The organism is Halorubrum sp., from assembly GCF_046498025.1.
Taxonomy (GTDB): domain Archaea; phylum Halobacteriota; class Halobacteria; order Halobacteriales; family Haloferacaceae; genus Halorubrum.
Genome location: NZ_JAWOBM010000041.1, coordinates 1 through 54212 on the forward strand (window position 1 = coordinate 1; position 54212 = coordinate 54212).

The 54212-nt window shown below is 70.6% G+C and carries 57 protein-coding genes and 2 pseudogenes (1 of these 59 running past the window's edge); 30 read left to right on the top strand and 29 right to left on the bottom strand.

Features of this window, described 5'->3' with window-relative positions; genetic code table 11:
* From R6U01_RS08205 to R6U01_RS08230, 6 genes are all read left to right on the top strand, one after another.
* Nucleotides 1-515: helix-hairpin-helix domain-containing protein (locus R6U01_RS08205; RefSeq protein ID WP_410285974.1), on the top strand; the 515-nt coding region annotated here is incomplete at its 5' end.
* A gap of 71 nt (nucleotides 516-586) precedes the next feature.
* Nucleotides 587-2350, top strand: coding sequence for an anthranilate synthase component I family protein (locus R6U01_RS08210; RefSeq protein WP_410285975.1), 1764 nt, complete (start codon nucleotides 587-589; stop codon nucleotides 2348-2350).
* Nucleotides 2347-2994, top strand: a complete 648-nt coding sequence (locus R6U01_RS08215; protein ID WP_410285976.1) for an anthranilate synthase component II — start codon at nucleotides 2347-2349, stop codon at nucleotides 2992-2994. The genes R6U01_RS08210 and R6U01_RS08215 overlap by 4 nt, the downstream gene beginning before the upstream one ends.
* On the top strand, nucleotides 2987-4018 hold the full coding sequence (locus R6U01_RS08220) for an aminotransferase class IV (protein WP_410285977.1): 1032 nt from the start codon (nucleotides 2987-2989) through the stop codon (nucleotides 4016-4018). Before R6U01_RS08215 ends, R6U01_RS08220 begins: the two co-directional genes overlap by 8 nt.
* 84 nt (nucleotides 4019-4102) lie before the next feature.
* Entirely contained in the window at nucleotides 4103-4702 is a 600-nt protein-coding gene (locus tag R6U01_RS08225) for a hypothetical protein (protein WP_410285978.1), read from the top strand.
* A gap of 77 nt (nucleotides 4703-4779) precedes the next feature.
* Nucleotides 4780-5250, top strand: a complete 471-nt coding sequence (locus R6U01_RS08230; protein WP_410285979.1) for a Rieske (2Fe-2S) protein — start codon at nucleotides 4780-4782, stop codon at nucleotides 5248-5250.
* Nucleotides 5251-5276: 26 nt separating this feature from the next.
* Here R6U01_RS08230 and R6U01_RS08235 read toward each other — a convergent pair whose 3' ends face one another.
* Nucleotides 5277-5723, bottom strand: coding sequence for a DUF5788 family protein (locus R6U01_RS08235; RefSeq protein WP_410285980.1), 447 nt, complete (start codon nucleotides 5721-5723; stop codon nucleotides 5277-5279).
* A gap of 107 nt (nucleotides 5724-5830) precedes the next feature.
* Here R6U01_RS08235 and R6U01_RS08240 point away from each other — a divergent pair, with 107 nt between their 5' ends.
* A complete protein-coding gene (locus R6U01_RS08240) occupies nucleotides 5831-6607 on the top strand; it encodes a YkgJ family cysteine cluster protein (RefSeq protein ID WP_410285981.1) in 777 nt (258 codons plus the stop codon).
* Nucleotides 6608-6629: 22 nt separating this feature from the next.
* Here R6U01_RS08240 and R6U01_RS08245 read toward each other — a convergent pair whose 3' ends face one another.
* On the bottom strand, nucleotides 6630-7535 hold the full coding sequence (locus R6U01_RS08245) for a dihydrodipicolinate synthase family protein (protein ID WP_410285982.1): 906 nt from the start codon (nucleotides 7533-7535) through the stop codon (nucleotides 6630-6632).
* Nucleotides 7536-7625: 90 nt separating this feature from the next.
* Between R6U01_RS08245 and R6U01_RS08250 the strand changes: the two genes are divergently transcribed.
* Together R6U01_RS08250 and R6U01_RS08255 are read left to right on the top strand one after the other, a co-directional pair.
* The gene (locus tag R6U01_RS08250; protein WP_410285983.1) at nucleotides 7626-8036 is read left to right on the top strand and encodes a TRAM domain-containing protein; all 411 of its coding nucleotides are present in this window, start codon (nucleotides 7626-7628) and stop codon (nucleotides 8034-8036) included.
* A gap of 217 nt (nucleotides 8037-8253) precedes the next feature.
* Nucleotides 8254-10326 carry an AAA family ATPase gene (locus R6U01_RS08255; RefSeq protein ID WP_410285984.1) on the top strand — a complete coding sequence of 691 codons (2073 nt, stop codon included), beginning with the start codon at nucleotides 8254-8256 and terminating at the stop codon, nucleotides 10324-10326.
* A gap of 112 nt (nucleotides 10327-10438) precedes the next feature.
* Here the strand turns inward: R6U01_RS08255 and R6U01_RS08260 are convergent, their stop codons facing one another.
* Together R6U01_RS08260 and R6U01_RS08265 are read right to left on the bottom strand one after the other, a co-directional pair.
* Nucleotides 10439-10663, bottom strand: a complete 225-nt coding sequence (locus tag R6U01_RS08260) for a hypothetical protein (protein ID WP_410285985.1) — start codon at nucleotides 10661-10663, stop codon at nucleotides 10439-10441.
* A 64-nt stretch (nucleotides 10664-10727) separates the two neighbouring features.
* Nucleotides 10728-11504, bottom strand: coding sequence for a bacteriorhodopsin (locus tag R6U01_RS08265; protein ID WP_410285986.1), 777 nt, complete (start codon nucleotides 11502-11504; stop codon nucleotides 10728-10730).
* A gap of 250 nt (nucleotides 11505-11754) precedes the next feature.
* Between R6U01_RS08265 and R6U01_RS08270 the strand changes: the two genes are divergently transcribed.
* Entirely contained in the window at nucleotides 11755-12132 is a 378-nt protein-coding gene (locus R6U01_RS08270; RefSeq protein WP_410285987.1) for a hypothetical protein, read from the top strand.
* A 105-nt stretch (nucleotides 12133-12237) separates the two neighbouring features.
* Here R6U01_RS08270 and R6U01_RS08275 read toward each other — a convergent pair whose 3' ends face one another.
* Together R6U01_RS08275 and R6U01_RS08280 are read right to left on the bottom strand one after the other, a co-directional pair.
* Entirely contained in the window at nucleotides 12238-12954 is a 717-nt protein-coding gene (locus R6U01_RS08275; RefSeq protein WP_410285988.1) for a class I SAM-dependent methyltransferase, read from the bottom strand.
* A gap of 85 nt (nucleotides 12955-13039) precedes the next feature.
* Entirely contained in the window at nucleotides 13040-13432 is a 393-nt protein-coding gene (locus tag R6U01_RS08280) for a PPOX class F420-dependent oxidoreductase (RefSeq protein WP_410285989.1), read from the bottom strand.
* Between the two features lie 151 nt (nucleotides 13433-13583).
* Between R6U01_RS08280 and R6U01_RS08285 the strand changes: the two genes are divergently transcribed.
* The 5 genes and pseudogenes from R6U01_RS08285 to R6U01_RS08305 form a co-directional block, all read left to right on the top strand.
* Complete coding sequence (locus tag R6U01_RS08285; protein ID WP_410285990.1) at nucleotides 13584-13856, top strand: helix-turn-helix domain-containing protein; 273 nt, start codon at nucleotides 13584-13586, stop codon at nucleotides 13854-13856.
* A 74-nt stretch (nucleotides 13857-13930) separates the two neighbouring features.
* A complete protein-coding gene (locus R6U01_RS08290; RefSeq protein ID WP_410285991.1) occupies nucleotides 13931-15031 on the top strand; it encodes a glycosyltransferase in 1101 nt (366 codons plus the stop codon).
* 129 nt (nucleotides 15032-15160) lie between these two features.
* Nucleotides 15161-15979, top strand: coding sequence for an imidazole glycerol phosphate synthase subunit HisF (gene hisF, locus R6U01_RS08295; protein ID WP_410285992.1), 819 nt, complete (start codon nucleotides 15161-15163; stop codon nucleotides 15977-15979).
* A 370-nt stretch (nucleotides 15980-16349) separates the two neighbouring features.
* On the top strand, nucleotides 16350-16652 hold the full coding sequence (locus R6U01_RS08300) for a hypothetical protein (protein WP_410285993.1): 303 nt from the start codon (nucleotides 16350-16352) through the stop codon (nucleotides 16650-16652).
* Nucleotides 16653-16813: 161 nt separating this feature from the next.
* Nucleotides 16814-17060: pseudogene (locus R6U01_RS08305) on the top strand (IS200/IS605 family transposon protein TnpB); the annotation flags it as partial.
* A gap of 63 nt (nucleotides 17061-17123) precedes the next feature.
* Here the strand turns inward: R6U01_RS08305 and R6U01_RS08310 are convergent.
* Nucleotides 17124-19472 carry an amino acid permease gene (locus R6U01_RS08310; protein ID WP_410285994.1) on the bottom strand — a complete coding sequence of 783 codons (2349 nt, stop codon included), beginning with the start codon at nucleotides 19470-19472 and terminating at the stop codon, nucleotides 17124-17126.
* 597 nt (nucleotides 19473-20069) lie between these two features.
* Here R6U01_RS08310 and R6U01_RS08315 point away from each other — a divergent pair.
* Entirely contained in the window at nucleotides 20070-20252 is a 183-nt protein-coding gene (locus R6U01_RS08315) for a hypothetical protein (RefSeq protein ID WP_410285995.1), read from the top strand.
* A gap of 406 nt (nucleotides 20253-20658) precedes the next feature.
* Here R6U01_RS08315 and R6U01_RS08320 read toward each other — a convergent pair whose 3' ends face one another.
* A complete protein-coding gene (locus R6U01_RS08320; RefSeq protein WP_410285996.1) occupies nucleotides 20659-22866 on the bottom strand; it encodes a glycoside hydrolase family 15 protein in 2208 nt (735 codons plus the stop codon).
* 103 nt (nucleotides 22867-22969) lie between these two features.
* Here R6U01_RS08320 and R6U01_RS08325 point away from each other — a divergent pair, with 103 nt between their 5' ends.
* Both R6U01_RS08325 and R6U01_RS08330 read left to right on the top strand, forming a co-directional pair.
* On the top strand, nucleotides 22970-25291 hold the full coding sequence (locus R6U01_RS08325) for an alpha-amylase family glycosyl hydrolase (protein ID WP_410285997.1): 2322 nt from the start codon (nucleotides 22970-22972) through the stop codon (nucleotides 25289-25291).
* Nucleotides 25292-25391: 100 nt separating this feature from the next.
* Complete coding sequence (locus R6U01_RS08330; RefSeq protein ID WP_410285998.1) at nucleotides 25392-26477, top strand: TrmB family transcriptional regulator; 1086 nt, start codon at nucleotides 25392-25394, stop codon at nucleotides 26475-26477.
* A 12-nt stretch (nucleotides 26478-26489) separates the two neighbouring features.
* On the opposite strand, the gene R6U01_RS08335 is transcribed toward R6U01_RS08330, so the two are convergent.
* The 3 genes from R6U01_RS08335 to R6U01_RS08345 all read right to left on the bottom strand — a co-directional run bounded on the left by R6U01_RS08335 (nucleotide 26490) and on the right by R6U01_RS08345 (nucleotide 29430).
* A complete protein-coding gene (locus R6U01_RS08335; protein WP_410285999.1) occupies nucleotides 26490-27536 on the bottom strand; it encodes a hypothetical protein in 1047 nt (348 codons plus the stop codon).
* Nucleotides 27537-27560: 24 nt separating this feature from the next.
* On the bottom strand, nucleotides 27561-28343 hold the full coding sequence (locus R6U01_RS08340; RefSeq protein WP_410286000.1) for an FAD-binding protein: 783 nt from the start codon (nucleotides 28341-28343) through the stop codon (nucleotides 27561-27563).
* A 172-nt stretch (nucleotides 28344-28515) separates the two neighbouring features.
* Nucleotides 28516-29430: a serine/threonine-protein kinase RIO2 gene (locus R6U01_RS08345; protein ID WP_410286001.1), complete on the bottom strand. Its 915-nt coding sequence runs from the start codon at nucleotides 29428-29430 to the stop codon at nucleotides 28516-28518.
* A 168-nt stretch (nucleotides 29431-29598) separates the two neighbouring features.
* Here R6U01_RS08345 and R6U01_RS08350 point away from each other — a divergent pair, with 168 nt between their 5' ends.
* From R6U01_RS08350 to R6U01_RS08370, 5 genes are all read left to right on the top strand, one after another.
* Nucleotides 29599-30528, top strand: a complete 930-nt coding sequence (locus R6U01_RS08350; protein ID WP_410286002.1) for a biotin/lipoate A/B protein ligase family protein — start codon at nucleotides 29599-29601, stop codon at nucleotides 30526-30528.
* A 53-nt stretch (nucleotides 30529-30581) separates the two neighbouring features.
* On the top strand, nucleotides 30582-31457 hold the full coding sequence (locus R6U01_RS08355) for a deoxyribonuclease IV (protein WP_410286003.1): 876 nt from the start codon (nucleotides 30582-30584) through the stop codon (nucleotides 31455-31457).
* Nucleotides 31458-31547: 90 nt separating this feature from the next.
* Nucleotides 31548-32024 (top strand): hypothetical protein, encoded by a 477-nt coding sequence (locus R6U01_RS08360; RefSeq protein ID WP_410286004.1) that lies wholly within the window; start codon nucleotides 31548-31550, stop codon nucleotides 32022-32024.
* Nucleotides 32025-32091: 67 nt separating this feature from the next.
* The gene (locus R6U01_RS08365; protein WP_410286005.1) at nucleotides 32092-32907 is read left to right on the top strand and encodes a class I SAM-dependent methyltransferase; all 816 of its coding nucleotides are present in this window, start codon (nucleotides 32092-32094) and stop codon (nucleotides 32905-32907) included.
* A 60-nt stretch (nucleotides 32908-32967) separates the two neighbouring features.
* Nucleotides 32968-33696 carry an SDR family NAD(P)-dependent oxidoreductase gene (locus R6U01_RS08370; RefSeq protein WP_410286006.1) on the top strand — a complete coding sequence of 243 codons (729 nt, stop codon included), beginning with the start codon at nucleotides 32968-32970 and terminating at the stop codon, nucleotides 33694-33696.
* An 80-nt stretch (nucleotides 33697-33776) separates the two neighbouring features.
* Here R6U01_RS08370 and R6U01_RS08375 read toward each other — a convergent pair whose 3' ends face one another.
* The 6 genes from R6U01_RS08375 to R6U01_RS08400 all read right to left on the bottom strand — a co-directional run bounded on the left by R6U01_RS08375 (nucleotide 33777) and on the right by R6U01_RS08400 (nucleotide 41597).
* Nucleotides 33777-35666: a hypothetical protein gene (locus R6U01_RS08375; protein WP_410286007.1), complete on the bottom strand. Its 1890-nt coding sequence runs from the start codon at nucleotides 35664-35666 to the stop codon at nucleotides 33777-33779.
* A 177-nt stretch (nucleotides 35667-35843) separates the two neighbouring features.
* Nucleotides 35844-36998, bottom strand: coding sequence for a pyridoxal phosphate-dependent aminotransferase (locus R6U01_RS08380; RefSeq protein ID WP_410286008.1), 1155 nt, complete (start codon nucleotides 36996-36998; stop codon nucleotides 35844-35846).
* 83 nt (nucleotides 36999-37081) lie between these two features.
* The gene (locus R6U01_RS08385; protein WP_410286009.1) at nucleotides 37082-37726 is read right to left on the bottom strand and encodes a hypothetical protein; all 645 of its coding nucleotides are present in this window, start codon (nucleotides 37724-37726) and stop codon (nucleotides 37082-37084) included.
* Between the two features lie 71 nt (nucleotides 37727-37797).
* Complete coding sequence (locus R6U01_RS08390; RefSeq protein ID WP_410286010.1) at nucleotides 37798-38376, bottom strand: Mut7-C RNAse domain-containing protein; 579 nt, start codon at nucleotides 38374-38376, stop codon at nucleotides 37798-37800.
* Nucleotides 38376-40223, bottom strand: a complete 1848-nt coding sequence (locus R6U01_RS08395) for a helix-hairpin-helix domain-containing protein (RefSeq protein WP_410286011.1) — start codon at nucleotides 40221-40223, stop codon at nucleotides 38376-38378. Before R6U01_RS08395 ends, R6U01_RS08390 begins: the two co-directional genes overlap by 1 nt.
* 69 nt (nucleotides 40224-40292) lie before the next feature.
* A complete protein-coding gene (locus R6U01_RS08400; RefSeq protein WP_410286012.1) occupies nucleotides 40293-41597 on the bottom strand; it encodes an MFS transporter in 1305 nt (434 codons plus the stop codon).
* 143 nt (nucleotides 41598-41740) lie between these two features.
* Here R6U01_RS08400 and R6U01_RS08405 point away from each other — a divergent pair, with 143 nt between their 5' ends.
* Nucleotides 41741-42169: a DUF2237 family protein gene (locus R6U01_RS08405; RefSeq protein WP_410286013.1), complete on the top strand. Its 429-nt coding sequence runs from the start codon at nucleotides 41741-41743 to the stop codon at nucleotides 42167-42169.
* Nucleotides 42170-42199: 30 nt separating this feature from the next.
* Here the strand turns inward: R6U01_RS08405 and R6U01_RS08410 are convergent, their stop codons facing one another.
* From R6U01_RS08410 to R6U01_RS08420, 3 genes are read right to left on the bottom strand one after another with little or no spacing between them, the layout of a single operon-like run.
* Nucleotides 42200-43426, bottom strand: a complete 1227-nt coding sequence (locus R6U01_RS08410) for an MFS transporter (RefSeq protein ID WP_410286014.1) — start codon at nucleotides 43424-43426, stop codon at nucleotides 42200-42202.
* A 55-nt stretch (nucleotides 43427-43481) separates the two neighbouring features.
* Entirely contained in the window at nucleotides 43482-44315 is an 834-nt protein-coding gene (locus R6U01_RS08415; RefSeq protein ID WP_410286015.1) for a hypothetical protein, read from the bottom strand.
* A 52-nt stretch (nucleotides 44316-44367) separates the two neighbouring features.
* On the bottom strand, nucleotides 44368-45759 hold the full coding sequence (locus tag R6U01_RS08420) for a signal recognition particle protein Srp54 (RefSeq protein ID WP_410286016.1): 1392 nt from the start codon (nucleotides 45757-45759) through the stop codon (nucleotides 44368-44370).
* Nucleotides 45760-45884: 125 nt separating this feature from the next.
* Here R6U01_RS08420 and R6U01_RS08425 point away from each other — a divergent pair, with 125 nt between their 5' ends.
* Nucleotides 45885-46655 carry a hypothetical protein gene (locus tag R6U01_RS08425; protein ID WP_410286017.1) on the top strand — a complete coding sequence of 257 codons (771 nt, stop codon included), beginning with the start codon at nucleotides 45885-45887 and terminating at the stop codon, nucleotides 46653-46655.
* 4 nt (nucleotides 46656-46659) lie between these two features.
* On the opposite strand, the gene R6U01_RS08430 is transcribed toward R6U01_RS08425, so the two are convergent.
* Genes R6U01_RS08430 through R6U01_RS08440 form a run of 3 tightly spaced genes read right to left on the bottom strand, consistent with a single transcriptional unit; the run spans nucleotide 46660 to nucleotide 48413 of the window.
* On the bottom strand, nucleotides 46660-47136 hold the full coding sequence (locus R6U01_RS08430; RefSeq protein WP_410286018.1) for a PIN domain-containing protein: 477 nt from the start codon (nucleotides 47134-47136) through the stop codon (nucleotides 46660-46662).
* The gene (locus tag R6U01_RS08435; RefSeq protein ID WP_410286019.1) at nucleotides 47133-47435 is read right to left on the bottom strand and encodes an AbrB/MazE/SpoVT family DNA-binding domain-containing protein; all 303 of its coding nucleotides are present in this window, start codon (nucleotides 47433-47435) and stop codon (nucleotides 47133-47135) included. The genes R6U01_RS08430 and R6U01_RS08435 overlap by 4 nt, the downstream gene beginning before the upstream one ends.
* Nucleotides 47436-47471: 36 nt before the next feature.
* Complete coding sequence (locus R6U01_RS08440; protein WP_410286020.1) at nucleotides 47472-48413, bottom strand: pantoate kinase; 942 nt, start codon at nucleotides 48411-48413, stop codon at nucleotides 47472-47474.
* Nucleotides 48414-48514: 101 nt separating this feature from the next.
* Between R6U01_RS08440 and R6U01_RS08445 the strand changes: the two genes are divergently transcribed.
* On the top strand, nucleotides 48515-49027 hold the full coding sequence (locus R6U01_RS08445; protein WP_410286021.1) for a zinc ribbon domain-containing protein: 513 nt from the start codon (nucleotides 48515-48517) through the stop codon (nucleotides 49025-49027).
* Nucleotides 49028-49120: 93 nt separating this feature from the next.
* Entirely contained in the window at nucleotides 49121-49552 is a 432-nt protein-coding gene (locus R6U01_RS08450) for a pyridoxamine 5'-phosphate oxidase family protein (protein WP_410286022.1), read from the top strand.
* A gap of 54 nt (nucleotides 49553-49606) precedes the next feature.
* Here R6U01_RS08450 and R6U01_RS08455 read toward each other — a convergent pair whose 3' ends face one another.
* Nucleotides 49607-50056, bottom strand: a complete 450-nt coding sequence (locus tag R6U01_RS08455; RefSeq protein ID WP_410286023.1) for a pyridoxamine 5'-phosphate oxidase family protein — start codon at nucleotides 50054-50056, stop codon at nucleotides 49607-49609.
* A gap of 303 nt (nucleotides 50057-50359) precedes the next feature.
* Between R6U01_RS08455 and R6U01_RS08460 the strand changes: the two genes are divergently transcribed.
* Nucleotides 50360-51076, top strand: a complete 717-nt coding sequence (locus R6U01_RS08460) for an SDR family NAD(P)-dependent oxidoreductase (RefSeq protein ID WP_410286024.1) — start codon at nucleotides 50360-50362, stop codon at nucleotides 51074-51076.
* Nucleotides 51077-51228: 152 nt separating this feature from the next.
* The gene (locus R6U01_RS08465) at nucleotides 51229-52155 is read left to right on the top strand and encodes an SDR family NAD(P)-dependent oxidoreductase (protein ID WP_410286025.1); all 927 of its coding nucleotides are present in this window, start codon (nucleotides 51229-51231) and stop codon (nucleotides 52153-52155) included.
* Between the two features lie 81 nt (nucleotides 52156-52236).
* Here the strand turns inward: R6U01_RS08465 and R6U01_RS08470 are convergent.
* Nucleotides 52237-52563 (bottom strand): annotated as a pseudogene (locus R6U01_RS08470) (amino acid transporter); the annotation flags it as partial.
* On the opposite strand from R6U01_RS08470, the gene R6U01_RS08475 reads away from it, so the two are divergent.
* Nucleotides 52486-52782 (top strand): universal stress protein, encoded by a 297-nt coding sequence (locus R6U01_RS08475; RefSeq protein WP_410286026.1) that lies wholly within the window; start codon nucleotides 52486-52488, stop codon nucleotides 52780-52782. The pseudogene R6U01_RS08470 and the gene R6U01_RS08475 overlap by 78 nt on opposite strands.
* An 86-nt stretch (nucleotides 52783-52868) precedes the next feature.
* Here the strand turns inward: R6U01_RS08475 and R6U01_RS08480 are convergent, their stop codons facing one another.
* The 4 genes from R6U01_RS08480 to R6U01_RS08495 form a co-directional block, all read right to left on the bottom strand.
* On the bottom strand, nucleotides 52869-53087 hold the full coding sequence (locus tag R6U01_RS08480) for a DUF2892 domain-containing protein (RefSeq protein WP_410286027.1): 219 nt from the start codon (nucleotides 53085-53087) through the stop codon (nucleotides 52869-52871).
* 149 nt (nucleotides 53088-53236) lie between these two features.
* Nucleotides 53237-53491: a hypothetical protein gene (locus tag R6U01_RS08485; RefSeq protein ID WP_410286028.1), complete on the bottom strand. Its 255-nt coding sequence runs from the start codon at nucleotides 53489-53491 to the stop codon at nucleotides 53237-53239.
* On the bottom strand, nucleotides 53488-53748 hold the full coding sequence (locus R6U01_RS08490) for a hypothetical protein (protein WP_410286029.1): 261 nt from the start codon (nucleotides 53746-53748) through the stop codon (nucleotides 53488-53490). Before R6U01_RS08490 ends, R6U01_RS08485 begins: the two co-directional genes overlap by 4 nt.
* A gap of 254 nt (nucleotides 53749-54002) precedes the next feature.
* Nucleotides 54003-54212: the 3' end of a hypothetical protein gene (locus R6U01_RS08495; RefSeq protein WP_410286030.1), read on the bottom strand. It continues 348 nt past the right edge of the window; 210 of the gene's 558 nt are visible here — the last part of the coding sequence; the start codon falls outside the window, past its right edge — the gene reads right to left on this strand; the stop codon is at nucleotides 54003-54005.

A 54212-nucleotide genomic window follows, 5' to 3' on the forward strand; every position in this document is an offset into this window, starting at 1 on the left:
ACGAGGAAGCCGTCGCAGACGAGGAAGCCGTCGCAGACGAGGAAGCCGTCGCAGACGAGGAAGCCGTCGCAGACGAGGAAGCCGTCGCAGACGAGGAAGCCGTCGCAGACGAGGAAGCCGTCGCAGACGAGGAAGCCGTCGCAGACGAGGAAGCCGTCGCTACCGAGACGGAGGCGGCCGCCTCGACCGAGTCGATGGTCGACGAGGAGGGCGCCAGCGAGGACCCGGCCGAGGCCGCCGAGCCGGCGGAGGCCGCGGGGGTCGCCGACGAGGAGATCGATGTCGACGACGAGGCGGGCACGGTCGGCGACGAGACAGACACGGTCGACGACGAAGCGGGCGTCGATGTCGACGAGCTGAAGGGCATCGGACCGGCCTACGCGGAGCGGCTCGCCGAGATCGGGATCGAGACCGTCGGGGACCTCGCCGCCGCCGACGCCGAGGCGGTCGCCGAGGGCGCGAGCGTCGGCGAGAAGCGGGCCGCGACGTGGATCGACCGCGCCAAGGAGTTCTGACTCCGCCGACCGCGACCGGTACCGAGGCCGCCGACCGCAACTGTTTCGTCGCGCCCGCCGAACCGAGTGACATGCAGCGATCGGTACACACCGACCGGGACCGGTTCCGCGAGGTCGCCGCCGCGGCGCCCGCGGGAGCCCGCGTCCCGGTCGAGCGCCGGGTCGCCGTCGACGACCCCTTCGCGGCCTACCGCCGGGCCCGCGACGGCCCCGGCGGCTTCTGCTACGAGACCACCGGCGGGCAGTCCGGCTGGGGCTACTTCGGCGTCGACCCCGTCGAGCGGCTGACCGTCTCGGACGAGGCGGTCGTCGCGGGCGGAGCCGAGGGCCTCTTGTCGAACGCCGGCGGCGAGAGCCCGACCGGCGACTACCGACGCCCGAGCCCGACGCTCGCGGCGCTCCAGGGGCTCCTCGACGGGGAGACCCTCGCTCGGGTCGACTGCGAGGTACCGTACCCCTGCGGCGCGTTCGGCTGGCTCTCCTACGACGTCGCCCGGGAGCTGGAGTCGTTCCCCGCGCCCGCGCCGGCCGGTCCCGGCTCGGTCGACGAGCGCGGGCTCCCGCGCCTCCAGATCGGCGTCTTCGACCGGGTCGCGGCGTGGGAGTGCCCGGTGGCTTCCGAGGGGGTCGACGGGCCTCCGTCCGTCACCCTCCGCGTGACCGCCTGTCCCCGGGTCCCCGCGGGGGTCGACGACCCGACCGCCGACGGCGACGCCCTCGACGCGCTGTTCGACGAGGGGGCGGCGCGGGCCGGTAACCTGATCGATCGGATCGAGACCGGCGACCCGGGCGTCGGCCCCGCGCCCGTCCGCGACGCGTCGACGGCGACCTTCGAGAGCGACGTCGGTCGCGAGGGGTACGTCGAGGCAGTTCGCCGGGTGAAGGCGGCCGTCCGCGACGGCGACACGTTCCAGGCGAACGTCTCGCAGCGCCTGCGGGCCCCGGCCGCGGTCCACCCGGTCGCGGCGTACGACGCCCTGCGGGCGGTGAACCCGGCGCCGTACTCCGGGCTGATCGAGTTCTCGCGGAGAGCGAGGAGCGAGGGCGGCGACGGCGGAGGTGACGGAAGCGAGGCCGACGGGAGCCGGGACGCCGCCGGAGGCCCCCGGTCAGGCGTCGACCTCGTGAGCGCGAGCCCGGAGCTCCTGTTGGAGCGCGTGCCGACCGACGACCCCGACCGCGGCGCCCGCCTCGTGACGGAACCCATCGCCGGGACGCGGCCGCGGGGGCAGACGACCGCGGCCGACGAGGAACTGGAGACGGAGCTGACCGCCGATGCGAAGGAGCGCGCGGAACACGCGATGCTCGTCGACCTGGAGCGCAACGACCTCGGGAAGGTCTCCCGGTTCGGCACGGTCGACGTCGCGGAGTACCGCCGCGTCGACCGGTACAGCGAGGTGATGCACCTCGTGAGCCTCGTCGAGGGCGAGGCGCGCCCGGACGTGGGCGTCGCCGACGCGATCGCGGCGTGTTTCCCCGGCGGGACCATCACGGGGGCGCCCAAGCCCCGGACGATGGAGATCATCGACGAGCTCGAGGAGACGCGACGGGGGCCCTACACGGGCTCGATGCTCGTCGCCGGCTTCGACGGTCGAGCGACCCTGAACATCGTCATCCGGACGCTGGTGAGACACGGCTCGGAGTACCACCTGCGCGTCGGGGCCGGGATCGTCCACGACTCCGAGCCGGACGCGGAGTACGAAGAGACGCTCGCGAAGGCGCGCGCGCTGGTGACCGCGACGGACGAGGCGCTCGCGGCCGGCGGGATGGCGGTGGACGGACCCGGCGACGCGAGCGATCCGGACGAGGCCGCCGAGGCCGGAGGCGACCGATGACCGACGCGCCCGCCGCGGGCTCGGACGCCGAGGCCGGCTGGCGACCGGGCGTCGGCGACGCCGACGCGAGAGTGCTCGTCGTCGACAACTACGACTCGTTCGCGTACAACCTCGTCCAGTACGTGGGCGAGGTCGCCGGGGCGGTCACGGTCCGGCGGAACGACGCGATCGACCTCGACGGGATCCGCGCGCTCGACCCCGACGGCGTCGTCGTCTCGCCGGGGCCGGGTACCCCGGCCGAGGCAGGCGTCTCCACGGCCGCCTTCGACCTCGACAGACCGGTCTTCGGCGTCTGTCTCGGGCACCAAGCGCTGTGCGCGAACCGCGGGAGCCGAGTGGGGCACGCCCCGGAGGTCGTCCACGGGAAGCCCTCGACGATCACCCACGACGGGTCGGGCGTGTTCGCCGGCCTCCCCGACCGCCTCAGAGTCGGACGGTATCACTCGCTGTGCGTCGAACGCACGGACCTCCCGGACGACCTCGTCGAGACGGCCCGCACCGAGGACGAGCGGGAGGTCGTCATGGGCGTTCGGCACCGGGAGAAGCCCCACGTCGGCGTGCAGTTCCACCCCGAGAGCATCCTCACGCCGCGGGGGAAGGCGATGGTCGCGAACTTCGTGGAGGCGTGCGAGAGTCATGAGTGAGGACCCGACCGGAGGCGGCGCGGAGGGAGGCGGCGCGGACGGAGAGTCGACCGGAGGCGGCGCGGAGGGAGGCGGCGCGGACGGAGGCGGCGCGGGCGGAGAACCGACCCGGGACGGCGCGGACGAAGCGCTCCGGTACCACGTCGACGGCGAGGTGGTGCCCGCGAGCGAGGCGACCGTCTCGGTGGAGGACCGCGGGTTCGCCTACGGCGACGCCGCCTTCGAGACGATGCGGGCCTACGGGGGGGACGTCTTTCGGTGGAGCGACCACGCGGCGCGGCTGGCCGGCACCTGCGAGACGCTCGGGCTCGACCACGGCCTCGCGGAGTCGGACCTGAAGGCGCGGATCGACGAGACCCTCGCCGCGAACGACCTCGCCGACGCCTACGTGAAGCTCTCGGTCACGCGCGGGGTCCAGCCGGGGACGCTCGACCCGGACCCCGAGGTGGACCCGACCGTCGTCGTGATCGCGAAGCCGCTCCCTCGCGGCGGCGTCGACTCGGAGCCGGTCCACGACGGCCCGGCCGCGCTCCAGACGACGAAGACCCGGAAACCGTCGTCACGCGCGCTCCCCGCGGACGCGAAGACCCACAACTACCTCAACGGGATCCTCGCTCGGCTGGAGCTCCGAGTCACGGGCGCCGACGAGGCGCTCATGCTCGATCCCGACGGCAACGTCGCCGAGGGGGCGACCGCGAACCTCTTTTTCGCGGACGGGACGTCCCTGAAGACGCCCTCCCTCGACGGCCCGATCCTGCCCGGCGTCACTCGTCGGACCGTGATCGAGATCGCCGAGGCGGAGGGGATCCCGGTGGAGGAGGGCACGTATCCCCCCGACGCGGTTCGCGGGGCCGACGAGGTCTTCCTCACCAACTCGACGTGGGAGATCCGACCGGTCGAGACGGTCGACGGCCTCGCGGTCGACGGGGACGGCGACAGCGTCGAGGGCCCCCTGACCACCCTGCTCTCGCGGCTGTTCGACCGGCGCGTGGAGGAGCGGTACTACGACGGCGAGCGGTTGTGAGGAGCGAGTCGCGGATCGAGCCGCCGTGAGGCGAGGTCGTCCGCAACCACAGGCCTATCCGACCGGAGCGCGTAGTCCGACGACATGGCAGACGACAAGAGCGGCCGCGACAAACAGGCCCGCGACGAGGACCGACGGCAACGCGAGCGCGAGATCGCCGCGGCGGTAGAGCGCGGCGACGAGCCCGAACCGGAGGTCGACACCTCGGAGCTCGCCTACTTCGAGACCGAGCTCGAACCGCTGACGTTCCCGGCGACCGCGGCGGAGATCGTCGCGGCGGTCGGCGACCGCGAGATCGAGTCGACCGTCGGCACGTACAGGGTCGCGGACCTCCTTCCCGCCGTCGACTGGGAACGGTTCGACTCCCCCGATGAGGTCAGGGTCAGGATACAGCGCCCCACGATCGCGGCGGCGATGAAGCGGATCGTCGAGGCGAGCGATCCGCTCCCGAACGAGGAGTTGGGCAGGTCACAGCGGGACGCCTACGAGCGGACGTTCGAGGCGCTCAAAGCGATCGACGCCGACGACGAGGACGAGGGGATCAGGGTCGTCGCCGACTGGATCGTCGAGCGGATCCGCGAGAAGGAGGCGATCCCCGGATCGAGGGACGTGCGCCGACGGGCGGCAGAGTTCTGCCGGTCGAACGGGTACGAGATCCGGAACGACGAGTGGCTCGGCGTGTAGGCGGGGGCGGCTCCACGGTCACCGCGGGGCCGACCCGGACGCACAACGTTCAAACCCGCCGCGGGCCTCCGACTGGTATGGACGAGAGCCGCCGGATCGCCGGCGTCGACGAGGTGCCGGAAGAGAGTACGCTGCTCGTGACGCTGCGACCCGTCGACCCCGAGAGCGTCGACGAGGGCGAGGGCGACGTGGGCGAGGCCGAGGACGGCACCCCCGAGGCGGAGGCGATGCTCACGCGGGCGGCCGGCGACGTGCGCGCGTTCCGCAACTACTGTCAGCACTGGACCGACGTGCGCCTCGACAAGGACGACGGAGCGTTCGTCCGTAACGGGGAGGTGTTCTGTCAGAAGCACGGCGCGACGTTCGAGGCCGACGGCGGCTACTGCAACTTCGGCCCCTGCGAGGGCGCCGTCTTGGAGTCGGTCGACGTGGCCGTTAACGGCGACGACGTGTACCTCACCGACGACGCCTACGAGTTCGTCAGGCTCGGTCACTCGCACCGCGACGGGGACGGCGGCGACTCGCGGATCGACTTCACCGGGAACTGAAGCGGGAGGCGAGCCCCCGTTCGTTTTTAAAAGCGCGTGCGGCCGCTCGCCCCGCCGGCGTCGTCGCGCCCGAGCGCCTTCCTCAGGAAGCTCATCCAGCGCTTGCGGTCGGCGGCCTTCTGGCGCTGTTCCTCCGTCTCCGGGTCCGGGGCGTCGAGCCCCTCCAGCGCCTCTAGCGCGCGGTCGATGCCGATGATCGACGCCGCGAGTTCCTCGCCGCGCTCGTAGCTCACCTCGTTCTCCTCGATGGGCGCCAGTCGGTCCAGCCGCTCCCGCCGCAGGTTCCGCTTCGCCCGCTCGACGCGGTCGCGCTCGCCGGGCGGAATCGAGTCGCGCCGCTTGATCTCGAAGACGAACGACCGGAGGTCGATCGCCTCCCCCTGGACCTCGATCTCCTCGGGGATGTCCGCGCCCACCGTCGCGGCCTCGCGGTTCACCCGCTCTAAGAGCCCCTTCCGCTCGTACTCCTTCACGCCCGCTGGGTAGGGGGCGGTCGCACTTCGCTCCTTCGGCGGGGAGCGGTGGCGTGGCGACAGTAAAAAGGGACGAGGTTAACCCGCCCGCGCCGCAAGCGGTTGCCATGGAACCGCTCGAAGCCGAGCTCTCGCGGGCGCGCGAGCTCGCCGTCGACGACCTGGCCGACGCCATCGAGGCGATGGGCTTCGAGTGCACGCGCTGTGGCGGCTGCTGTACGGGCTACGCCCCCGACGAGCCGGGCGGGGCGCCGGCGGGGGAGGGCGCGGACGACGTCGACACCGACTGTCACGGCGGCGACGGCGACGACGCCGGAGCCCGCGAGCCCCACACGGCGACCGTCTTCCCGGACGAGGTCCGCGAGGTCGCCGCCGCGGCCGAGGAGCGGTCCGGCGAGTCGTACGACTGGCGCGACGTTGCCCGCCCGATGCCGTTCGGCCTCTCCGAGACCGACGAGGGCGAGCCGACCGGCGAGACGTTCGAGTGGGCGCTCGCGACCGACGACTGCGGCGACTGCGCCTTCTACGAGGAGGCGGACGGTCAGGGGGCCTGTACCGTCCACGACTCGCGGCCCCTCATCTGTCGGACCTATCCGTTCAGCGTCGCGCTGGACGGGACGAGCCAGCCGATGGGCGAGGCGGTCGACGCCGAGGGGATCGTCCGCGCCCACGAGTGCGAGGGGCTCGGCCGCGACATCTCGCGGGAGGACGCAGAGGCGCTGGCCGCGGCGCTCAAGGAGCGCGCGGTCCGCGAGCTGGAGGAGGCGATCGGCGTCCGGGACAACTACGACCCGTCGGCCGCCGAACGCGCCGACGGCGACGTCGTCGTCTTCGACTCCGAGGGGCCGAAGGAGGCCGACGGGACGCCGGTCGACGGGAACTGAGCGAAAATCTCGCCTCGAGTTTTTAAACGACGTCGAGCGCCGCGTCGACGTCGGCGGCGATCGCCTCGCTGGCGGCCCCGTCCGGGAGCGTGAGCGGCGGGCGGACGCGGGGGTCCGGGACGAACCCGCGGTGGGCGGCCGCGACCTTCGTGGCGGGCGCGAACCCGTGGTCCCCGCACCGGGCGAACAGCGGGGCGATCGCCCGGCGGTGGAGCGTCAGCGCGCGGTCGTCCTCGCCGGCGCGGAGCGCCTCGCCGAGGGCGACGAAGGCCTCCGGGATGACCTGCGAGAGCGCGTGGATCCCGCCGTCGACGCCGAGCGACGCGCTCGGGTACAGCAGGGCGTCGACGCCCTGGAAGACGGTGAACTCGTCGGGAGTCCGGTCGACGGCGACGTCGACCGCGGAGACGTCACCGCTCGTGTCCTTCAGTCCGACGATCGCCTCGCGCTCGGCGACGGCGGCGAGGACGTCGGGGTCGATCGGCTCGCCCACGGTCGACGGGATGTCGTAGAGGAACACCGGCAGGGGCGCGTCGTCGGCGACCGCGTCGAGGAACGCCCGCTGTCCCGCCGGCGCCGTCGAGTTGTGGTAGTACGGGAGCGTGACGAGCCCCGCGTCCGCGCCGGCCGCGTCGGCCGCCCGGAGCCGGTCGAGGGTGCCCGAGACGGTCGTGTCCGCGGCGCCCGCGATCACGGGGACCCGACCGTCTGCCGCCTCGACGGTCGTCTCGACGACCGTCCGGCGTTCCGCGTCGGTGAGGCTGGCGAACTCGCCCGTGGTCCCGCAGGGGACCATCCCGTCGAGGCCGGCGTCGACGAGGGTCGAGACGTGGTTCGCGAGCGCGTCGGCGTCGACGTCGCCGTCGGCGTCGAACGGGGTCACGATCGGGGGCGACACGGCGCCGTACCGGAACTCGGGGGTACGCATGGTCCCGGGTTCGGCGGGCCGCGAGAAAGGCGTTGCCCACGCGGCGGTACAACTATACTGGTCCGTCGCCACGTACTGGTGGAGTCTACTATGGAGATCTCAGAGAAGCTCCTCTGTCTGTTCAGCGCCGACGTTCGCGAGGAGAACGGCGAGTACGTGGTCGACGTCCCGCGTCGCGAGGTCGAGAACGGATCGCTCGAGCCGGGCGAGACGTATCGAGTCGCGCTCATCTCGCGCTCGGAGACCGAGGCGGGCGAGGAGACCGACAGCGGCACCGACGTCTCGGCGTCCCGCGCCGGCGACGGCCCCCAGCCCCCGGTCGAGCCGGGCGAGATGCGCTACGTCGAGATCGAGGACCTCGGCAAGCAGGGCGACGGTATCGCCCGCGTCGAGCGCGGCTACGTGATCATCGTCCCCGACACGGAGGTCGGCGAGCGCGTGAAGATCGAGATCACGGAGGTCAAGTCCAACTTCGCCGTCGGCGAGGTCGTCGAGGAGTAGGCGTCCCGCCGACGGGGACGGGAGAGGGATCGCGACGAGCGGACCCGACTCGCCGGCGACCCGGCCGGGCTGACTGGACCCGGCGACCGTGGCGGACCGGGCGGAGCGGTCGAGAATCGCAGGCCGTCGTGGCTTCTATGTGCGACCCGTCCGTACCGCGTTCCATGAAGTCGATGTGTGTCGCCGTCGAACGGTACCCTCGACGACCATGCCACACATGAGCGTTCGAGTGCCGGTCGCGGACGCCCCCGCGTCGGTCGGGGACCGCCGCGTCGGCCTTTCCGCGTCGGTGTTCGCGGACCTCGGTATCGAGCCCGGCGACGCCGTGAGCGTTCGCGGCGATCGGACGACCGTCGCGGTCGCGGCGCGCGTGGACGACGACCCCGGCGGGGCCCGTCTCCCCGAATCGATCCGCCGGAACGCCGGCGCCGACCTCGGCGACGCGGTCGCGATCGAGCCGGTCGACGCCGTCGCGGCGTCGACGGTCACGCTCCGCCTCAACGAATCGATGGATCTCACCCGCGCGGCGGCGGCTCTGCGGCGACGCCTCGACGGGACGGCGGTCTCCGTCGGCGACGAGGTCGAGGCGACCCTGCTCGGCGGCGCGCTGGCGCTCACGTTCGTCGTCGAGGAGGTCTCCCCCTCCTCGCCGGGACTCGTCGGGGAGGAGACCGAAATCGACGTGGTGACCGACGGGGGGACGGCGGCGGTGGTGAGCGAGCCCGAGGTCCCCGAGGCGGATCGGATCGTGCCGTCGGCGACGTTCCGCGAGCTCCGGGAGGCGGCGGCGACCCGCCTCGACGGGGCGGAGTCGTTCGCGGCGGCCGGCCGCCCGACGACGCTCGGGCTCCTCCTCCACGGGCCGCGGGGCGCCGGGAAGACGACGCTCGTCGAGGCGGTCGCGGCCGCCGTCGACGCGACCCTGATACGGGCCTCCGCCGCACGGCTGCGCGGCGAGAGCGCGGGCGACCGCGAGCGCCGGCTCGACCGCGTCGTCGAGGCCGCGAGGGACGCCGAGCGGGCGGTGGTCCTGCTCGACGACCTCGACGTCCTCGGCGACGACGGCGCCGCCGCCGCGCTCGGCGACCGGCTCCGCGGGACGCTCGACGAGCTCCGGGACGCGGACGGAACGGTCGCGATCGGGGTGACCACGGACGAAGAGCGCGTTCCGGCGGCGCTGCGGCGCGGCGGCCGGTTCGACCGCGAGGTCGAGCTCGCGCCCCTGAGCGTCGAGGACCGGCGAGCGGCCCTCGAGAGCGTCGCGCGGGACGTCCCGCTCGCGGCGGACGTCGACCTCGCGGAGACGGCGACCCGGACCAACGGGTTCGTCCTCGCCGACCTCGCGGTGCTCGTCGACGCGGCGCTGGAGCGGGCGGTGCGCCGCGAGGGCCGGACCGCGGTCCGGCAGGCCGACCTCGACCGGGCGATGGAGTCCGTCGAGCCGGGCGGGCTCCGGGACGTCGCCGTCGAGTTCCCCTCCGTCTCGTGGGACGAGGTCGGCGGGCTGGAGGCCGCCAAACGCGAGATCGTCCGCGCGGTGTACTGGCCCCTCGATTACGCCGAGCGCTTCGAGCGCGCCGGCATCGAGCCGCCCACGGGCGTGCTGCTCTACGGCCCGCCCGGCACCGGGAAGACCCTGCTCGCGCGGGCAGCCGCCACCCTCAGCGACGCGAACTTCATCTCCGTGAACGGTCCGGAGCTGTTGAACCGCTACGTCGGGGCGAGCGAACAGGCGGTCCGGGACCTGTTCGCGACGGCGCGGGAGAACGCCCCGGCGGTCGTCTTCTTCGACGAGGTCGACGCCGTCTCCCCGAAGCGGCGCGGCGACGACACCGGGGCGGGCGAGCGCGTGGTGTCCCAGCTGCTGACGGAGCTGGACGGGCTCGAACCACTGACCGACGTCGTCGTCGTCGCGGCGACCAACCGTCCCGGCTCGATCGACAGGGCGCTGTTGCGGCCGGGGCGGATCGAGAAGGCCGTCGAGACCCCCCTCCCCGACGAGGCCGCGCGCCGGGAGATCCTCGCGATCCACACCCGAAACACGCCGACCGATTCGGGAGTCGACCTCGGTGCGCTGTCCGAACGGACCGCGGGATACAGCGGCGGCGACCTCGCGGCGCTGGTCCGCGAGGCCGCGATGCTCGCCATCGAGGAGACGATCGTCGACAGCGGGGCCGCCGCGGCCAGCGACGATATCGCGGTCACCGTCGAACACTTCGAGCGCGCGCTCGCGGAGACCGCGCCGTCGGTGACCGAGCGCGAGGATTCCCCGGTCCCGCCGTGGGAGTGAGGGCGGCGGCCGGTCGCGTCGGCGACGGTCGAGCGTCGGGACCCGCCGTCGGAGTCGTTTCGGGACTGTCGTGATGCCGCCTCGGGGCCGGGCGAGGGGCTCGGGATCGACGCTATTCGGGCTCCTCGTGGAGGTTGAAGATGAAGTAGATGATCCCGAGCGCGGTGGCCAGTTCCACCGCCGAGACGAGCCAGAACGCGGTGGTGAACCCGAGCCCCAAGCGCTGCAGCGTCGGCAGCGCGAACAGCGCGACGGCCGCGAGGACGAAGCAGACGCCGATCCCGACGACCGACGTGGTGTTCAGTACGGCGACTGTGTCGTGAGAGTCGTCGGTCATGGGGTGTGAACGAGTGTGAAAAGGAACGACCTCGGTTCTGCGGTCGATACGGAAGCCGTTTCCCTCAGTCGGCGGCCGACGCCTCGCCGGCCGACGGCTCGGGCGCGCCGGTGTCACTGAGGATGGCGCGGCTGCGGAGCAGGACGAACCCGAACCCGACCTTCGCGGTCACGTCGAGCACCATGAACGCGAGCGTCTCGACGCCGAGACCGACGACGCCGGCGCCCTCGGTGCCGACGATCCACAGGATGGGGTACGCCGTCCACAGCACGGCGACCAGCGCCGTCAGCGTGTTGAACGTGCTCTGCACCTCCTCCGAGCGCCGCTTCGCCGCGCTGCGGAGGCTCGTCAGGAGGTAGTACAGCACGAAGAGGAACGCGATCGTGCTGAACAGCCACCAGGTGTAGCGGGCGAGCATCGTCTCCGACAAGGCACCGATGAGGCCGGTGACGATCATCAGCGCGTCGACGCCGATGAGGGTCCCGGTGGTGACCCGGTCGACCTTCGCGAGCAACGCGAGGTCGAGCAGCAGCAGCGGCGTGGTGAACAGCCAGTCCGCGTACCGCGCGTAGTAGATGTCGAGCGTGCCGCGCCCGACGACTTCGACCTCGGTCAACCCGACGCCGAAGAACATCGACAGGTACGCGGCCGACGCGATGCCCGGCACGAGGATGGTGATCGCGTAGTACTCACGGGCCTCCTTGTCAGTGACTCCCCATCCCTTCGCGATGAAGTAGAAGGTCCCGATGAGCATGAATAGCGTCCCGATGCCTAGCCACAGCGTTTCGGGCCGACCGTCTCCGAGGAGGTCAGCCCCCGCCTGAAGTACTGTCGGATCCATACGCACCGATATATACCAGTTGTTGAATATTCAACTTCGACACAGCATAGTAAGGTACAACTTCGCGCTCTGGCCACCGAACGTCGAAAACGGTGCGCCGCGTCGGGTTCGCGGCCGCGATTCGAGCCGTCGAGCACCCGTATGTTCGGCCAAGAGGGCCCCCTCCTTTCCAGCCGATGGCTCGTTAGGGTGTGGTTACTGCCTAACTAGTGACCCGAAAGTAACGCACGTTGGCGTCCGTAGTACGACTATGGCGAACGACGAGACCGAGACGGAGACTCAGACGACGACCGAGGCCGAAGAAGTGACCCGGGGCGAGACGGAGACGGAGGCGCCGTCCCTCGACATGGAGGCGGTCGATACGTACGACGGGACGGTAGAGGAACTCACGGAGGCGCTCGCAGAGCGCGAAGAGACGATAGCGGAGCTCCGGTCCGTCGTCGAGAGCCAGTCAGAGCAGATCGAGACGCTGGAAGATCGGTTCCTCGACCTGTCCGCGCGCGTCGCCGACGGGCGCAACCTCGGCGTCTGTCCGGAGTGTAACGGGCCGACCGAGAAGAAGGAGCGCTTGTTCCGGAGCGACACGATCGAGTGTCTCCGGTGCGGCGAAGTCATCTACACGTACTGAGCCTGCGCGCGGTGCGCGCGTGAATTACCGAAATCGGCGAGCGGCGTCGCTAGCGACGAGACGTGCGGACGGCGAGGAGAACGTCGGTCGCCGGCGAAGAGAACGTCAGTCGCCGGCGACACGGGCGTCCCAGTAGGAGACGGACGCCACGTAGTCGCCCGGAACCGTGTTGCCGACGAGCTCGTCGAGCGCGCGGAAGGGCCTCGCGATCGGGCCGGGGAGCTCGCGGTAGAAGCCGTACGGGAGCACGAAGTCGTGTTCCTCGCCGGCGAGCGTGAGGTCGGCCACTCGGAGCATGTCGACGACCTGACGTTCCGAGTAGAGCCGTGACCCCATCGGGAGCAGCCAGGTGTACAGCGTCCGGAGGCTGCGCCTGTTGAACGTGTCGAAGAACACCTGTTCGGCGCTGACCCGGCAGAGCTCGCGCGCGAACGGCACCGGGTCGTCCATCAGGTGGAAGAACCGCATCGCGACCACCGAGTCGAAGTGGTCGTCCGGAAACGGGAGCCGGGAGGCGTCGCCGCGAACGAACGTCACGGTGTCGGACAGCCCCGCATCGGCCGCGTTCTCGCGTCCCTGTTCGAGCATCTCCCGGGAGATGTCGATACCGACGATGTCCGCGCCCTGATCCGCGAGCATGGTGGTGAACCGACCGGTGCCGCAGGCGACCTCCAGCACGCGGTGGCCCTCCTCGATCGGCCCGAGCGCGGAGAGCACCGCCTCCTTCTCGCGCCGGTCGATGAGCTCTCCCCCGCCCGAGAACCGGACGTCCTCGTACTCCTCCGCGACCTCGTCGGCCTGGTACCAGTCCTGTCCCTTCACGTTGTCCGTACTGCACACCCGACCGACAAAACCGTACTGGATGCAGTCGGGGACAGCGCCGCCGCCCCCGAGCGTCACGGGGTCACTAGCCGCTCGTCGAGACGGTGTCCGCGGGGATCTTGACGATCACGCGCGGACCGGACTCCTCGCCGTGATGCGGGTACTCCTCGACGCCGAAGTAGCGCCGGGCGAGCTCGTCGATGTGCGCCTTCGCCCCCGCTTCGGTCAGCTCCGCCTCGCCGCGGACCGAGACGTAGCGGTAGGGGTCGTCCGGGTCGAGCACGCTGACGCCGACCCTCGGGTTCCGTCGAATGTTCCGCTCCTTCCGTCGGCCGCGGACGGTGTTCACGAGGACGTACTCGCGGTCCTCGTGGTCGACCCACACCGGTGTGACGTGGGGAGTACCGTCGGGCAGCACGGTGGCGAGGTGGGCGTACGATTCGCTCTCGAAGATGTCGACGTGCGATTCCGGGATCACGCGGACGAATACGGTCCGGTCGGTAGAAAATCCACCCGATCGATCGGGTGGTATGCACCGCCGAGACGTGATATTAACACATTATATTATCCCAATCAGATTCCCCAATATGTAGCTAACCTTTACCAATAGGCGAGAATTTCAAAGAGTCATGAGTACCAGTCCAGCCGAGACCGCCGACCAGGACCGCCTTTCCGAGAGCGAGTACCGCGACCGCTTACGAGAACTTCCCCCTAGCGCCAAGCTCGTCGCGAAGGTACTGGAGAGCGACTCCCCCCTCTCGCAAGGCGGGCTCGCCGAGGAGTCGCTCCTGCCCGACCGGACCGTCCGCTACGCGCTCAACCGCTTAGAGGAGGAGGGGCTCGTCGACTCTCGCTACAGCTTCAAAGACGCGCGCAAGCAGGTCTACTACCTGACCGTCTGAGCCGGCCGACCGATCGAACCGTTCGCTGCCCAGCACGGAGTCCTTTTTAGTCCCTCGTCTCGATACCCGGGTGTATGGAACTCTCGGTCGTCGTACCGACCCTCAACGGGCGAGACCGGCTGGCCGCCTGTCTCGACGCGCTGGCGGCGCACGCACCCGAAGCGGAGGTGATAGTCGCCAACGGCCCCTCCGCGGACGGGACGACCGGGATGGTACGCGACCGCGACGACGTCGACGTGCTCGTGGAGATCTCCGACCGCACGGTCAACGTCGCTCGCAACGCCGGCATCGAGGTCGCGGCCGGCGACGCGATCGCGCTGGTCGACTACGACAACCGGATCGGCGAGGGGTGGATCGACGCCGTCTGGGACGGGCTGGCCGACGCCGACGCCGTGACGGGACCGGTGACGCCGATCGAGCCCCCTGGCGAGACCGCGAGCGAAGCCGCCGCGGACGCGTCCGAGCCGGACGAGACGGCGGACGACTCCTCTTCCGACCGGACCGACGACGCGGAGGATGGCGACGCGGATGATGACGATGACGCGGATGATGACGACGCAGGCGACGAGCCGGACGATGACGACGCAGGCGACGAGCCGGACGATGACGACACCGCTCCCGAGCGCCGGACGATCGCGGGCCGCGACGTGACCTACTTCGCGGGGGGAAACGTCGCCTTCTGGCGGGAGACGCTCCGGGACCTCGACGGCTTCGACGAGTACCTCCGGACCGGCGGAGCGCGAGACGCCGCTCACCGACTCGCGGGGATGGACCGCCGGATCGCGTGGCGAGACGGCCTCGCCGCGACGAAGGAGCTGCCGAGCCCGACCGCCGTCGACGGCGGTCGCAGCGCCCGCGATTGGGGCTGGAAGTACCGGGCGCTCGCGTACCGGCTGCTGAAGAACTACGGCGTCCGGCCGACGGTGCTGGCGCGGATCGGCTCGCACGCCGCGACGGACGCGTTCGGCGCGGCCGTCGACGTGGTCCGCGGCGACTCGACGCCCTCGCGGTGGGCCGCGACCGGCCGCGACGTGCTCGTCGGTCTCGTCGGCGGGACCTCGGACGGGCTCGTCGCCCGCGGCCGCGACCGGAGTCCGGCCCGGAACCCAAACGGGATCACGGAGCGCGCCGATCGTCCAGTGGCGAAGTACGACCGACGGGAGCGGGAGGAGTGACGCCCCGGCGGCGGGGGCGACGGCCGGCCGTCCGGCGACGATCGGTCGACCGCTGACCGACCGGCGGGGCGGGCCGCCCGCCCGTCCCCGCGCCTTTTAAGCTCCGCCGTCGTCTACGGCCGGTAACGAATGGGACTCACGAAGCGGATCATCCCCTGTATCGACGTCGACCTCGACGACGACGGGGACGCGGCGGTGTACACGGGCGTCAACTTCGAGAACCTGGAGTACACCGGCGACCCGGTGGAGCTGGCGAAGAAGTACAACGCCGCGGGCGCAGACGAGTTCGTCTTCCTCGACATCACCGCGAGCGCGGAGGGACGCGAGACGATGCTCGACGTGGTGAACGCGGTCGCCGACGAGTGTTTCATCCCGCTGACGGTCGGCGGCGGCATCCGCACGAAGGCGGACATCAAGGAGACGCTGCGCGCCGGCGCGGACAAGGTGTCCATCACCACCGGCGCGCTCGAACGCCCCGAGCTCATCGAGGAGGGCGCCGCAGCGTTCGGCAGCCAGTGTATCGTCATCTCCGTCGACGCGCGCCGCCGGTCCGACGACGCCGGCGAGCACTTCTACGAGGACGACGACGGCGAGACGGTGTGGTTCGAGTGCACCAAGAAGGGCGGCCGCGAGGGCACCGGCATCGACGCCGTCTCGTGGGCGAAGGAGGCCGAGGAGCGCGGCGCCGGCGAGCTGTTCGTCAACTCCATCGACATGGACGGGACAAAGGACGGCTACGACATCCCGCTGATGAAAGCGGTGTGCGACGCCGTCTCGACGCCCGTCATCGCCTCCTCCGGCTGCGGCGGCCCCGAGGACATGTACGAGGTGTTCACCGAGGCGAACGCCGACGCGGGGCTCGCCGCCTCCATCTTCCACTTCGGCGACTACTCTATCGAGGAGACGAAGCGGTACCTCGACGAGCGCGGCGTTCCCGTTCGATTATGATCTACCGGACGGGCGCCTTACCGGGGGCCTTCGATCCGATCCGATTTGGGAAGTGAGCGGGGCGACCGACGGTGCGGTCGCTCTCGTCGACCGCGTCGTGCCCTCGACAGACGGAGGCCGGTTGAGGACGGCTCTTGGACGGCTCCATCGAGCCTACTGGTTACAAGTGGTCTGCGAACTGGAGTCGCATCACGCGAGTCGCGTCCTCCCGTTGCGGGTTTCACCCCAGAGGTCAAGCTCCGAGATTCTCGCTCGGCTCCGCCCGCACATTCGGTACGCGCACCCACGGAGAAACGCATATGTCAGTTCGAATTGTACGCTTCGACCGATGTGGGGAGACGGTCGCTACCGGCGGGAACTGCTCACGCTGTTGATCGTCACAGCGACAGTCGTGGGCGTACTCGAAGGATTCCATATCGGCGGAATCGCGCCGATAAACGTCGCGTGGGCCTTCCTATCTGTTTCGCTTCTTTCAGTTGCGGTGTTGAAGGCGCTCCCGGTAGCCGACGGTGTGTTCATCCTCGAAGCGGTGTTCGTCTCGGTCACGGTGCCGCCGTTTATCGAGCCGACGGTCAGATTCGAGTTACTCGGAGTCGGACTCGCGGTCGCGTTTCTCGCCGGAGTCATCGCCCATCGAGCACGGCCGAACCTCGATCCGAGACACGTCCGCTGAAAACGACAGCGGGATCAGCCCCGCTCGTGGCCACGCAAAATCGAGGAGCACATCGAGACACAGACCGGGCGATACTGCTACACCACGACGGTACGGGTCGAACTCCGCTCGCTCGCCGAGCGGACAGGATCAACCCCGAAGTCGGGTCGGAAGCGTGAGCGAGTCAGACGCGTCCCGAGTGTGGCGACCACGAGGAGACGCTGGCGTGTCCGTGCGGTTTCGAGGGGGTACGCCGACCGCACGGCGTCAAAGACGTTCCTTCGGAAAGACAGCGATTGCGAACTCAGGCCGATGGCACGGCCCGTGCGTTTCGTGTGGGGCGACCGCGACTGCTCGGGGAAACCACACCCTTACGACGGTCCCAAAGAAGTGCGCACGAATCCGCGAGTCGCCTTCGTGGGTCGGTAGTTGAACCCTCAGCGGCGGAGTCCTCGCGCTTTGGCGCGCGGTGGATATCGACCGTGAGAGGGGTCACGAGTACAACCGTTCCATCAGTACCCGTTTGATCGGATTTCGCGAGCCGCTGCGGTCGGCAGTCTGCACCATAAGCGCGGTACAGTCGACGGACTCGACGAGCCTGTTTCCGGGTCTGCCGCGGATTCGACCGAGGAGTCCCGGAGCGTCGGTACCGGTGATCACGAGATCGGCCGGCTGTGCGAATCGAGCCGCCGCAGCCACGTCGTCATCGGCTTCGAGGATCGTCGATCGCGTGGGCACCGTCGTGATCGATATCAGCTCCGTGTGGTACTCCTCGACGGTTCGGCGCTGCGTTTCCGGTGGGTCCTCTGGAATCACCTGGATCAGGTTGATCTCTGCGCCGGTTTCTTCGGCGACTGCATCGGCGATAAGCAGCTTCAGCGGATCGTACGCGCCGCGGTTCGCAACGACCGCGATCTCGTCGGCCCCGTCGAATCCTCGATCTTCGACTAACACGGTGTCACAGGGCGCATTTTTTAGAATCCAGCCTGTTTCCTCGCCGAGTAGACGGCGATGGAAGTCGCCTCGGTTGCGTTCCAACACGAGGAGGTCATAGCCTTCGTACGTCGCGACGTCGACGATCGCCCGCTTGTGGTCTTCGCTGTCGACTTCGCGGTGTTCGATGCGGGTGCCATACGCCCTCAGGGGGTTCTCACTCGACTCGCCGACGCTGACTCCGCCAGAGGTCCGCGTTGGCTGGCCGACCTCGACGTCGGGCAGCCAGTCAGGTCGGTCCGCACCCGTTTGGATCCAATCGGGCTGATCTCGAACCTGTACCCGAGCGTGATCTTGGGCAAACACCCGGTGAGGGATATTCAGAAACTCAACGAGTGCGACCGTAGTGGTCCGTAGCCGGCCGAGATCGGCCGCGATACGGAGCATGCCCCGCTTCGTGCGATCGCTCGTTCGCTCTGTTAGCGCGACGAGCACGTCGAGTTCGGCATCGGAGTCGAACAGCTCGCGGGTGCGAGCCACGGCGTCGTCGCCGACGTTCCGACGAACCGCGTCCGTCGCCGCGCCCTCGCGGGTGGCCCGGGGTCGAACGTACGCGTAGTACCAGACGAGCGAACCCGCGATGATGATAATGGCACCGACGATAGGTACCGTTCCCATCTGGCTCAGCAGTAGGAGTCCCGCGACGATACCGAACAGCTGTACCCACGGGTACAGCGGCGCGATCCACGTCGGGTTATACTCGTCAACGGCCCCCTCGCGAAAGCCGATCAGCGCGACGTTTATCAAGACGAACACGAGGATCTTGAACGCGCTCGCAAGCTTTGCGATCTGTAAAATGGGAAAGATAGCGATCATGAGCAGAATGACCGCACCCGTCAGCATCACGGCCCGACTCGGGGTGTTGAACCGTTCGCTGATCGTCGTCAGCGACGGCGGCGCGAGGTTGTCACGCGCCATCGCGAAGGGATACCGCGAGGCAGAGAGGATTCCCGCGTTTGCGGTGCTCACGAGTGCGAGCGTGACGGCGACGGTAACAATCGCCACGCCCGGCGTTCCGAGCAGCAGCTCGCCGGCCTGCGCGACGACGGCGTCTTCCGCGCCCGGTGTAGTGATCGTCCCGAGTCCACCGCCGGCGCCGACTGGCAGGACGCCAAGCAGGATGTACACGGTCAGAACGTACAGCGCACCTGTGAAAAGCAGCGAGCCGAGCATCCCAATGGGGATGTTCCTCGATGGATTCTCGATTTCCTCGGCGACGCTCGCAATCTTCGTCACGCCTGCGTAGGCGACGTATACCGCGCCGGTCGCCTCGAGAAGCGAGAGCGTCCCCGACGCCCGCGGGTCAAACGCCCCGGTTAATCGCGAATTGTCGACCGCGGGGAACCCGGCGACGATAAAAAGTACCATGGCAGCGAGCATAACGACGACTATTCCCACCTGGAACCGACCAGTCACGTCTGACCCGACGAGGTTCAGGACGATGAGGGCGATCGCGATCGTAATCGCCACGACTCTGATGGATACCGGTAGCTCGCCACCGAGTATATAGATGAGATACGGGACGCCACCCACCAGCGCGAGGGCCCCTTTAAATGACAGTGAGAACCACGTGCCGACACCCGCTATCGTCCCAAAGAGCGGCCCCATTCCTCGCTCGATGTACAGGTACGTCCCTCCGTCCTGCGGCATCGCGGTCGCCATTTCGATCTTGCTCAGGGCCGCGGGTAACACCAGCACCCCGGCCAGAAGGAACGCGAGGAGCATCGTCGAGCCCGCGATTTCGAACGCGAGCGCCGGGAGAATGAAGATCCCCGAACCGACCATCGCCCCGATGCTGATGGCCATCACGGAGAACAGCCCGAGGTCGCGTTTTAAACCGCCTGCCATGAGACCTCCCCTGTATTGGCTGCGGTCGAACCGCAACGCACACTCACCCTATCACGGAGGGTCTGAGACCGTATGTCGGCGAACCGATTAGTTCCGTCCGGTTGATTACTACCAGAACGCGTCATCGACATCGGACCGTATGGGAAGCCGGAGATTACGTCTTTCGGGGCTGCGAGCAGTTATTGGAGCTGTATCTGAGTTCGGACGTCGGGCCACCGTCCGAGTGAAGTCGGGAGGAGAGGTGCGCAGGGCGCTGCGTTAGTTGGAGGACACGCTCACAGGTCAGCTAAGCGGTCGTCCACGGCGGCGTATCGGAACTCGCGAAACCGTGACCCGACGGCGACACTCGGGGGCGTGTTCGCCGTCCTGTCCCGTGCGGCCGAGTCTCACGTGGAGAGACGAAAGAGGCTCTCCGCGTACCCGGCGCTCGACGCTCTCACCGAGCGGTCCGACGGTGGAATAATAGGTTGGCTGACAGTAGTGGTGACCCGTCCGAGACGTAGGACCCTGACCACTCGGTGTTTGTTACTGCAGTTGTTTCCAATTGTACCGATCGAAACCAACAGTTATTATTCGATACCGACCGAATCGTGACGCATGTCCACGCCAGCGACGCGTGTCCGTGCCGAGCACCCGGAGCTCGTCTGCATGCGGACGGACGACGGTTCCGGAGACGGAGAGGTGACGTTCTTCGAACGGGACCGCGATCCCGACGAGCGGACGACGCGCTGGATCACGGTCCGGGATGCGGACTGCGTGCCGCTCGAGGAGTGGCGGTAAGACGCCGTTTCCGTTCGTTTTCGTGCGATCGTCTCGCTGACCGAGCCCCGGTGATCGTCGCTGAAGTTCCGGTCGCTCGTTTATCGATATTACTGACGCAGCGTCCGCCTCCGAGGTACCAGCCGCTTTCGAGTCCCGCCCACCGTAGAGCATCGCAGCCTCACACCTCCCTCGGCGGGCGGCCCGGCGCGGGCGGAGCCACGCCGGGCCGCCGCCTCCCTCGCACCGTCGTCGCCGGCGGCGGAGCCGCCGGCTGCCAGAGGGACCGAAGGTCCCTTGCGGTTCGCGGTCCTCCGGGCCGCTCACCGGGGCGCGCCACAGCACCGTTTAGGTATGAATCACCGCCGCAGTCGACTATCCGTATTTAAATATCTCGCCGGTGCCGTCAAACCTCCGTGTCTTGGCGTCAGTCGTCGGCTACGACCTGGTCCGGCGACCGGAGCCCCTCGTCCTCGAGCAGCGCGACCGTCGCGAGTCGGATGGCGTGGGGCCAGCCGAGCGGGGTCGCGCTGTCGGGCGTCCCGTCGTCGAAGAACTGCTCGGGGAGGTAGCTCGTCGGCTCGCACAGCGAGCCGCCGGGCGAGACGTGCGCGAGGAGCTCGCGGGCGCGCTCGGCCACCCGGTCGGCCCGCGGGTCGTCGTGCGCCCGGAGCAGTGCCGCGAGCTCGGCGCAGGCGTTCGCGCCCCACGCCGTCGAGACGGTCCACACCTTCTCCGAGAGCTGCCCGGCCCGCCGCCAGCCGTCCCCCTCGTAGCGGATCAGTCCCGAGATCGCGTCGCTCTCGTGAGCGAGCCCGTCCACGACCGTCTCCACGTGCGAGACGAGCCGATCGAGTCGCTCGTCGTCGACGGCGCCCCCCTCGCCGGTCCCGTCCGCCGCGTCGGTCGCGCCGAGCGCGTCGAAGGACCGATGCGCGCTCGCCAGCGACAGCGTCGACGAGTCGAGCCGGTCGTCGATCGCCCCCTGCGGCGTCTCGCGGAGCGCGTAACAGCCGCGCTCGGGCACCCACAGGTCGTCGAGCGCCTCGTACACCCGGGTCGCCTGATCGCGGGCGTGGGCGGCGAGGTCGTCCGGGAGGTCCGCGGCGTCGATGTCGCCGAGGTCGTCCGGGTCGGCGGCGTCCGCGCCCGCGTCGAGCGCGTCGGCGTCGAGCCCGTCCCCGTGGAGCGCGAGCTCGCTGTACGCCTCCAGGAACGTCGCCGCGGTGTGGGCGAACCGCCCGGCGCTGTCCTCCCACGCGTTCTGGCAGACGACGGGGCGGCCGTCGTCCGCCAGCGTCTCGTCGAGCCCGGCGAGCGCGGCGACGAGGGCCGCGTCGAGGTCGGGGACGTCGACAGGGCGGGACGACGTCCCGCTGGCAGCCGGACGGTGTCCGGCGACGCCCGCCTCGCGCGCCTGCGCGAGGAACGCGATCACGCTGCCGGTCTGGTCGGCCTGGTAGTCCACGTCGGGGCCGTCCTCGATGCGGGCGTTCGCCCAGCCGGGCGCGAGCGCGCCGTTCCGCGGCCACACGCGGTGGGGCCACGAGCCGTCCGGCCGCTGGGTGGCGACGTACATCTCGACCGAGCGGGCGTGCCAGTCGTCGAGCCCGATCCCCAGCCGGTCGTCGGCGTCGAGGACGAACGTCGAGATCTCCGCGTCGTCGCGGAACCACGTGTAGCCGTAGCCGCCGGAGGTCGCGTAGAAGGGGTCGAAGTCGGGCCCGGCGATCCGGAGCCCCGACTCCGCCGAGAGCAGCGAGAGCACCCGGAGGTCGGCGACCACGGAGTCGCGGGCCGGCACCGACTCGGGGACCGAGGGCGTCGTCTCGCCGGCGGCCGCGGCGAGCGCGTCGACGTCGTCGAGCTCGGTGAAGAGGCCGTCGAGCCGGTCGCGGGCCGCCTCGCGCGTCGTCTCGGTGCGGTCGGTCAGCAGGGACGCGACGGTGGCGACCCCGTCCTCGAACGGGACGTGAGCGACGACTTCGCCGGAGAGCCGCTCCTCCTCGTAGCGGTCGCCGTCGCGGGCGCGGGGGAGGTCCGTCGGCGTCTCGTCGATCAGTTCGGGGAACGTCGCCGGGAGCTGACCGCGGAGGTCGTCGAGGCCGGTGTCGCTCGCGAGGAAGTCGCGCTCGTCGGCGTGGTACACCTCGACCGCGTCGTCGTACCGGAGCTGGCCGACGCGGTCGTCGCGACTGTCGGGGGCGAACCGGGCGTAGACGACGAGCGAGAGCGCCTCCGGGTCGACGCTCCCGTGGCCGTCTGTCCCGACGTCGACGGTCGCCCGGGTGAGGTGGGCGTCGCCGAGCGTGAGGTCGTGGCGGGTCACGGTCGCGACGTCGGCCTCGTGGACCGTCTCGATCAGGGTCGTGTCGCCGACGTACCGCTGTTCGGTGGGCACCTCGGTGAGCCAGGTGACGTCGCCGCCGACGGCGAGCCCGATCCGGGAACGAACCAGCCCGGTCAACCCGGTGAGCGGGTAGCCGAAGTCGCGGAGCTCGCCGTCCTCGTCGACGTGGACGAGTCGCCCCTCGCCGCCGGAGAACCGCCCGGTGACGGTCCGGCGCTCGCCGGGGAACCGGGTGGCGTGTCCGGTGTTACGCTTGTAATCATCGAGCGCGTCGCGGAGTTGCATTAGGCGCACACACGGCCCCTCCGCCTATGAAGTTTTGGTGTAATTATTATTCATGAGTTCACAGAACGGAAACCCTCAAGCCGAGCGACGCCCGGGTACCCTCATGCACGAACCCGGACCGCCGCGGGCGACGAGCGTCGGCGAGGCGGTCGAGCTGGCCCCCCGATCCCCGGATCCGGACGAGACGTACGAGTGGACGGTCCGCGACGCGCCCGCCGCGAGCGCCGTCGGCGACGGGGAGAGGCCGGCGGACCCCAGTCCGAACCCCGAAGCGGAGACCGATCGGAACGAGCGCTCGCCGGTCTTCGTCGCCGGCGAGACGCGCCGGTCGGACGCGCCGGTCGTCCACCTCCGGCCGGACGCCCCGGGGACCTACGTCCTGACGCTCGAGGCGCCCGACGGGACGCACCGCCAGCGCGTTCGCGCCTTCCCGGACGAGCGGCGCGAGGCCGAACTCCGCGTTCCGGCCGCGGACCTCCCGCTGGCCGACCCCGACCGCGTCTCGCTGATGTGGGCGCACAACGAGCGTCTGCTCGCCCGCGACCGCCCCGAGCGCGACGGCGACGACTGGGTGCTTCGGACGCGCGTCCCGCCGGGGCGACACGGGTTCAGCTTCGTCGCCGACGACGATCCGGGCAACGAGCACGGGGACGTCGTCGAGGTCCCGGGACCCGGCCGTCCCCGGCTCTCGCTCGAGGCGCGCGTCGAGGGCGGCGAGGCCGGCGGAGGCGGCGAGGGCCACGCGGAGGGCGACGGGCCGACGGTCGTCCTGACGGCCGACGTCGACGTCCCGCCCGGGGCGGACGCGGACGGCGCAGACGCAATCGAGACCGACGCCGCCGACCGTGACGTCGAGTTCCTCGTCGACGACCGCGACGCGGATCCGGAGACGGTCGCGCGCATCGAGGCGCTCGCGGACGGCGCCGTCCTCGCGGTTCCGATCGACGAGGTCCCCGACGACGTCGTCGACGGCGACGGCCTCCGGGTCCACGCGGTCCCGCACGCGGAGCGGTACGGCGCGGCCGAGACGGTGCGGATCGGAGGCGGCACCGACGGTGGTTCGGGCGACCACTGCGACGCGCCGGTCACGGTTCGGGACCCCCACGCGCGCCCCGCGTGGGCCGACTCGCCGGCGATCTACGAGGTCTTCGTCCGGTCGTTCGCGGGCGAGACCCTGCCGACGACGTTCCGCGAGATCGAGCGCCGGGTGCCCTACCTGGAGAGCCTGCGCGTCGACGCGCTCTGGCTGACGCCCGTGCTCGCCTCGCCGACGGAGCACGGCTACCACGTCACCGACTACTACGAGACGGCCGCCGACCTCGGCTCGCGCGAGGCGTTCGAGTCGCTCGTCGAGACCTGCCACGACGCCGGGATCCGGGTGATATTCGATCTGGTGATCAACCACACCTCCCGCGATCACCCCGCCTTCCAGCTGCACGCCGCGGGCGTCGACGAGTACGTCGACCACTACCGGCGGGCCGACGGCGCGTTCGACGTGACCGGCACCGACTGGGCGGAGCTCACCGAGGGCGACATACCGGAGTACTACTTCAACTGGCGACGGATCCCCAACCTCAACTTCGACAGCCCGACCGTCCGCGCGTGGCTGCTTGACGTGGTCGACGAGTGGGCCGCCGTCGTCGACGGGTTCCGCGCCGACGTGGCGTGGGGGGTCCCGCACGGCTTCTGGAAGGAGGTCGCCGACCGCGTCCCCGACGACTGCCTCCTGCTCGACGAGACGCTGCCGCACGACCCCTTCTACGGCGAGGGCGAGTTCGACCTCCACTACGACACCTCCCTGTACGGGGTCCTCCGCGACGTGGGCGCGGGTAGGGCCCCCGCTGACGCGGTCGCCGACGCCTTCGACCGCGCCGCGTGGCTCGGCTTCGACGACCCGAGCGCGCAGATGCGCTACGTCGAGAACCACGACGAAGACCGGTACCTCGCCGAGTACGGCCGCGACGCCCTGAAGGCCGCCGCCGCGACCGTCTTCACGCTCCCCGGCGCACCGATGATTTACGCCGGGCAGGAGCGCGGCAACGAGACGTACCGCGGACCCGTGCGCTGGCACGACGGGGACAACGACCTCACCAACTTCCACCGCGGCCTCGCCGCGCTCCGCGAGCGCGAGCCGCTCCTCCGGGCGGGCGCGGTCGCGTTCGATCACCCCGCCGCCGACGTGGCCGTCGTCGACGGCGATCCCGAACGGGTGACCGCGTACGTCCGAGCGGCGGAGCGGAGCGACGAGGCGGGCGAGAACGGGGGGGCAGCGGCCGGGGACGACGACGGACCGCTCCTCGTCGTCGTCAACTTCGCGAGCCGGCCGGCCACCGTCGCGGTCCCGGAGTGGGCCGAGGTCGACCTGTTCGCGGACCGCGCGGTCGAGACCGAAGCCGAGGTCGACGCCGTCGCCGTATTTAAATAATCAGGCCGCGGCTCCCGCTCGGCGAGGGGACGCCGCGTCCGTCGAGCGAGCGGTGCGGCACTCCGACCCATATAAGTGGTGTCCTCGTCCTCTGTTCGGTATGGACGACCGGACGCTGAACGATCTCCTCCGTCGATTCGGGCTCTCGGACAAAGAGATCGACACGTATCTCAGCCTCTTGGAACACGGCGAGGCGAAGGCGAGCACCATCGCGGACGCCGCCGGCGTGTCGAAACGCTACGTCTACAGCGTGAGCGAGTCGCTCGCGGACCGCGGGTTCGTGGAGGTGAACGACCACGTCGTGCCGACGACGATCCGCGCGAACCCGCCCGACGAGGTGATGAACCGCCTCCGCTCGGACGTCGACGCGATCCGGCCCGGACTGGAGGAGCGCTTCTCGCGGGTGGAGCGACGCGCCGAGCAGTTCGAGGTGATCAAGTCCCGCGTCACCGTCATCAAGCGGATCCGCACGCTCCTCGAGGAAGCCGAGTCGGAGGTGACGCTCTCGATCTCGGCGAAACACCTGCCCGAGGTCCGCGAGTCGCTGGTGGCCGCCGTCGACCGAGGCGTCCTCGTGCTCCTCGTCGTCTCCGACGCCGAGAACGACCTCGCCGACAGCGACCTCGACGCGAGCGCGCTCAACGGTGTCGCCAGCGTCGTCCGCACGTGGAGCGAGGCGATGCCCACGCTGCTCACGGTCGACTCAGCGGCGGGCGTGGTCGCACCGCCCGAACTCCTCCGGCGGTCGGACACCGACCGACAGGCGATCCACTTCTCGCAGGAGCAGCTCGCGCCCGTCATCGTCGGCTCCTTCCTCGGGAACTACTGGCCGGCCGCGAGCGAGGTCGCGACCGCGGAGCCGGCCCCGCTGCCGGCGGAGTACACGAACTTCCGGCACACCGTCCTCCAGGCGACCCTGCACCTCCGAGCCGGGGAGACGCCTCGCGTGACCGTCGGCGGACGGTGGACGGAGAGCGACGAGCCGGCCGACCTCGACGGCCGGGTCGTCGAGGCGAAACAGGGGATGGTGGAGCCGACGAACAACGAGTTCCCGGTCCAGCACTCGCTCGTCGTGGAGACCGACGACGGCACCGTCACCGTCGGCGGGAAGGGCGCGTTCGTCGAGGACGTCGAGGCGGACCTCGTGCGGATCGAGGCCGACGAGGACGGTGTCGCCGCCGACTAGTCCGACCGCGTCTCACTCTCGAATCGGTGCGCTCGACAGTCCGGAAGGACCCTCGGCGGCGGCGGTCTCGATGCGGAGTCGCCACCCCTCCTCGACGGCGGCGACGCGGACCACCGCGGGCGAGGGAGACCGGTCGCCGTGTCGACACAGTTCCAAGACGACCGGCAGCGTCGGGAACCGCCCGTCGCGCGGCGTCAGCGCATACTCCGAAATGCGGACGGCCATCGAGCCCCAGGGGTCGGACGTTTCGGCCGCGTCGGCCTCGTAACTTCCGACAACGCCCGCCCTGACGAGTCGCCCGAACGTCCCCGAGATCGGGTCGTCGTCAGACGTGTCGGGAAGCCGCGACGCGGCGTCGGCCAGCACCGCCGCCTGCTCGGCCGGGTCGAGGCCGCGTCGCAACTCGGACGCCATCGCCTCGAGGAGCCGGAGGCAGAGGTCGTCCGGGTCGGATCGCTCCTCCGCGAGCGCGAAGTACGCGTCCATGACTGCCGACTCGACGGCGTCGTGGTCGGCCGCCGAGAGCGCCTCGAACACCGCCGCGGCCGCGTCGTGACAGAACGCGACGAGGTCGCGACCCGGGTTTCGGTTCCGATCCGGACCCGAGCCCCGTGCCGGAGGGCCGTCCCGGTCTCCGTCCGACTCGCTGTCTCCGTCCCGATTCACCACGGGATCGGAGAGCGACCAGTCCTCTGCCTCCGCCGCCGAGAACCGCCGCACGTCGTGGGCTCCGTCCACCGACCGCGCTCCGGATCCGGCGTCGTCGGAACCCGTACCGGCGTCCGCGGCGCCGTCGGGGGAGTCCCCGTCGTCGGCCGCGTACTCCTGGCGGACGATCACGTCGTAGTAGGGTACCTGCGGGTCGTACCGTCGGAGCGCGTCGCGGTACTGTTCGGTTGCACGGGCCGCGGCGCGCGCGGCGGCACGGTTCTCGAAGCGGAGTCCGGCAGCGGGGACCGGTCGGTCGCCGTAGCGGGCACAGACCAGCGAGTACTCGCCGTCCACAGACGAGAGCGCCTCGATGTGGTCGCTGATCGCCACCAGCGTCGTCCCGATCACGTCGCCGTCACACTCCTCATTCGGTCACTCCTCCAGACTCGGGTGCGTCTCCTGCGGGTCGGGGTGCGGTTCCGCGAAGCGCTCGCGGGTCGCGGCGAGCGAGGCCGCCTCGCGCTCGCGGCGCTCCTCGGCGTCGATCTCCTCGCACCCGGGCGGTACCTCGCGGCCGCGGTCGGTGAAGTACCCCTCCGGCGCCACCCAGTCGTGGTAGAAGGGCGCGTCGTCGTCCTCCAGGAGCGTGACGGCGACCTCGGCGCCGTGGCCCGCGCACACCGCGGCCTGGTGCGGCTTCTCCGCGAGTCGTCCCGCCGCGTACAGCCCGTCGACGCCGGTCCGGCCCCGCTCGTCGACGTCGACGTACGCCTTCCCGCGGTCGAGGATGCCGACCCCCTCGACTCCCTCGAGGTAGCCGACCTCGTTCTTCGTCGCCGCGACGACGTACCGCGTCCGGATCCGGTCGCCGGCGTGGGTCTCGACGACGAACCGGGCGTCGTCGGGGTCGGTTCCCGCCGAGTCAGCGTCGGTGTCGTCGTCACCGTCGACGACAGCGATCCGCGTCACCCGCGCGTCGAGCCGTGCCGCGCCGGCGTTCTCGGCCTGTTCGCCGAGGAGGTCGAGCAGCCGCCGGGCGTTCACGCCGAGCGGAAACCCTGGGAAGTTCTCCAGGTGGGCGTTCCGCCGGAGTATCGACTCCCCACCGTCGACCACGAGCGTATCGAGTCCCCGTCGCGCCGTGAAGACGGCCGCCGAGAGCCCGGCGACGCCGCCGCCGACGACGAGCACGTCGCGATCGACGGAGGCGCTCACTCGTCACCCCCGTTAGCGCCGCCGCGATGACAGATCGCGGCGCGGCCGGTCGCGGCGGGTCGGTCCGTGTGTGGTTGCATGTGTTTTAGGTCCGCCTAAAGCATTAAATCCGTTTCGAATCTGACCCGCCCGGTCGCGACGTGGAATTCGATTCCGTATCGCGCTATGCGATTTACTCGGCCGCGAACGCCCGAACCGTCTCGAACGAGCCGTCGGCGATAGCGGCGGCGATACCCTCGACATCGGCGTCTCGAGGGACTTCGTGGGGGTACTTTCGGCCGAAGTACCGCAGGAGGTTGGTGACGTCGCGTTCGAGGAACTCCCGGGCGTTCTCGTGGTCGACGGGGACCGCCTGCGGCCAGTCGAAGATCGTGACCCCGCTCTCGGCGACCGCGACGTTGTGTTCGGACATGTCGGCGTGGACCCAGCCGAGGTCGTACGCCGTCACCAGTTCGCGGCAGACGAGGTCGAGGACTCCCACGGCCTGGGCGGGATCGAGCTTCGTGCGCGCGAGCTCCGCCCCGTCGAACTTGTCCATCACGATGGCGTGGCGGTTGTGATCGACCGGTCGCGGCACGCTCACGTCGGGGTACATCGCCTCCATCGCCTCGTACTCGCGCTCGGCCGCCTTGCGCGCGGTGTACATCCAGGAGACGTGGTCGCGGTCGGCGGTGTACTCGCGCTCGCGGTTCACCTCGCGGAAGTTGGTGTACCCCTCGCGGTGGTACTTCAGGGCGAGCGGCTTGAACGACTGCGCCTCGTACACGTCTCCTTCCTTGCCGAACCCCAGGGGCGAGCCCACGCCGTCGATGGTCTCGCGCTCGGCGAAGGTGCGCAGCGCCAGCGCGTCGTACCCCTCGAAGGTGAGCTGGTACCCCTCGTACTGGATCGTCTTCCGCCGGACCAGCTCGCGGTCGAGACAGCGGTCGATCCGGTAGTCGACCTCCTCGCGCGTCAGGTTGGCGTACTCCGGGAGCTTGTCTCGGCGGACCCACTCCGAGAACCGCATCCCCTGCTCGACGCCCGAGAGGAGATAGAAGTCCTCGGGCTCGAGCTCCGCCATGTCGCCGGCGACGTTTCGGACCATACGACCCCTACTCCGGCGATTCCTAAAAGGGACGCGCGTTCCGAAAGCCCGGCAGATAAATCGCATCCCGCGATAGCAAATGCGGGTTCGGCCGCCGCAGCGGTCGATCGCGCCCCGCCGAAGCGCCCGAGCGCAACCGCTTTTGCGGCGGCGGGCGGAGTGCGGCGCATGACTGCGCCGACGGGCGACTGGCGGCTGATCCGGGAGGAGGCGCGCTCGGGAGCGACGCAGATGGCGCTCGACGAGGTCGCGGCGGAGACGGCGGCGGCGGGCGGCCCCGCGACGGTCCGGACGTATCGGTGGGACCCAAGCTGTCTCACGCTCGGCTACCGACAGGACCCGGAGACGGTCGACTGGGCGTTCTGCGAGCGCGAGGGGATCGACGTGACGCGCCGGCAGACCGGCGGCGGCGGGATCTACCACGACGCGCACGGCGACATCGCCTACTCGATCGCGGTGCCCGCCGCCGACGTGCCCGGCGGGCTGCTCGACTGCTATCACCTGCTCTGTGAGCCGGTCCTCGACGCGTTCGGCCGCCTCGGAATCGACGCCGACTACGTCGAGGAGTCGGTCCCCGAGCTGTACCACCCCGCCTGCTACCTGCGAGAGCTGCACCCGGCCCACGACGTGGTGGCGGGGGGTTCGAACGCGGCGGGCGGCGACGGCGCGGACGACGACGGCGCGGGCGAGGACGGCGCGACGGGCGGCCGGAAGATCGCCGGCAACGCCCAGTACCGCAAGCGCGACGCCGTGATCCAGCACGGCTCGCTGACGTTCTCGGTCGACGCGGCGCGTCACCTCGGGGTCTTCGCCGAGCCGCCGGTCACGCCGGCCGCGTTCGGCGAGCGCGTCGTGGGAATGGACGAACTGGCGGACGCCGACCGCGCGGACGCCGTGGCGGCCGTCGAGGCGGCGCTCGTCGCGTGGGTGACCGGGGATGAGGGCGGCGAAGAACGGGGTGACGACGGCCGCGACGGGGTTGAACTCGACCGCGACGGCTCCTGGTCGAGCGCGGAGCTCGCCCGGGCCGAGGAGCTCGTTGAGACGAAGTACCGCGACGACGGGTGGGTCCGAACGCGACCGGGGACCGGTCGATAGGAGCGACCGTCCGGTTCCGAAGGGGCTTTTTCAGTCGCCCTCCTGGTAGCGGTATGAGTCTCAAGGTCGGCGCCCACGTCTCCATTTCCGGTTCGAGAGCGTCCAACGATCCCGAAACGCCGCCGCACGGGAACATCGCGAACGCGGTGTTCAGACAGAAGCAGTTCGGCGGCAACTGCGGGCAGATATTCACGCACTCCCCGCAGGTCTGGCAGGACCCGAATATCGGCGACGAGGAGGCCGAACTGTTCCGCGAAGGGACTGAGCGCGACCTGGAGGGGCCGTGGGTGATCCACACCTCCTACCTCGTCAACCTCTGTACGCCGAAGGACGGGCTCCGCGAGAAGTCGCTCGACTCGATGCAGAAGGAGGTCGACGCGGCCGAAAAGCTGGGGATCCCCTACGTCAACGTCCACCTCGGCGCGCACACGGGAGCGGGCGTCGAGGGCGGCCTCGACAACGCCGCCTCGGTGATCGACGACGTCGACGTGCCCGACGGCGTCGCGATCCTGATCGAGAGCGACGCGGGCGCGGGAACGAAGCTCGGCGGCGAGTTCGAGCACCTCGCCGGGGTCATCGACCGCACCGACACCGACATCGACGTCTGCGTCGACACGGCCCACGCGTTCGCGGCCGGGTACGACCTCTCGACGCCCGAGGCGGTCGACCGGACGGTCGCGGAGTTCGACGACGTGGTCGGGTTAGAGCACCTCGAGTACATCCACCTCAACGACTCGAAGCACGCCTGCGGCACCCACAAGGACGAGCACGCGCACATCGGCGAGGGCCACATCGGCGAGGCGGGGATGAGACGGGTCCTCAACCACCCGGATCTGACGGACGTGCCGCTGGCGTTAGAGACGCCGACCGAGAACGGAAAGAGCTTCGCGTGGAACATCGAGCGCGTCCGGGAACTGCGGGCCGACTGAGCCCGAAAGAGTCTCGAGCACGCCTGCGTCGCTGCGTTGGTGACGTGCGTCCGACGCGTATTTATATACACGGAGCCGCGATCCACGGCTATGACCACCACGGAGGCGCTCCTCATCGGTCGTCGGCACCGGTTGGCCCTCACGATGGTCGGCGGGTTCGCCGCGCTCGTGGCGCTCTCGCTCGCAGTCGCTGTCGTCGCCGAGCGCGCCGATATCTCGACCGCGGCGGCGCTGACAGACCGTCTCGTGCCACTCTTGGTGTTCTACGCGCCGGCCCCCATCGCGGCCGTCGGCGGGTACGCGCGCTGCGGCGGCCCGGCGTGTCTCGCGGTGGGCGTGGTGCCCGCGGCCGTCTTCGCCGCGCTCGTCGTCGTCGGGACCGTCGTCGGCGTGCCCGGCGTGGGCGCCGGCGACTCCCCGATCGGCGGGGTGACGTGGGCGTTCGCGGCGGTCGGACTGAGCGGCGCGTTCGTCGGCTACTGCGCGGGCGTCACCGTCGCGCTGCTCACGGACCTCGTCGGATTCGGCAGCGACGACGAGGGGAGCGACGACGACGGCGCGGAGTGAGTCGGCACCGCCCGCTCCGCCGATCGAGTTCCCCACGTTTAATTCGTCTCGCACCGAACGCGAGGCCGTGCGACGCTTCTCCGCGGAGTACCTCGAACACACCCGGCAGGGGATGTGGGCCGACGGCCGGGAGGCCCTCGCGGACCTGGAGCTGGCGAGCCGCCGACGGATCCTCGACGCGGGCTGCGGGACCGGCGAGCTGACCCGCGTCCTCGCCGCGGAGGCGGGGCCGGAGACGAGCGTGCTCGGCGTCGACGCCGACCCCGACCTCTTGGCGGTCGCCCGCGAGGAGACCGGGCTGCCGTACGCCGTCGGCGACGCGACCCGACTCCCGCTCTCGGACGACGCCGTCGACCTCGCGGTCTGTCAGGCCCTCCTCATCAACCTCCCCGACCCGAGCGCCGCGGTCCGGGAGTTCGCGCGGGTGTCCGCCGACCTCGTCGCCGCGGTCGAGCCGGCCAACGACGACGTGACGGTGCGGTCGACGGTCGCCGCCGAGGAGCGGTTAGAGCGGGAGGCCCGCGAGGCGTACCTGGACGGCGTGGGCACGGACGTCGCCCTCGGCGACCGCGCGCGGGAGGCGTTCGCGGCGGCGGGGCTCGGCGACCTCCGAACGCGTCGGTACGTCCACGAGAAGCGGACCGCGCCGCCGTACGCGGAGCCCGCGCTCTCGGCCGCGGCGCGGAAGGCCTCCGGCGCGGGTCTCGCGGACCACCGCGAGGAGCTGGTGACGGCGACCTCCGCGGACGCCTACGACGACCTCCGTCGGCGCTGGCGGGCGATGGGCCGCGAGGTGGTCGACGCGATCGGCGACGGGGAGTACGAGCGCGTCGAGCGCGTTCCGTTCGACGTGACCGTGGGACGGGTCGGGACCGAGGACTGACGGGGGCGCCCCTCCGCCGCGTCCGGAAGGACGAAGTCGAACCGGAGCGACCGGACGGACATGCCGACCGCACTCGTGACCGGGTCGTCGAGGGGAATCGGACGGGCGACCGCGCTTCGGTTCGCCGACGACGGCTACGACGTCGCCGTCAACTACCACACCAGCGACGAGGCCGCCGAGGCGGTCGCCGAAGGCGTCCGCGATCGGGGCCGAGAGGCCGTCGTCGTGGGCGCGGACGTCTCGGACCCCGAGGCGGCCACGCGGCTCGTGGAGACCGCCGTCGACGCGTTCGGCGGGCTGGACCACGTCGTCAACAACGCGGGGATCGACCAGCACGTGTACACCGCGGACCTCGACCCCGACGACTTCGACCGGGTCATGGACGTCAACGTCAACTCCGCGTTCAACGTGACGAAGGCGGCGCTCCCGCACCTCCGGGAGTCCGAGGAGGACCCCTCGGTGACGAACGTCTCCTCCATCCTCGCGTACACCGGCGCGCCGATCGAGTGTCACTACGCCGCCTCGAAGGGGGCGCTCCTCTCGCTCACCCGGAGCCACGCCGGCGACTTCGCGCCCGACGTGCGCGTGAACGCGATCGCGCCCGGCCACGTCGAGACGGACATGACCGACGACCGGACGCCGGCGGAGAAGCGCGAGGAGCTGGCCCGGATTCCGGTCGACCGATACGGCCAGCCCGAGGACATCGCCGACGCGGCCGCCTACCTCCGGGACGCGACGTTCGTCACGGGGGAGACGCTGAACGTGAACGGCGGGGAGCTGATGCGCTGACCGGAAAAAAAGCGATCGGGCCCCTCGAAGACCGAGACCTGTGATCCCGTCCCGCCGTGAGGGTTCGATCGGACCGTCTCTCACCGGATATCCTTCTTGTCGATTCCCCTCGACAACAGTCCGATATCCTCGTCAGGCGACCGCTCTCCGACTCCGGCCAGGTGGACGAGCGGGGCGTCCAAGCCGGTGGCGCTCACGTGGCTCGGTCCCTCGTCGCCGTCGTCGTCATCTCCCCGCTCGCCGAGCATTTTGACGTTCACGGCGTTGAGTCCGTTTCGCCCCTCGTCGGTCTGGAACGCCCGCGACGCCATCGCCTCGATCAGTTCTACCTTGTTCATCTCGGTTCCCGCTACCTGCGCGCTGGCGACCGCCGATCCGTATCGGCTGCGGTCTCGGGAGAACTGTTCGACGACGCGGCCGTCGTAGTCGTCGCTCTCGACGTCCCTGGACGTCACGCTCGCGACCTCCGTCGGGCCCTCGTCGAACAGCAGGGTCACCGAGTCCTCGTACAGCGCGCCCTCGTCGAGCAGCCACCCGCCGGCGAAGATGACCTGCTCGTCGTGGACGATCCGCCGCGCGTAGAACAGGCCGGGCAACGGGCACGGGCAGTCCGCCGGCGTCACGCCCACGGGACAGACCAGCGTCGGGCTCACCGAGTTCAAGAGACCGTCGTCGTCGGAGTCCGGGTCCAGGTTGACCGGCGGCTCCCACGAGTCGAGCGTCTCGGGCTCGCGGAGAGTGCCGTCGGCAGCGACGAAGACGCACTTCCCATCGATGTCGGCCGACGCCGGCGCGCCGCTGACGACGGCGCCCCCCTCGGTGCTGTAGCCGACGATGCCCCGGTTTTCGGTGCGGTACGTGTCGAACTCGGCCGTGAGTATCTCCTGACAGGCGAGGTCCCTGTGGAGCGACACCGGACCGTCGAGCCGGATGCAGCCGTCGGCGTCGTAGCGGATGCCCTGCGTGCCGTACCGGTCGTGGAACGGCGCTCGCAGGCCGTCCGGCTCGCGTGAGGCCGCGAAGTACGCGAGCACGCGCCCCGGCGTGAGCTCCTCGGCCAGCGAGCCGAGGTCCCCCGGCAGTTCGGCGTCGGGCAGGCAGACCGCGAAGCGCTCGCCGACGGTCGGCTCGCCTCGCAGGTACTCGATGATGTCGGCGAATCGCGGCCGCCCGGGATAGCGTCCGACGAGCTCGCCGTCGAGGCGTTCGATGTCGCCCAAGACGATCTCCTCGACGCCGGCGATCTCCCGCGCCGCCGTCCCCCAGTCCGCTTCGTCGACGGCGCGGCGCGCGATCCGGACGCCCTGCTCTCGGACCTCGGAGCTCTCCCGAATCGTCTCGCAGACGCCGGTTCCGCACTTGTCGAGTTCCGGTCTGAGCGCGCTCGTGGTGGCGTCGAGGAACGCGTCGAACGCTCGTTCGGCCTCGTCCTTCGCTTCCCGAGCCACGGCGGCCTGCGCGGTCGCGACGTGGCCCAGCAACTCCAGTTCGACCCCGTGAATCGCCGCGAGCCCGTCTCCGTCGTCGTCGTCGCCGGGGCCGACCCACCACCTGCCCCCCGGTTTGTTCGAGCGCGAGGAGTTGTAGTCCTGGGCTTTCGTTACCTGGCTGGCCGAGAAGCCTTCGAACTCGATCGCTCGGGAGCCGGCCCGGGCCGTCGCCGGGACGTACCTGACGTCGGCCGGTCCGGCGTAGGAGACGCGGGTGTCGTCACCGTTTCGATCACCGCCGGCGTCGCCCGCCGAGTCGTCCGACAGCGGTCGGCCGGCGTAGAACGCCGCCGGCGTGGACGCCGTCGTCCCGAGCACCCGCCCGCTGGCGCGGTCCACCGCCCCATCGAGGGCCGTACACCCCGCGAGCCCGCCCAGCGCGACCGCTCCGCCGGCGGCGAGGACCGCCCGTCGCGTCGTTCCGACCTCGTCGGTGCTTCGTCGGGACCGGTTTCGCGGGCCGGTCGGGTCGCTATCCATATCAGGTATATTAAATGTCCTACAAGTATATAAGTTAAGACGTGAATAATAGTCTGATTCACGCATATTTGAGCCGCTGTCGGGGTCGGTAGCGATCCCGTCGACCACCACGCACTCCCCGCCGATCGGTCGTCCGGGGACGCTCGTTCGAAAGCCGGATCCCAACGGCGCGAACCGTCAGTACTCCGCCAGCCCGGCCTCGATCCGGTCGAACCCCTCCTCGAGCCGGTCGACGGAGTTCGCGAAGGAGAGCCGGAGCCGTCCGGGCGCGGTGTCGCCGAAGCCGTCGCCGGGCGCGAGCACGACGCCGTGCTCCCGGAGGAGGTACTTCGCGACGTCGATGGCGGGCGCGTCGAGACCGGGGTCGAGGAAGGCGTAGAACGCGCCCTCCGGCCGGGGACACGAGAGCCCGTCGATCGCTTCGACGCGGTCGACGACGAGGTCGCGCCGCTCCTCGAACGCGCGGTACATCTCCTCGAACGGCTCCTGCGGGCCGGTCAGGGCGGCGATCGCGGCGTGCTGCGCGACGCTCGACGCGCAGGCGGTGGTCGACTCGTGTATCGTCACCACCTCGTCGATCAGGTGACGATCGCCCGCGAGCCAGCCGAGGCGCCAGCCGGTCATGGCGTACGCCTTCGAGCAGGAGCCGACCGTCAGCAGGTGGTCCGGGTGGCCGGTGTACGCGGCGATCCCCTCGGCCGGACCGTCGTAGGTGAGCCCGAGGTAGACCTCGTCGGCGATCACGTAGGCGTCGTAGTCGGCCGCGGCCTCCACGACCGCCCGGCACTCGTCGGGGTCGAAGACGCGACCGGTCGGGTTCGACGGCGTCGTGAGCACGATCGCCGCGGTGTCGTCGCTCATCGCGTCGATCACGCGGTCGGCGTCGAGGGCGAACCCCGTCTCGGCCGGCATGGGCACCTCGCGGAAGGTCCCGTCCGCGAGCGTCGCCTGCGTCTCGTAGTTGGGCCACGTCGGGCCCGGAACGAGCAGCTCCTCGCCGGGCGACACCGTCGCGAGGACCGCGAGGTGGAGCGCCTCCATCCCGCCGACGGTGACGACGATCTCGTCCGGGTCGTGCTCGACGCCGTACTCGCCCGCGAGCGTGTCGCTGACGGCCCGCCGGCACTCGGGGAGTCCCGCGTTCGAGGTGTAGTGCGTCGCGCCGCCGCGGGCGGCGCTCGCGGCCGCGTCGATCACGTGCCCGGGCGTGTCGAAGTCGGGCTCGCCGACCTCCAGTCGGACGAGGTCGCCGTCGTGACGCTGTGCGAGGTCGAACATCACGCGGATTCGCGAGCGCTCCGCGCGCCGGACGCGGTCGGTGGGCGTGGGCATACCGTCCACACGGCGAACCGGTCAAAAAGCGGTCCGGTGGCGGCCAACCGCGGGCGACCGACGGCCACCGGCGCGGGCGGCGGCTACACCATGTCGCCGCGCACCGACGCCCCCTCCTGTGCGGCCCGCTGCCGTTTGAGCACCTCCGCGGCCTCGCGCGCCACGTCCTCGTCGGCGCCGAGCATCCCCAGCGCGGCCGGGAGCGTCGGCATCGCGAGGGAGGCCTCCCGGAGCCGGTCGAACGCCTCCCCGTCGCGGGTGCCGTCGACCCACAGGCAGACGCCGCGCGGGTCGAGCACCTCCTCGTACGCGTCTCGGGCCAGCGCCCCCTTCAGGCGCTGACGCACGTTGTCCTCGAAGCTCGCGTTGCACACTTCGAGGTGGATCGGCTCGTCGTCGTCGACGAGCTCGGCCGCGAGGCACTGCTCGGGGGCGGCGTACCCGTTGTCGCTCGCGCGCACGCGGTCCGGGTGCGCCTCCGCCCACTCGGCGCGCACGGAGGTGCCGACCCCCTTCACGCCGTACTCGTCCTCGAACGCGGCGGCCGCCTCGCTATCGCCGCCCATGATCACGTCCTTCGTAAGGTACACGTCGAGTCGCTCGACGGGGTCGAGCCCGAGCGCCACGTCGCCGAACGCCCACACCTCGCGGACGGGGACCGGCATCGTCTCGTCCTCGACCCGGTCGACGAGCGTCGCCAGCCGGTCGACCGCCTGCTCGCGGTTCATTACCGACCCGTACGCGGGTCGCGGGCAAGCCAGTTACGCTCGGAGTCGCGGGGTCTCCCGCGGGTCGCGGTTCAGAGGTCGTCGAGGCGCGACGCGACCGACGCCCAGTGCCCGCCCTTCCAGAACCACTGCCCGCAGTCGCGACAGCGCCACGCGGGGCGCGGGTCGGCGTCGGGACTGCCGCCCGTCATCTCGTCCGTCGCGTCGCCCGCCGGCGACGCGCCCACGTCGTCGGGGACGTACTCCGGGCGGTCGTCGGGATCGATATCGGTCCCCGCGGGGCCGACCCGTTCGACCGGGCCGTTGCAGGCGCCGCAGCGCGTCGGCTCCGCGGCGAGTTCCACCGGAAGCCCCGCCGCGGCGACCTCGCGGAGCTGGTCGAGCACGTCGCGCTCGGTCAGGCAGAGGGCGTCGTCGGCGCGCGCGGCGAGCCGGCGGTCCCGGGTGATGAGGATCCGGTCCTCGGCGTCCGCGATCGACAGGACCCGGTCGTCGGCCTCGACCCCGCGGTCGAGCGCGTACGCCGCGTCGTACCCGCACATCCGGAGGTACGTCGCGAGCTTCCCGCACATCGCGTCGAGGAGGACGCGCGGCGGGTCGGGGTCGCCGGTCGACTCCCCTCCCGCGTCCCCGCCGTCGCCGGTCGACATCAGTCGTCGAGGAACGCTCGGAGGTCGTCCGCCGAGCGCGCGTTGAGCACGTCGGCGGTCTCGGCCCAGCCGCGCCGGGCGGTGTGGACGCCGTACCGCGCGTTGTCGAGCTCGCGAGGCGAGTGCGCGTCGGTGTTGACGGCGATCGTCGCGCCCGCGCCGACCGCGGCGCGCACGGTGTCGCCGTCGGCGTCGAGACGGGCCGGATTCGCGTTCACCTCGATCGCGGTGTCGGCGTCGACCGCGGCCGCGACGACGGCCTCGATATCGGGAGCAATGCCCGGGCGGCTGTTGATGATCCGGCCGGTCGGGTGGCCTAAGACGTCGACGTGGGGGTGTTCGACCGCGCGGACCAGCCGCTCCGTCGCGGCCTCGTCGGCCTGTCCGAGCGCCGAGTGGGGCGAGGCGACGACCAGATCGAGGTCGGCGAGCGTCGCGTCGTCGGTGGTGATCGCGCCCTCGGCGTCGATGTTCGCCTCGATCCCGTGGAACACCTCGATATCGGCGTCGACCCCCTCGCCTGCCATGGCGGCGCCGTCGACCTCGTCGGCCGCCTCCGCGACCGCCTCGGCCTGCTCCGCGATCTCGGCCTCGTCGAGCCCGGTGTTACCGAAGACCCCCGGCCCGGCGGCGTGGTCGGTGACGACGTGGTAGTCGTAGCCGCGCTCGGCGGCCGCCGCGATCATCTCCGCGATCGCGAACCCGCCGTCCGACCAGTCGGTGTGCGTGTGGAGGTCGCCGCGCAGCTCGTCCGGCGCGACGAGGTCGGGGAGCCCGCCCGTCGCGGCCGCCTCGACCTCGCCGTTGTTCTCGCGGAGCTCGGGCGGAATCAGGTCCATGCCGAGCGCCTCGTAGACCCCGGCCTCGGTCTCCCCGGCGACGCGCTCGCCGACGCGCTGGCCGTCGGCGTCGGCTCCGTCGGCGTCGTCGTCCGCGACGTCCGCGACGTCCGCGTCTGCTCCGGCGTCCGCGCCGTCGACGTCGCTGACGTCGAACAGGCCGTACTCGTTGAGCTTGAGCTCGCGGTCGATCGCGCGGTTGCGCACCGCGACGTTGTGGGCGCGCGAGCCGGTGAAGTACTGGAGCGCGGCGCCGAACTCCGCCGGATCGACGATCCTGAGGTCGACTCGCGTCCCGTCCGCGCGGACGCTCGCCTTCCCGGTTCCGGCCTCGATCGTCGCGTCCGCCTCGGGCCAGTCGGTGAACGCCTCGAGGACCGGCCCGGTCGCGTCGCTGGCGACGAGCAGGTCGATGTCGCCGATGGTGTCCTTCCAGCGACGGATCGACCCGCACACCTCGACCGACTCGGCCGCGTCGAGGTCGGAGAGGTACGCGAGCGCCGCGTCGGCGACGGGCCTGGCGTCGCCCAGTCGAGTCCGCTTCCGCGCCTCGCGGGCGAACGGGATGTTCTGCAGGATGTTCTCCTCCGTCTTCGCGCCGAACCCGGAGACGTCCCGGATCTCGCCCGCCTCCGCGGCCGCTTCCAGCTCGTCGAGCGTGGTGATCCCGAGCGCCTCGTAGAGGCTCCCGACCGTCTTCGGGCCGACGCCCTCGACCGCCGTGAGCGCCGCCATGTCGGCCGGAAGCTCCTCGCGAAGCTCCGTCAGCTCCTCGATCTCGCCGGTTTCGAAGTACTCGACGATCTTCGAGGCGATCGCGTCGCCGACGCGGTCGATCTCGGCGACGGTCTCCTCCCCCTCGCCCGCGAGGTTCTCGATCGGCGCGGTGTGCTCGCGGACGTTCTCGGCGGCGCGGCGGTACGCGGTCGGCTTGTACTCGACTCCGGTCGCCTCGAGCAGGTCGGCGAACTCCTCTAGGAGGGTGGCGACCTCGTCGTTCCGGCTCATTTGCTCGGGCTTCGGTCGGGCGCTCCTTATACTGCCCGCCGGTCGGTGTCGCCCGGCTCGCCGCGTCCCCTAGCCGCGGAACGGCGTCTCTACGACCGTGTGTCGCCGGACGAGGAAGACGATCGCCGCCCCGAGGAGCACCAGTGCGCCCGCGGCGCCGAAGGCGAGGGCGTAGCTCAGCTCGGCGAGCCACCCGCCGGCCAGGCTGCCCACCCCGCCGGCCAGCGCGCCGAGCGCGGCGTACGTGCCGAGCGCCTCCCCGCGGATCGACAGCGGGGCGAACCGGGCGACGAGCGTCCCCCCGGTCACCGCGATCACCGCCCACGTCAGTCCGATCACGGCGAAGACCGGGGCGGCGGCACCGAAGCCGAGCGCCGTCGCGCCCCATGCCGCGCCGACGAGCGCGACCGCGGGGAGCGCGACCGCGCGCGTCGAGAGCGAGGCGATCTGCAGGAGGGCGACGTCGCGGTCGGCGGTCAGCCGTCCCGCGGTGCCGAAGAGGGCGGCGGCGGCGAGCCCGTTTATCAGGTACAGCGCGAACACGCCGTCTGAGTCGAACCCGACCGCGGTCAGGAACGCCGGCAGCGGCGCGAAGAAGGCGGCGAACCCGGCGAAGAAACAGAAGACGGCGGCGAAGTACAGCGCGAGGACCGGCGTGAACCGCTCGGCGAACCGACGGGGGTGGAGCCCGCGGAAGTCGGCTCGCCCGACGGTGAACGGGAACGTGGCGCTCCGGACGCTGAACCGGTCGGCCGCACGGATCGCGCGTCGGAGCCGAGTCCCCGACACCTCCCCGTCGCCGCTGGGACCCGGATCCGCGGGCAGCGTGCGGGCCCCGAGGGCGAGACCGAGCACCGCGACGGCGACGAGCGGGACGAACAGCCACCGGATCAGGGTCCCGGTCGGGAGGACCCGCCCGCCGACGCTCGTCCAGACCGCGCCGAGCAGCAGTCCGAGCGCCCAGCCGACGCCCTGGTACTGGTTCAACAGCGCGATCCGTTCGCTCCAGGTGCTCTCCGGGACGTCGGCGACCGCGAGCAGCGTCAGGACGGGGGTGGCCGCCGCGAACGCGAACCAGATCACGCCGTTCGCGACGATCACCGGCCTCACCCGGTCGGTGAGCGGGATCACGGCGATTCCGACCGCGACGAGCGCCAGCATCGCGAGCACGACCGCGCGGCGCTTCCCGGTCCGGTCGGCGAACCGCCCGGCGCCCAGCGCGGCGGGGACCCCGACGACGGCGGCGACCGCGGCGAGCACGCCGAGGGCGACCGGTCCCCCGCCGAGTTCGACGACGTACAGCGGGACGACGAGCGACGCGCCGCCGAGCGCGACCGATCCGAGCCCCCAGCCGTACAGCCAGCGTTCGGCCATGCCACCGGATGAGCGGGCCGTCGGATAGACGCACCGATCCGTCGACGGGCGGTCGGCGGCGAAGTCACCCTCGCCGAGGGCACGTCCGATGTCGGGAGCGGTTCCGGCGCCACAGATAAGATGTCCAGGCTCGAACGGGGGACGTGTCCATCGACGAGAGCGAGGACGACCGCAACGTGTTCGGCGGCGAGTTGGCCGCCTGCGGCCACGACCCCGTCACGGGGTATCTCCGCGACGGCCGCTGCCGCGACGTCGAGGGCGACGCGGGCGAGCACACCCTCTGTGCGGTCGTGACGGCGGAGTTCCTGAGGTACAGCCGCGAGCGCGGTAACGACCTGATCACCCCGCGGCCGGAGTTCGACTTCCCCGGACTGGAGCCGGGCGACCGCTGGTGTCTCTGCGTCGGCCGGTGGATCGAGGCGGCCGACGCCGGGGTCGCGCCGCCGGTCGTGTTGGAGGCGACGGACGAGTCCGTGCTCCGCGCGGTCGACGCGGACCGACTCCGTGACCACGAGTTCGACCCGGACAGAGGCGACTCCGAGGCGTTCGACCCCGGTTCGTCGGCGGAGTGAGGACGGACGGGCGGGCGGCTCAGGCCCGAGCTACGCCGTCGCCCACAGTCCGGCGGCCACGAGGGCCGCCGCGCCCACCGAGCCGGCGAGCAGCGCGAACGCGGGGCGGAATCCGGCGGCATCGGCGAGCGCGCCGACGAACACGGGCGCGACCGCGCCGGCGCTCATGGTCAGCGTCCGGACGACGCCGAGACCGCCGCCGGCCAGCCGCTCGGGGAGGGCCTCGACGAGATATGCGGCGCGGACGGGGCGGAGCCCGTGGGACCCGACCCCCAGCGCGACGACGAGCACACCGAGGACGACCGCGCCCGATCCCGCGAGCGCGACGATTCCGACGAGGGCCGCCGCCGCGAGTCCGAGCGCGGCGACCATTACCGGGAACCGACCGAGTCGGTCCGAGAGGTCACCGGAGACGAGCTGGACGAACGTGACCGCGAACAGCGCGGAGTACAGCAGGCTCGCGGTCGTCGTAGAGAGGCCCGCCACTTCGGCGAGGTACAGCGGGAGGAACGCGACCGTCCCGTTGTACGCGAACGAGAAGGCGATCGTCACGAAGACGAACGCCGTGATCCGCCGGTCTTCGAACAGCGCGAGGTAGTCGCGGGCGCTCGGTTCCGGGCCCTCGCGCTCCGGGCCGCGGTCGGCGTCGGCCGGGAGCCGCCCCGGAACGCGAACGAGGAAGGCCGCGGCGAGCGCGAGCGCGACGAGGCCGGTGACGACGAAGAGCGCGCGCCAGTTCGCGCCCGGCAACCGGGAGAGCAGGGTCGCGAGCCCGGGGGGCGGGGAGACGAACAGCACCACTGCCGCGGGCGCGACCACCCCGCCGAACGCGCCGACGGTGTCGAGAACGCCCAGCGCGCGTCCGGTTCGAGCCGGATACACACGTGCGAGCAGCCGGATCGCGACCGTTTTGTGCACGCCCGTCCCCGCGCCGATGACGAGCATCGCGCCGGCGAGCGCGACGAACGGCGCGTCGAGCAGCACCGCGAGCGACCCGAGGCCCGCGACGGCCGCTCCCGCCGTGATCACCCGGACCGCACCGACGCGGTCGGCGACCGTTCCGCTCGGGAACTGCATCAGCGCGTAGACGGCCATGAATCCCGAGAACGCGGCGCCGACGGCGGCGTTGCTCACGCCGTAGCTCGCTTGCAACGGCTCGAAGAGCGGCGGGAACGCGTACCGAACGAACTTCCCGAGAAACCAGATCAGGGCGGTCAGCGCGAGCACCTCGTACTCCCTGACTCGGCCGAGGTTCATCGAACGAACGTAGTCCGGTGGCACGTATAAGCGTCGTGAAGGCCCCGAGCGGAGTTCAGCGCGCCACGTCGACGTCGCCCATCGCGGCGACCTTCAGCGCGGTCGCGACGTTGAACGTGAGGCCGACCGGTGCCGCGATCACCGCCGCGACGACCGCGGGCACGGGGCCGGCGTAGGCGAGCGCGCTCAGCGGGACCGAACAGAGCGCCGTCACCGCCGCGAGCGCGAGGAAGAACCACAGCGGTCGGTGTCGCTCGACGAGGCCGTACGCTCGCCGAATCGCGGAGTCGATCCCGCGGTCCTCCAGCACCAGGACGTACACCGTCGGGAAGAACAGGTACGAGAGGACGAGGAGGGCGATCACGGCGACCACGAACAGCGGCGGGAACGCGGCCAGCGGCACGAAGACGACGAGGACCGCGGCGACGACGAGCGCCTCCAGCGCGATAAACCGGACGGCGAATCGTCTGACGTTGGCGACGAAGTCGAAGCGACCGGTCGTGACCCCCTCCGCGATGCTCCCGAAGTACCCCGCGCTCAGTGCCCCCGAGACGACGACGTACGCGGCCAGAAGGGGGGCGACGAGCGCGAGCGACCCCACCGAGTCGAGGGGGACCGCGGCCGACGCGCCGCCGTCACCGGGCGAGTCGATAATGCTCCAGAGGTCGTACCGATAGACGGGGAACGACGCGCTGACGGAGACCACCGAGTCGGTCTCCGCCGTGGCTGTCAGGTCGTCGACGTTGAGCAGCGCGGTGACGAGGGGAACGAGCGCGAGCGGGAGAAGCCGCTCGACGTGTGCGAGGGTGCGGTCGAGGAGCGACCCGCGGGGAGACGGCCCGTCGGCCGGCGGGTCATCGACTGAAGGGCCGTCGGAGGGGCGGACCATGCCGCGAGTTCGGAGGCGGCCCTCAAAAGCGTCGGTGAGATCCCCCTGTCGTTCAGAGCGGTCCCTTGCCGCCGCCCATCATGTCGCCGAGGCCGCCGCCGTCGCCGCCCATCTTCTTCATCATGCGCTGCATGTCGCCCTCGCCCATGCCCTGGAACTGGCTGATCGTCTGTTCCATCATGGAGTGTTGCTCTAAGAGCTGCCGGACCGTCTCCTCGTCGGTGCCGGAGCCGCGGGCGATCCGCTCGGTGCGCGACTGACCGACGACGCGGGGGTTCGTCAGCTCCTCCTCGGTCATCGAGTCCATGATGCGCTCGAACTTGCGCATCCGGTCCTGGGTGACGTCCATCGCGTCGTCCGGGAGCTGGTCCATCATCCCGCCGCCCATGCCGGGGATCATGTCCATCACCTGATCGAGGGGGCCCATCCGGTTCATCGCGTCCATCTGCTTTTTCATGTCCTTCAGGGTGAACTCCCCTTTCAGCATGTCCTCGGGGTCCCAGTCCTCGTCCTCCTCCTGGGCCTCCTGCATGGCGCGCTCGACGCGCTCGGAGAGCTGCTTGAGGTCGCCCATGCCCAGCAGCCGCGAGATGAACCCGGAGGGCTCGAACCGCTCGATGTCCTGGACGGTCTCGCCGGTCCCGAGGAAGGCGATGGACGAGTCGGTCTCGTTGACCGCCGTCAGGGCGCCCCCGCCCTTCGCGGTCCCGTCGAGCTTGGTGATCATCACGCCCTCGATGCCGATCGACTCCTCGAACTGGCGGGCCTGCTCCTTCGCGCCCTGCCCGATCGCGGCGTCCAACACGAGCAGCGAGCGGTCGGGGTCGACGGCGCGCTCGATCTCCTCGATCTCCGCGATGAGGTCGTCTTCGAGCGCGTGGCGCCCGGCGGTGTCGACGATGTGGACGTCGGCGCCTTCGGTCTTCGCTAATCCCCTCCGCGCGATGTCGACGGGGTCGTCGCTGTCGGGGTCGCCGAAGAACTCGACCTCCGCGCGCTCGCACATCTGCTTGGCCTGGTCGTACGCGCCGGGCCGGAAGGTGTCCGTCTGGATGACGGCGGGGCGGAGCCCCTTCTTCGAGAACCACCACGCCATCTTCGCGGCGGAGGTGGTCTTCCCCGACCCCTGGAGGCCGGCGAGGAGGATCGTCTGGTTCTCCAGGGGGAGCTCCGTGGAGTCCCCGACCAGGTCGACCATCTCCTCGTAGACGATCTTGAGGACGTGGTCCTTCGCCGTGGTGCCGCCCGGCGGCTCCTCTTCGAGGGCCCGGGACTTGATCGAGTTCGACAGCTCCATGACGAGGGAGACGTCGACGTCGGCGGAGAGGAGCGAGCGCTGGATCTCCTTGACGATCTCCTCGACGTCGCTCTCGGAGAGTCGGGACTTCCCCTGGAGCTTGTCGAGGCTGCTCCGGAGGGACGTACCGAGGTCGTCGAGTACCATTTGCCGGAGATAGGCGGTCGACGCGGTAAAGCTTTGTTCGTCGGCGGTCGTGGCAGGCCCCGTGTTCCGCACCTGCGAGGCGATCGGTTAACTGGCGGGACGCCCGACCTGAGGCCGCTCGTCCGATGGACCTCGACCGACTCCGCTACTACACCCGTTGGCACGCGTTCGCGAACGACCAGCGGTACCGGGCGCCGGCGGACCCGTGGGCGACGAGACGAGTCGACCCGACGAACCTGAGACACCACAACGGGAGGCTTCGCCTCGGTCGAGGTATCGGCCGCGTCGAGGGCGGCAACTGGGATATCAACGGGAAGGAGCCGCTCCGCGAGACAGCGGTGTATCGGTCGATTCGGCAGCGGTACGAGGAGGGTGACCCGTGGGAGGAGACGCCCCCGTACCGTCGCGCGAAAGAGCGGTTCGCGGCCGGCTCTCGCGTGCGCGGCTACGAGAGCATCGACGAGTATCGACGGGTCCGCCTCGCGTACCTCGACGACCTGATCCGGTCGATCGAGGAGGAAGGGTATCGCCCGAACACCGAGGCTGACCACGAGCCGGCATCGACCGAGAACCCCTTCGAGGGGGCATACGTCCACCGGCTCGAACCGGTCGTCGCGATCGGACGGAGCAGAGAAGTCCAACTGTGCGAGGGGTTCCACCGGGCGGCGATCACGTCGGTGTTGGAACTCGACGGAGTTCCGGTGAACGTCCTGTGTCGCCACGAGGAGTGGCAACGGGCCCGAGACCGGATCGCGGCCGATCCGTCCGCGGCCCAGAACCACGAAGCGCCGATCGATCCCCGCGTACACTCGGACTTACGGAGAATCGAGGAGAAAGCCTCGCGCTTCAGCGCGGGGAGGATGTCAAGAGATCTGTTTCCCGGCGCAAGCGGGTAGCCGGTCACGCGGGGAACACGGTCAGCGACGGGAAGTACGTCGAGTAGAACCCCTCGTCGAAACTGACCACGCCGTCGCAGTCGACGGCGGCGTGCGCGCCGATGAGGAAATCCGCGGCGATGTGCTGTCTCGGCGAGAGCGACTCGCCGCACTCCTCGCAGTCGATAGATCGTTTTTCGCCACACGAAGGACACTGGACGCCGTCCGGTCTGCGGTCCACGTATTCGCGGAACCGATCGCCGGCGACGAACCGCGCCTCACGCGACGGATCGGCGACTCCGACGCTGAAATCCGCGAGGAACCGATCCAAGTCGGCAGCGGAGTCGAACCGGCCGTCCGCCGCGAGCTCGGCGTACACGATCGGCGTGACGACCAGCGCTCCCTCTCGGTACGCGTGCCTGAGGGCCGCCTCGCTGGCGTCGGCGTACTCGTCGTTGTAAAGCAGCGCGAGGAACGCGTTCGTGTCGACGGCCGTCGTCACAGATCGTTCCCCGTCTTCTCGTCTCCGGACCGTTCGTCGGCGGAAGGCAATTCGTCCGCCTCGCGGGGATACTCACCGCGGAGCCGACGCATCCGCTCCGACATCGTCTCGTCGCTGTCCGCGCTGCCACGGTACTTCTCGAAGGGGTCCTCGCCGTCCTCGGTAGTCGGGGCCCGCTTCCGGAGCCGATACCCGGAGCCGACTCGCTCGAAGTCCACCTCGTCTCCGGGCTCGATCCCGAGGGCGTCTCGAATTTCTTTCGGGATCGTGACCTGTCCCTTCGTAGTGACTCGGGGCATACCTAGTAATACGTTCTTAGTAATACAATATAAATATTACTCGCTGATGACCCGCGCCCCCGCGGCGTCGATCCGGCAGGCGTCGGGGTCGTAGCCCGCGTCGGAGAGCCCAGTGCCGAGCGCGAAGACGGTGCGGCCGAGCATCGCCATGGCGGCACCGTGGTCGTCGGGCTCCCGGCCCGCGGCGTCGTCCTCCTCGCCGACCGCCGCGATCGCCTCGGCGACCTCGGGGACGAGGAGGTCCGCCTCGCGGGCGAACTCGCGGGCCGCGTCCATCAGGGTCGGGAGCCGCGGGTCCGCGCGGAGGCGGGCGAGCGCGTCCTCCCCGGCGGCCGAGAGGGCGGTCGTGTCGCCGCCCAAGACCGCCTCGGTCGACAGCTCGCCGAAGGTGACGTACTCGACGCGGGCGGCGGCGGGGATCCCGTCGAGCGCGCCGACCCCCGGCGCGCCGGGCTCCACTCGGATCGGGACGCCGCCGCGGGCCTGCGCGACCACGTCGCCGAGGCCGGTGCCGCGACCCACCTCCGCCTCGTGGGCGATCCGGACCAGCTCGTTCTCGGAGCGCCCGCGGTCGAGGGCGTCGTTGGCCGCGAGGGCCGCGCCGAGCGCCGCGGCGCCGGAGACGCCGAAGCCGGCCCCGATCGGGAGGTCGGTCTTGACCGCGACGTCGGCGCCCTCACAGCCCAGTTCCGCGACCACGTCCTCGACCGCGCCGATCGTCCCCGGGTCGCCGTCGATCGTGTGGGACCCGTCGATGGTGTGGGGCCCGTCGATCGTGTGGGACCCGTCGGTCTCGCGTGAAGCGTCGGTCGCGCCGCTCGCGCTCTCGGCCCGGTCCGCCGCCGACACCCGGACGGTCACCCCGTCGGTGAGGGTGAGGCCGGCCCCGCGCGACCCGGCGGCCGCGGGACGCTCGGCCGGGTGCGCGCTGAAGAAGGCGGTGACGTGCCCGGGAACGAAGGCGGTCGCCCTGCTCATGGCGAACCGGACGACCGGGCGTCGATTAACGGTTGTTATCCGCGCCGGAGCGAGCGACGACACCGCAGGCGGTAAATAGTCCCCACCCAAACCCGGCTCGTATGCGAGACCAGTTGCGTCCCGTCCTCGCCGCCGTCCTGGCGCTGGTGTTCCCGGGGCTCGGGCACCTCGTCTTGCGCCGCTGGGGCCGGGCGCTGCTGTGGCACCTCACGATCGTCGGCGGCGGCGTGGCGCTGCTCGCGTTTTACGACGTCGACGCGGGCAGTTCGGTCCTGACGCCGGCCGAGGCCGCGGACGCCGCCGCCGCGCTCCCGACCGAGGTGACGCTTCCGGTCGCCCTCTTGTACGTGCTGTCCTCGATCGACGCCTACGTCGTCGGACGGGCGGACGTCGCCGAGCGGAACCGGGTCGACGCGACCGCGGAGGCGGTCCGGCGCCGCGCCGCGAGCGCCGACGACGAGGGACCCGTCGCCGGCTCGCCGGTGACCGAGATCACCAGCGAGGACGACGAGACGCTGCAGGTCGAGTGCCCGAACTGCGGGAAGGAGACCGACGCCGAACTCGACTTCTGTCACTGGTGTACGGAGCCGCTCCCGTGGAACGAGAGCGAGTAGAACGGAATACCCGGCGGCAGGTCCGCGGGTTCGTTCGTGGTCGTTGGCTGACAGGCGGGGTGTCTATTTGTCCCTCCGTCACGTGGAGGTCGTATGGAACACGCAGAGTACGTGTACACCAGCGGAATGTCCGAGTCCGACGTCGACGAGTACCTGCGAGCGGGCGAGCACGGCGTCCTCGGACTGGCGGACGACAACGACGCGTACACCGTCCCGCTGAGCTATCACTACGACGGCGACCGATTCCTGCTTCGGATGAGCGAGCACGACGACGACAGCGAGAAGGGGCGGTTCATCGAAACGACCGAGACCGCCACGTTCGTGTGCTACGAGGCCTCGACGACCGAGTCGTGGAGTATTCACGTTCGCGGTCCGCTCCGGGAGTGGGAAGGGGACGTCGACGAGAAAACGCTCAACGAGTGGTTCCAGCCGTTTCGGCTGTTCGACGAGGCGATCGAGAACGTCGGGTTCACCCTGTACGAGCTGGGAATGGAGACCGTTGCCGGTCGGGAAACCGTCGAGTAGGAACCTCGGCTGCACGGGGTCGAACCGGGGGGACCGAACGGCGAGGACCGGGACTCACTGACCGACCGCGCGCCCGGAGCGCTCCGCGACCTCGAGCGCCCAGACGTTCGGGTTCTCCTGGAGTTCGTGTTCGGCGAGGAGCTTCGATCGATACGCGTTGTCGAGCATCGCCTCGCGGGCGGCGTCCCAGTCTCCGGGGGAAATCCGGTCGAGCGGTCCGGCGACGACCACGCTCCGCCACGCTCCGTCGGGATCGACGGCGAACGTCGTGAAGCTCGCGACGTCCGACTGGTCGGCGTACGTCTCCTTCCGCAGGTCGGCGGTCGCACCGAGAAACACGAAGTAGAGCCTGTCGGTACCGTCGTACCCGAACGACAACGGAACGCCGTACGGTACCCCGTCGGCGCTCATCGACAGGACGCCGACGCCCATCTCGGTCAGCAGGTCGTCGATCGCGGACTCCTCCATCTCCATGCCCAGTAAGGGCCGAAGCTCCGAATCCATACGTCCCGTATACGCGCACTGGGACATAAATTCTGCCAAGAGTTAGCACGTGTCTACCCAGAGCCGGCGCGCCCCGCGTGCGACCGCCGAGCGCGCTGTCCCGTCCGCGGCGTTGAGGACCGGCGGGGCGACGGCCGCCCGACGACTGACGGTCACGACCGACGACCGACGATCACGAGGCCACGGTTCGGACGGGAGTCCCTCCGACGGATGGATTTCGACGAGCCGCCGCAGTGGACCGGACGCGTCTCGGATGTGCTGTCGGCCCCGGGCTTCTATGTGCGGGGCGGCCGAACGGTCGATATGGCGAACGCGCCTCCGACGGTCGATCTCAAGGCGGATCTCGCGGACGACGTGGCCCTGGTCACGGGGGCGACGCGCGGGATCGGCGCCGAGATCGCCGCGGAGCTCGTCGAGCTCGGAGCGACCGTGTACGCCGGCGCGCGGGATCCGGACGACGTCACCGCGCCCGACCAGCACGCGGTCCGATTGGACGTGACCGAAGCCGACGACGCCCGGGCGGCCGTCGAACGGATCGAGCGCGAACGGGGCTCGCTCGACGTCTTGGTGAACAACGCGGGAGTCTTCCCCCGGTCGGGGCCGCTCCACGAGATGGAGATCGGCGAGTTCGACCGCGCGATGGCCGTGAACCTCCGCGGGCCGGTTCTCGTGACCAAACACGCGATACCGCTGCTTCTGGACGAGCCCGGAGGGCGCGTCGTCACCCTCTCGTCGGGCCTCGGACGGTTCACCGAGGGCCAGATGGGCGGTCGGTACCCGGCCTACCGGCTCTCGAAGGTCGGCGTCGGCGGGCTGACGGCGTACCTCGACGCCGAGTACGGCGACCGGGGGCTCATCGCGAACGCGGTCTCCCCGGGGTGGGTCCGAACGGACATGGGCGGGGAGGGCGCACCCCGGTCGCCGTCGAAGGGGGCCGAGACGCCGGTGTGGCTCGCGCGGTTCGCGCCGGGAAGCCCGGCCGGGCGACTCTGGAAGGACCGCGAGCGGATCTCGTGGTAGCCTCCGAGATCGAAACCGACTCGGCCGGCGGTGGCTCGCACCGGCTCGCGGTGACGGCGGCGGCCCACGGCAGACGCTCCGTCGCGAGCATCGGGGGCGAGACGCCGGTGAACGCCAGTGGGTATCAAGTCCGCTCGGGACTAACACGCGGCATGACGAAGCAACCGGAGACCATCGCGGGCGTCGAAGACGTCGACTGCACGGGCCTCCAGGCGCTGGTGACCGGATCGACGAGCGGTATCGGACGGGCCGCGGCGCTCGCGCTCGGTCGGCTCGGCGCCGACGTCGTCGTGCACGGTCGCGACCGCGAGGCCGGAGCGACCGTCGTCGACGAGCTCGAGGCGGTCGGCGCGCACGGCCGGTTCATCCGGGCGGACTTCGCGGACCCCGGTTCGGTACGGGAGCTCGCCGCGAGCGTTCGCCGGGAGACGGACGGGCTCGACCTGCTGGTCAACAACGCCGGCGGCTTCTTCCGGAAGGGACGACTGACCGCCCTCGGCGTCGAGTACACCTTCCACGTGAATCACCTCAGTCCGTATCTGCTGACGGCCGAACTGCTCGATCACCTCGCCGACGGCGCTCGGGTCGTGACGACGGCGTCGGCCGCCCACCGGGGGACGGAGCTCGACCTGACCAGCGTACGGACGGTCGAGGGGTACTCCGCGACGTGGGCGTACGGGCACTCGAAGCTCGCGAACGTCCTGTTCGCGAACGAGCTCGCCGCCCGCCTGGACGCGGCCGGTCGCGACGTCGTCTCGAACAGCGTCCACCCCGGTGCGATCCCGGGCAGCGGGTTCAGTCGCTTTCTCCCGGGACCGCTGCCGCGCGTCCTGCGGGCGCTCGACGCCCTGCCCGTCGTCACGAGCGTCGCGGACGGCGCCGCCGAACTGCTCGTCCCCGCCGTGTCGCCTCGGACGGCCGACGTCTCGGGCCGGTACTTCGCCGACCAACGGCCGACGCGGCCGTCGCGCGCGGCGGCGGACACGGCGGCCGCCCGCCGCTTCTGGGACGCGAGCGCAGACCTCCTCGAGGTGGAGCCGCCGCTCTCGGACGCCGCGAGGACGGGATCCGGCGACTGAGCCGGTGGAGCGTCGTCGCACGGACCCGGACCACCGCGACGGCTCGCCGTGAGTAGCGCGTATCGGCACGGCGCGCGGCCGTCACGACACCCGGTCTTTGAGCCGGACGTCCCTGACGTAAAACAGGTACCACCCGATCGCGACGAACGAGAGGGCGACTCCGAGAAGCTGTGAGAGCGGCTGCATGAACCCGATCAGTGCGAAGCTCGAAACGGCGCCCACGATCGGAACCGCCGGGTACCCCGGGGAGGTGAACGCGGGATCGTACCACGCCGGGTCCCGCCGGCGGATCACGACGAGCGCGACGCAGATGGGTCCGTACATGATCAGGTGGGGGAACGACGCGACTTCGGCGAGCACTTCCGTTCGACCGGTGGCCACCAGCACGGCCGTCACCCCGCCTGCGACCGTCTCGCCGAAGACGAAGGGATCGACCCGGCCCGTCTCGACTGGCGGCAGGAACGCGGCGGCTCGGTCGCGGACGCGATCGTCGGGGCCGCCGAGGACTACGACCTCCTCGTCGTGGGCGAATCGGAGCCCTCACTGACCGACCGCATTCTCGGTGACGTGACCGACGACGTGATCGACGAGTCGTCCGGTCCGCTGCTGATCGTCCGGGACACGTAGGCGTTCGGCCCGTGCCGGCTCGGTGTCGGCTGGTTCGGAAGGGTGGATGCCGCCCGTTCTGTACGGTGGACGCCGCTCGCTCCGCGTCACTCCACCGGACAGCGATCGATTCCCAGCGCGCGGTACAGCAGACACCGCCGCGTCGCGCCCTCGACGATCAGTACCGCCGCGGCGATACCGAGACCGACCGCGGAGACGACCGGGACGCTCACGCTGCCGCTCGCGACGAGGAACGCGAGGATCGCGATCGCGACGCCGCCGGCTATCCGGGCGAGCGCGTCGATCCGTCCGACGTTTCGCTTCATACGCGTCCTAACGGCTACGCGGACTAAAACGCTGAGGCCCCCGCGAGGGAATGAAAATATCGTCGCGTCGAGCGAGGACGCCCTCACCGCGTCGTGTCGACGGTGCCGTCACGCGGACGTCGCCGTCGATCCGCTCGCGTGAGGATCCGCTACCGCGGTGCGACCCGCCACGTGGTCGCCCCGGTGTACGACCACTTCTCGATCTCGAGGTCCTGCATCGAGTCCTGCAGCCGGACGATCAGCGCGCCGATCTCCTTCGGCGAGAGGTCCACGTCGTCGGCGATGAACTTCGCTTTGAAGTACGTCTCGCCGTCGGCCGCTTCCGCCCGGAGGAACGCCGCGAGCCGCTCGGCCTTCGACCCCGACGACTCGGACGACCCCGCGGCGGTGTCCGTCGCGCTCATGACTGGCTCCCGGCGCTGCCGTGGTTGTGACCGACGACGACGCACGCCGCGTGGAGGGCGATGAGCGCCAGGGGACTCCACCCGTCGAAGCCCATCGCTCCGTAGGCGGCGGGCACGTACGCGACCGGAAGCAGGATCGCCGCCCAGAAGGCGACCGCGCGAACGCTCGCGACCGCTCGGTTCCAACAGGCGCTCGAGACGCTGGCCCCGATCCGCATCGGCGCCCGAATCGGCGAAGAGGACGTTTTACTCGACATGGGGAACACCGGACATACTCGTCGCGTGGACCGCCGCCATCATATAAGGGCCAGAGCGTTGGCGCGGGTTTGGTTGGATTAACCGAAACCCCGGACGTTTCGGGACTGTTCACGAATCGTGTGCGACCGTTCAAAACGGGCTCAGAACCTATGAGATTCTTTATAATTCATCTAGAATTGGTTATTTCACGAGGGGCCCGCCGGTCCGAGTGGGGCGACCGAACCGCGTTTCCGCGGAGCGTGACACCCCGCGGTCACTCTTCGGGTCGCCATCGGCCGCCGATCTCGTCGCGCGGGTAGTCCTGATACGTGCCGTCGAGAAACGTGGTGACGCGGCCGTTTTCCTCGCTGAGCGTGACCGCCCAGATGACCTCTTCGCGGAGCGAGGTCTCCAGCGCGCTCAGGTGTTTGGTCCCCATCCAGTCGGCGGGAGAGATGTCGTCGCTTCCCGACATCTCGTCCGG

What these genes read in the sequence shown, in the direction of transcription:
- R6U01_RS08360 (WP_410286004.1), top strand. Translation starts at nt 31,548, where the DNA reads ATGACCACCACGGAGGCGCTCCTCATCGGTCGTCGGCACCGGTTGGCC.
- R6U01_RS08485 (WP_410286028.1), bottom strand. Translation starts at nt 53,491, where the DNA reads ATGAGCGCGACGGACACCGCCGCGGGGTCGTCCGAGTCGTCGGGGTCG.
- hisF (WP_410285992.1), top strand. Translation starts at nt 15,161, where the DNA reads ATGGGACTCACGAAGCGGATCATCCCCTGTATCGACGTCGACCTCGAC.
- R6U01_RS08370 (WP_410286006.1), top strand. Translation starts at nt 32,968, where the DNA reads ATGCCGACCGCACTCGTGACCGGGTCGTCGAGGGGAATCGGACGGGCG.
- R6U01_RS08310 (WP_410285994.1), bottom strand. Translation starts at nt 19,472, where the DNA reads ATGGCAGGCGGTTTAAAACGCGACCTCGGGCTGTTCTCCGTGATGGCC.
- R6U01_RS08380 (WP_410286008.1), bottom strand. Translation starts at nt 36,998, where the DNA reads ATGCCCACGCCCACCGACCGCGTCCGGCGCGCGGAGCGCTCGCGAATC.
- R6U01_RS08345 (WP_410286001.1), bottom strand. Translation starts at nt 29,430, where the DNA reads ATGGTCCGAAACGTCGCCGGCGACATGGCGGAGCTCGAGCCCGAGGAC.
- R6U01_RS08390 (WP_410286010.1), bottom strand. Translation starts at nt 38,376, where the DNA reads ATGTCGACCGGCGACGGCGGGGACGCGGGAGGGGAGTCGACCGGCGAC.
- R6U01_RS08490 (WP_410286029.1), bottom strand. Translation starts at nt 53,748, where the DNA reads ATGTCGAGTAAAACGTCCTCTTCGCCGATTCGGGCGCCGATGCGGATC.
- R6U01_RS08385 (WP_410286009.1), bottom strand. Translation starts at nt 37,726, where the DNA reads ATGAACCGCGAGCAGGCGGTCGACCGGCTGGCGACGCTCGTCGACCGG.
- R6U01_RS08285 (WP_410285990.1), top strand. Translation starts at nt 13,584, where the DNA reads ATGAGTACCAGTCCAGCCGAGACCGCCGACCAGGACCGCCTTTCCGAG.
- R6U01_RS08415 (WP_410286015.1), bottom strand. Translation starts at nt 44,315, where the DNA reads ATGGTCCGCCCCTCCGACGGCCCTTCAGTCGATGACCCGCCGGCCGAC.
- R6U01_RS08240 (WP_410285981.1), top strand. Translation starts at nt 5,831, where the DNA reads ATGGAACCGCTCGAAGCCGAGCTCTCGCGGGCGCGCGAGCTCGCCGTC.
- R6U01_RS08355 (WP_410286003.1), top strand. Translation starts at nt 30,582, where the DNA reads ATGAGTCTCAAGGTCGGCGCCCACGTCTCCATTTCCGGTTCGAGAGCG.
- R6U01_RS08420 (WP_410286016.1), bottom strand. Translation starts at nt 45,759, where the DNA reads ATGGTACTCGACGACCTCGGTACGTCCCTCCGGAGCAGCCTCGACAAG.
- R6U01_RS08320 (WP_410285996.1), bottom strand. Translation starts at nt 22,866, where the DNA reads ATGCAACTCCGCGACGCGCTCGATGATTACAAGCGTAACACCGGACAC.
- R6U01_RS08480 (WP_410286027.1), bottom strand. Translation starts at nt 53,087, where the DNA reads ATGAAGCGAAACGTCGGACGGATCGACGCGCTCGCCCGGATAGCCGGC.
- R6U01_RS08410 (WP_410286014.1), bottom strand. Translation starts at nt 43,426, where the DNA reads ATGAACCTCGGCCGAGTCAGGGAGTACGAGGTGCTCGCGCTGACCGCC.
- R6U01_RS08265 (WP_410285986.1), bottom strand. Translation starts at nt 11,504, where the DNA reads ATGGATCCGACAGTACTTCAGGCGGGGGCTGACCTCCTCGGAGACGGT.
- R6U01_RS08230 (WP_410285979.1), top strand. Translation starts at nt 4,780, where the DNA reads ATGGACGAGAGCCGCCGGATCGCCGGCGTCGACGAGGTGCCGGAAGAG.
- R6U01_RS08375 (WP_410286007.1), bottom strand. Translation starts at nt 35,666, where the DNA reads ATGGATAGCGACCCGACCGGCCCGCGAAACCGGTCCCGACGAAGCACC.
- R6U01_RS08290 (WP_410285991.1), top strand. Translation starts at nt 13,931, where the DNA reads ATGGAACTCTCGGTCGTCGTACCGACCCTCAACGGGCGAGACCGGCTG.
- R6U01_RS08460 (WP_410286024.1), top strand. Translation starts at nt 50,360, where the DNA reads ATGGCGAACGCGCCTCCGACGGTCGATCTCAAGGCGGATCTCGCGGAC.
- R6U01_RS08220 (WP_410285977.1), top strand. Translation starts at nt 2,987, where the DNA reads ATGAGTGAGGACCCGACCGGAGGCGGCGCGGAGGGAGGCGGCGCGGAC.
- R6U01_RS08215 (WP_410285976.1), top strand. Translation starts at nt 2,347, where the DNA reads ATGACCGACGCGCCCGCCGCGGGCTCGGACGCCGAGGCCGGCTGGCGA.
- R6U01_RS08210 (WP_410285975.1), top strand. Translation starts at nt 587, where the DNA reads ATGCAGCGATCGGTACACACCGACCGGGACCGGTTCCGCGAGGTCGCC.
- R6U01_RS08400 (WP_410286012.1), bottom strand. Translation starts at nt 41,597, where the DNA reads ATGGCCGAACGCTGGCTGTACGGCTGGGGGCTCGGATCGGTCGCGCTC.
- R6U01_RS08445 (WP_410286021.1), top strand. Translation starts at nt 48,515, where the DNA reads ATGCGAGACCAGTTGCGTCCCGTCCTCGCCGCCGTCCTGGCGCTGGTG.
- R6U01_RS08250 (WP_410285983.1), top strand. Translation starts at nt 7,626, where the DNA reads ATGGAGATCTCAGAGAAGCTCCTCTGTCTGTTCAGCGCCGACGTTCGC.
- R6U01_RS08465 (WP_410286025.1), top strand. Translation starts at nt 51,229, where the DNA reads ATGACGAAGCAACCGGAGACCATCGCGGGCGTCGAAGACGTCGACTGC.
- R6U01_RS08255 (WP_410285984.1), top strand. Translation starts at nt 8,254, where the DNA reads ATGAGCGTTCGAGTGCCGGTCGCGGACGCCCCCGCGTCGGTCGGGGAC.
- R6U01_RS08440 (WP_410286020.1), bottom strand. Translation starts at nt 48,413, where the DNA reads ATGAGCAGGGCGACCGCCTTCGTTCCCGGGCACGTCACCGCCTTCTTC.
- R6U01_RS08330 (WP_410285998.1), top strand. Translation starts at nt 25,392, where the DNA reads ATGGACGACCGGACGCTGAACGATCTCCTCCGTCGATTCGGGCTCTCG.
- R6U01_RS08270 (WP_410285987.1), top strand. Translation starts at nt 11,755, where the DNA reads ATGGCGAACGACGAGACCGAGACGGAGACTCAGACGACGACCGAGGCC.
- R6U01_RS08455 (WP_410286023.1), bottom strand. Translation starts at nt 50,056, where the DNA reads ATGGATTCGGAGCTTCGGCCCTTACTGGGCATGGAGATGGAGGAGTCC.
- R6U01_RS08435 (WP_410286019.1), bottom strand. Translation starts at nt 47,435, where the DNA reads ATGCCCCGAGTCACTACGAAGGGACAGGTCACGATCCCGAAAGAAATT.
- R6U01_RS08315 (WP_410285995.1), top strand. Translation starts at nt 20,070, where the DNA reads ATGTCCACGCCAGCGACGCGTGTCCGTGCCGAGCACCCGGAGCTCGTC.
- R6U01_RS08450 (WP_410286022.1), top strand. Translation starts at nt 49,121, where the DNA reads ATGGAACACGCAGAGTACGTGTACACCAGCGGAATGTCCGAGTCCGAC.
- R6U01_RS08245 (WP_410285982.1), bottom strand. Translation starts at nt 7,535, where the DNA reads ATGCGTACCCCCGAGTTCCGGTACGGCGCCGTGTCGCCCCCGATCGTG.
- R6U01_RS08395 (WP_410286011.1), bottom strand. Translation starts at nt 40,223, where the DNA reads ATGAGCCGGAACGACGAGGTCGCCACCCTCCTAGAGGAGTTCGCCGAC.
- R6U01_RS08225 (WP_410285978.1), top strand. Translation starts at nt 4,103, where the DNA reads ATGGCAGACGACAAGAGCGGCCGCGACAAACAGGCCCGCGACGAGGAC.
- R6U01_RS08260 (WP_410285985.1), bottom strand. Translation starts at nt 10,663, where the DNA reads ATGACCGACGACTCTCACGACACAGTCGCCGTACTGAACACCACGTCG.
- R6U01_RS08425 (WP_410286017.1), top strand. Translation starts at nt 45,885, where the DNA reads ATGGACCTCGACCGACTCCGCTACTACACCCGTTGGCACGCGTTCGCG.
- R6U01_RS08325 (WP_410285997.1), top strand. Translation starts at nt 22,970, where the DNA reads ATGCACGAACCCGGACCGCCGCGGGCGACGAGCGTCGGCGAGGCGGTC.
- R6U01_RS08350 (WP_410286002.1), top strand. Translation starts at nt 29,599, where the DNA reads ATGACTGCGCCGACGGGCGACTGGCGGCTGATCCGGGAGGAGGCGCGC.